The sequence below is a fragment of the Marinobacterium rhizophilum DSM 18822 genome (assembly GCF_000378045.1).
In the GTDB taxonomy this organism is placed as follows: domain Bacteria; phylum Pseudomonadota; class Gammaproteobacteria; order Pseudomonadales; family Balneatricaceae; genus Marinobacterium_A; species Marinobacterium_A rhizophilum.
Genome location: NZ_KB899093.1, coordinates 1 through 57,671, shown reverse-complemented (window position 1 = coordinate 57,671; position 57,671 = coordinate 1). Strand labels below are relative to the sequence as shown.

Genomic DNA, 57,671 nt, shown 5'->3' with positions numbered 1-57,671 from the left:
ATCCACATCACCCTCGTTGATGGGCGCGTCTTCCATGTGACCGGTTACATAACCTTTGCGCGGATGGTTGCTCTCTTCGCTGGCAACCACCGTTTTGAAGGTGAAGTTTTCAACGTCTTCGGCAAAGGCTTCCAGCGCCGCCACACAGACCAGATCGGCATCACCGGTCACGCCGTAGATCATGTGAGCCGGCTGGTCACAGCCTTTTTCTTTCAGGCTTTCGAGCATGGACAGGAACGGCGCCAGGCCCGTACCGCCCGCCAGCATCAGCACCGGACGCTCAACCGGGCGCAGGTAAAACACCCCCATCGGGCCGGTCAGCGTCACCTTGTCACCGGTCCTCGCCTTGCCTACGAGCCAGGAGCTCATCAGGCCGCCCGGCACGTTGCGGATCAGAAAGCTCAGCTCACGACTGCCCGGACGGGAACTGAACGAGTAGGCGCGGGTTTTGTCGCTGCCCGGCACCTGGATGTTCACGTACTGACCCGGCAAAAAGCCGATATCTGCATCCGCGGTGATCTTGAGTTCGATGGCGCTGGGCGAGATCAGGTTGACCTCGTCCACAGTGCCGGTCACCGCCGCGTTGGCGGATTTGCTGCAGAGCGAAGCCGCGGCGGGAATTTCCACCACACAATCACTGGAGGGCACCATCTGACAGGTCAGGACCATGCCCTGTGCGGCTTCCTCATCGGACAGCGCGTCGTCGATGTACTCTTCGCCCAAGTCGAACTGTCCCTGGCGGCAGGCTCCCTTGCAGGTACCACAGACACCGTCGGAGCAGTCCATCGGCAGATTAATCTGCGCGCGGTAGGCGGCATCGAGTACTGTTTCACCCTCGTTGCACGTGATTACTCGAGTGACGCCGTCTTCAAAGTTAAGCGCGATGTTGTAACTCATGATGATGCTCTCCCCATCAATTACAGGTGGTAAACGTCCACGACCTGATTGATGCAATCGTTGGTCAGAACAATCTTCTTGAACCGAATCAGCGGTTCACCGCCCCGTACATCCAGGGTGTAGAAAGACGTTCCGTAGTATTCCGCCGTCGTCTGGTAGCGATAGGATTTGGTCAGCCAGTTGAACCGCAGCTGTACCTCATTCTCGTCCTGGGACAGAACCTCCAGACCACTGATGAAGTGGTTGGTGCGCGGTTCTGGCAGCGAGCTGGCACCGGAACGCTCGGTTTTGATCCGGTAAATCCGGTCTTCCAGGCCATCCCTGTTCGCGTAGTAGATGAGAGAGATCTCGCTTTGCGGATCTTCGGTCAGCTCATCGTTGTCATCCCAGGCGGGCATCCAGTAGGTGACGTCCTCGTGATAGCACGCCAGCCAGCGGTCCCAGTCACGGTCATCCAGGTAACGAGCCTCGCGGGTGATGAACTGCTCGATGTCGTGGTAGCTCAGGCTCATGCGGACACCTCCTCTTCAGTCACGGGAATGAAACCGGCACGCTCAGCGTCAATGGCGCGGAGCATTTCGTACTGCCAATGCCGGTGGTGGTTCACGTACAGGCCTTCGTCTTCAGGCTTGGCACCGCTCATGGCCGGCTTCATGTCCAGCTGCTTGGCGTGCTCGTCCGCCCCGTCGATCCATTGTGTGGCGCCACGGCTCATATCGTTCCAGCGCATGCCACGGGCTTCGTAGCCACTCTGGCAAGCGCGGAATTCTTCCAGGTCGTCCGGCGTACCCATGCCGGACACGTTGAAGAAGTCCTCGTACTGGCGAATACGCTTGGTGCGCAGCTCTGCCGGCTCATTCTTCGGACCGAACGCATAGATGGTGACTTCGGTCTTGTTGACGTCGATCGGACGCGTCACGCGGATCTGGGTCGAAAACTGATCCATCAGGTATACGTTCGGGTACAGGCACAGATTCTTCGTTGTGCGGGCGATGGAGTCTGCCCGGGCCTTGCCGTAGGTTTTCTCGAGCCGCTCCAGCTGACTGAAGATCGGACGCGCCTCCGGGTTCAGCAGGCGGGTCCACAGCATCATGTGGCCGTTTTCAAAGGAGTAGAAGCCCCCTTCGGCAGACCAGCTCTTGGCGTCCACAGCCTCGGTACCGCCCTTTTCATAGTTCCGCTGCCCCATGGTGGACAGGTAGTTCCAGTGCACCGTGCTGACGTGATAGCCATCGGCACCGTTCTCCGCGGTCAACTTCCAGTTGCCCTCGTAGGTGTAGGTAGAGCTGCCACGCAGGACTTCCAGGCCGTCCTCGGACTGGTCAACGATGTTGTCGATAATCTTGGTGGTCTCACCCAGGTGCTCTTCCAGCGACACGACATCAGCATTCAGGCTACCGAACAGGAAGCCACGGTAGTTGCCAAACATCGCCATTTCTTTCAGGTCGTGAGAACCGTCGGTGTTGAACTGCTCCGGGTACGCGGCCTTCTTCTGATCCTTTGCCTTCAGCAGTTTGCCGTCGTTGCGAAAGGTCCAGCCGTGGAACGGGCAGGTAAAGGAAGCCTTGTTGCCACGCTTCTTGCGGCACAGGGTGGCACCACGATGCGAGCAGGTGTTCAGGATTGCTTTCAGCTCGCCTTCCTTGGTGCGGGTAACGACCACTGGCTGACGTCCGACGGTCACTGTGAAGTAATCGCCCGGATTCGGGATCTGGCTCTCATGGGCCAGGTAGACCCAGTTGCCTTCGAAGATGTGCTTCATCTCCAGGTCAAACAGTTCGCGGTCGGTGAAAATCCCGCGATCGCACTGGTAGCGGCCGGTTGCCGGATCCGCAACAACCGCATTGCGGACCTTGTCTGCGAGTTGTTCGAGTTTGTTGCTCATGTCTTCTGACTCCTTTTGTTTTTGTGATACCCGTTTTCAGGCGTGAGCCTCCCCGGGACCACCCCTTCACAGGGGTGGCCAATCACAGAAACTAGAACCTTGGGGGGTTGGTCGGACAGGCCGTTCAGGCAGTCTCGCCTTCAAGTGCGCGCTTGCGCTCGTGGCGTGCCTGAAGTGCTGATTTGTCGGTAGCGACCAGCTGGATATTGAATTCCACCTGGGTGAACGGCCCGTTCAGGCCAAACAGTTCCGCTTTCGCAGCATCCTCGACGCGAACGGCATCAACCACGAGTTCTTCACGGGTTGCGAAGGCGAAGTCATCATAGGTGTACTCGTCTCCGGCCAGGTTAATCTGGGTGGTCAGATGCTTGTATTCCGGCTTGGAGACAAAGAAGTGAATGTGCGCAGGACGGTTGCCATGACGGCCCAGCTCGTTCAGCAGCTGCTGGGTGCAACCTTCGGGCGGGCAGCCATAGCCAGCCGGAATGATGGAACGGGCAGTGTAGCGGCCGTTCTCATCAGTCACGATGCGGCGGCGCAGGTTGTATTCGCTCTGGGACTGGTCGAAGTAGGAGTAAGCACCCTTGGTATTCGCGTGCCAGATATCAACAACGGCGTTCGCCAGCGGCTGACCATTTTCATCGGTGACCAGGCCGGTCAGGATCATGGTCTCTGCAGTCTCGTCAGTACCATCATCCATGCGGGCAAAACCTTCACTCTTCGGTGCGCCAGCCACATACAGCGGACCTTCGATAGTGCGCGGAGTACCACCGGCCAGGCCGGCCTGCGCGTCTTCGGCATCCATGCGGATATCCAGGTACTTGTCCATGCCCAGACCCGGTGCCAGCAGAGCGGCTTCACCGTTCTGGCCCAGTGCGTTGACGTAGTAAACGGCCTGCCAGAATTCATCCGGAGTGATATCGAGGTCTTCAATAGTCTGGAAAACATCGTGCATGACGCGGTGAACGATTGTCTTTACGCGCTCATTGCCGCCCTCTTTATTAAAGCCGGCAACTTTCTCCAGCAGGTCCTTCACTTCGGCGGTTTGCATGGTTTTAACGGTCATTGTTGTTATCCTCAGTGCTCTTGTTGTTGTGAAAAACAGCCCTTCAGCAGGCAATGGTGCATTGGTTTAACGGTCATCTTCATGGATAGAAGACGGGTGCCGGCACAGCGGCGCGACGGTGATATCCATGTACGGGAACAGGGGCAAATTGCTGATCAGGTCCTGCAACTCGGCGTTGTCCTGCACATCGAAGATGCTGACATTGGCGTAGCTGCCAGCGACCCGCCACAGGTGGCGCCACTTGCCCTGCTGCTGCAGCTCCTGGGCGTAGGCCTTTTCCCGCGCCTTGATTTGCGCAGCTACGTCGGCAGGCATGTCCTGCGGAATGTTCACCTTCATCTCAACTTTGAACAGCATGTGCTTTCCTCTGTTTGCTGATCGTTGCGGCATCTCAGTCTTTTCGGCGATAGAGGGCCAGCTTGTCTTCGTCAATCTCGATACCCAGGCCCGGGCCTGTCGGCAGGTCCACGCCGTTGTCATGAAAATTCAGCGGCTTGACCACGATGTCGTCTTTCATCAGCAGCGGGCCGAACATCTCGGTGCCCCAGTGCAGGGTCTCGAGGGTCGACCAGGCATGCAGGGATGCAGCGGTACCGATGGTCCCCTCCAGCAGGGTGCCGCCGTACAGGCCGATACCGGCGGCCTGAGCAACGGCGGCCTGTTCCAGGGCTCGAACAGGGCCACCCGCTTTGGCGATTTTCAGGGCAACGGCACCGGAAAAACCGGCGGCGGCGAGGTTGTACATATCCTTCGCATCCGCCACGGCTTCATCGGCCAGAATGGGGATATGGAACCTCTCGGACAGGCGCACCAGTGCGGCGTGATCCTTCATCGGCGTAGGCTGCTCAACCAGGTCAACTCCAGCGGCCTGCAGCTCCGCCATCCCCTTGGCGGCAGTGGACTCGTCCCAGGCCTGGTTGACATCCACCCGCACGCTGGCGGCCTCGCCCAGGGCCTCTTTGATCGCCGCGACATGGCGGATATCGTCCATCAGCGCACGGGAACCGATCTTGAGCTTGAAAGCACAGTGGCGGCGGGTTTCGATCAGGTCGAGTGCTTCCTTGATATCCTTGGCGGTATCGCCGCTGGCGAGGGTCCAGAGCACCGGAAGGTGCTGCTGAACGGCGCCGCCGAGCAGATCGGATACCGGGCGGTTCAGGCGCTTGCCCTGCAGATCAAGCAAGGCCGTTTCAATGGCGGACTTGGCCAGGTTGTTGCCGCGGGTCGAGCGGTTTAACATTACCCTTAGAGTATTGATTTGATCCGCAGACTGGCCAATCAGTTGTGGTTTGAAATAGGTGTCGATGGTAAGTTTCACGCTCTCCGGGCTTTCCGGACCGTAGGCCAGACCACCAATCGTAGTGGCTTCGCCCAGCCCTTCGAGGCCGTCGGAGTCCTTCATCCGCACGATAACCATGCTCTGAACCCCCATGGTTGTCATGGAGAGCTTATGAGGGCGGATGGTCGGGATGTCGACCAGAATGGATTCAATGGATTGAATGGTCGAGGACATGGGCTCTCCGAATCGCAAGTAAGAAATGCTGTGATTCGAAAATTACATAGTTTCGCAGAGGCGATCCAATATTGATTAAGTACTGACCAATACCCTGGAGGTATGGATGGAGCTGAGACACCTACGGTACTTCGTCGCGGTGGCGGAGGAAGGCAACCTGACCCGGGCCGCAAAAAAGCTGTTTATTGCGCAGCCACCGCTGACGCGGCAGATCAAGCAGCTCGAGGAGGAAGTGGGGGTGGAGCTTTTCATCCGCAAACCCCGGGGGCTGGAGCTTACGAGCGGCGGTGAATACTTTCTGGAACAGGCCCGCCAGATTCTGGACAAGGTATCGGTCACTGTGGAGGACACTCGACGCATTGCCCAGCACCGCAAGACCGTCTTTTCCATTGGCTTCGTGCCGTCGGTCTTTTACGGACAGCTACCCATGATGGTTCGACGGCTGCGACAGAATAAAAACCTGGAGATCGTCCTGCATGAACTGAAAACCCGGGAGCAGGTTGAAGCCCTGAAAGCGGGCAAGATCAACATTGGCTTCGGCAGGGTCAGCATTGAAGACCCCGATGTCGAGCAGGAACTGCTGTTTAATGAACCGATCATTGCCGCGATCCCTGCTGGCCACGTACTGACTCGCCACCCCCCTTCAATGAAGGAGCTGTCGGAGTGGCCCATGGTCGTTTTCCCTTCGGGTCCGGGACCAAACTTTGCCGCCATTACCCAGAGCCTGTTTCATGGCCGAGGTCTGAAAGTCCGCGTCAGTCAGCAGGTCAATGACCTTCAGACAGCGCTGTCTCTCGTAGCCTCGGATATGGGCTTTACCCTGGTACCGGAACAGGTGCGCAAACTCAGTCGCGAAGGCGTGGAGTACATGCCCCTGGAGGACCACAACATCACCGTACCCGTCATCGCCTCGCGCCGACGGGGCGAGAACCCGAATGCGGTGATGCGCCTTGTTAATACCATACTGGTTGAACTGGTCGAGAACCGGCTGACAGGACGGTACCCGTAATCAACGGGGCAGTTGCCGCACTTTTTATGCTGATTCGAGGCGACTGGATGCTGTGAGCCTGTACTCGCAGGCGTCTGTGAATATCGCGCTGCCCATTGAGAATCGAATTCACCCTCACTTGCTTAGCATGCTAACCACTTGCCGTATTGCTTAGCACGCTAAGATAAAGGAGGAGAATATGGAAAGTAATCTGGGCTGGCTGGTGAACCGTACGGCCCTTCTGTGGCGCACCGTGGTTGACAGGCACATGGCCGAGCTGGGCCTGACTCAAAGCCGCTGGGTTGCAATGCTTGCGCTGGACACAATTGGGAAAGGATGCAGCCAAAGCAGCCAAAACCTGGCGGTTCCATAAACGCGGTTCTTCACGGATGAGCGCGACAACAAGGACACCGGCATAGTCGAACATCAGCGACGTTGGCATTTTTCAACGAAGACAAAGCCTTACAACGTATTACGCAACGGCGAACCCGATCAGGTACGCCCGTATAGCCCTGACTCCGCATCGTCAACGGATTAATACGTCCAGCAAAATGCATACGCAGGCAACAGCCTGCCGGGTGCGCCGAGCCTGAGACCAGGCAGGCTGTCTTGCAGTCATACCCCCGATGACTGCAGCCTAGCACGCCGATCGCATGGCTTTTTCGCAGAGACAGGCCATTGAAAACATCGGTCGAACGGACCTCCCCTGGCAGCAGAGCTACGCGGATCTCCTTTTAAACGCCCCTAAAAACAGGTCATTCGCCCAATGGCCCCAGTGTCAATTAGGTAGCGCTTAAAGAGGTGCGTGAGTCTGAGCAATCGCATGTCAGTACGTCGGAAAAATTTTAATCACACGGCATCCAACTGGTAATTTGACCAAAAGCATCTAGTGTTCAGTTAAGTCGTCACCTGGCCGCAACGTGGCAGATCCATGTCGCATACAAACACACGGGATATCGATCAGCCTGACAACAATGGCTACGGCTTCAGCAATAATAACCAACAGGGAATCCCCGAGACATGAAACGACGCGATTTGATCAGAACCGCCGCCGCCGGGCTTGTCGCTGCTCCACTGGCAATCAGCGCCACCTCAGCCAGTGCTGCAACGACCCTGCGCATGCAAACTTACTGGGGCAAGGAAGCCAACGATATTTTCGATGCGTTTACCGATGATGTGAAAATCGCATCCAATGAGGAGCTCAGGGTACGTCGCTACACCGGCAGCTCCCTGGTACCCGATGCGGAGATGTTCCAGGCGGTCAGCAAAGGCACCATCGACATGTGCCAGGGCTATGCCGGTTACTGGCCGGGGCAGCTCGATATTGCATCCATCGAAGCCGGTCTTCCCGCCGCCTGGACCAACTACGACGAAGCCATGTACATCATGGATACAAAGGGCCTGGCTGACCTGATTCGCGAGTCCTACGCCGAACACAACGTGCATTACCTGGGCCCGATTATGGGTGGCCCGTTCGACCTGCTGACCAAGGAACCGGTGAACAGCCTGGACGACCTGAAGCAGATGAAAATACGCGCCACCCCCAGTGTCGCGAAGATTCTTGAGCAGTTCGACATCCCGACCGTATTCCTGCCCGGATCCGAGCTCTATGTCGGTCTTAGCACCGGCACTATCGATGGCGTCATTTACGCCGGCACCAACGAATACCTGTCGATGAAGCTTTACGAAGCTGCCAAGCACTATACCTCGCTGAACATGGTCAACCCCGGCTATACAGACGAGATTCTGGTCAACATGGACAAATGGAAGTCCCTCACCGAGGAGCAGCGCAAGTGCATCGAGCTGGCATTTGCCAAGCACGCGAGCAAGATGCATACCTGGATGGTCAGCGGCTCCATCGATGCCTCTGCCACCGGCCACTTCGTTATGAGCTCCCTGTCACCGGAAGATTCGGCCCGCCTGCGCAAGGCGGCAGAGGTAATCTGGGAAGAGGAAGCGGCCAAGTCCGAGCGTAACAAGAAGGCCATCGATATTCTCAAGGCCGCCGCCAAGGCAACCGGGAGAGCTTGATGACAGGGATATCTCGATTGCTCGATACAATCGACGGGATATCCGAATTCATTGGCAAGGCCGTCTCCTGGATGTGCCTTGTCATGATTGGCGTCCTGCTCTATGAAATCGCGGCCCGTTATTTCTTCCTCAACCCGACCTCCTGGGCTCACGAAACCACCACCATGCTGTATGGCACTTTTTGCATACTGGCCGGCGCCTATACCCACCGGCATCAGGCCCATGTGCGTAGCGAAGTCGTCTATCACCTGTTTTCCCAACGCGGCCGTGCAATTCTGGATGTCATAACCGGGTTTGTAGTTCTCGTCGTCTTCGCGGTCTTCTTTTACGCTGCCTGCGAGTTTGCGCTTGAATCCTGGCAAAACAACGAAATGTCGTCGAAGAGCACCTGGGGGCCGCCCGTCTATCCGTTCAAAACCATGCTGCCCCTGGGGGTCGGCCTGGTCTGGTTGCAGGGCTTTGCAAACTGGATCAGAGACATCCTGATGGCCTTTAATCTCGCACCCGCTGACGACGCCAGTAACGCGACATAGAACGCGCAAAGTCATAAAACACCCTATCACCAAGACATTCAAAGGAATTCAAGGTGTCAGAACTTGATCCGTTACTCATTACGATAGGCATGTTCGGAGCCATGTTCGTGATGCTGATGTTGGGCGCCCCACTAGCCTGGTCGCTGCTCAGCGTCGGTATCGTATTTGCCTTTTCCCTCTGGGGACCTGGCTCTCTGGAACTGCTGACCATCAGCTCTTTTGCGGCTATGGACAACTTTCTGCTCGTTGCCCTGCCGATGTTTATTTTCATGGGGCTGATGCTGGAACGATCAGGCATCACTGACGACCTGTTCGAGATGATGAACAAGCTGATGGGGCAGATCCCGGGCGGACTGGGCATCGGTACTGTCATCATCTGCGCGCTGATCGCCGCCATGGCGGGCGTGTCAGGCGCCGCAACGGTCAGCCTCGGCGTCATTGCCCTGCCCGCTATGCTCAAACGTGGCTATGACAAGAAACTGGTCACGGGCACGATTATGGCCGGTGGCGCTCTCGGGTTTCTCATTCCCCCCAGCGTGCTGATGATCCTCTATGCGTTCCTGGCCAGGGAGTCCGTCGGCAAACTGTTTGCTGCCGGGCTGATGCCGGGGCTTATGCTCGCCGGCATCTACATCCTCTATGTGCTGATCCGCAGCCGTATCAACCCGTCTCTGGCCCCCCCGGTACCCAAGGAAGAACAGGTCGACTGGGTCGGTAAGCTGAAGTCACTCAAGGCACTGGTGCTGCCAGGGGCACTGATTACTACAGTACTGACCTGTATTATCTCGGGGATCACGGCGCCATCCGAAGCCTCCGCGATCGGCGCAGCCGGCGCCATTCTCTGTGCCGCCATTTACCGAACGCTGACGTTTGCGATGCTCAAGGATGTATTACTGAGCACCACCCGCCTGATGGGCATGCTGATCTGGATAACAGTGGCGGCCATCTTCTTCAGCAAGGTTTACATTGGTCTGGATGCCGGATTCCTGCTGCAGGATATTGTCGAGGATACCAGCCTCTCGCCAATGTGGGTCATTATCATGATGCTGTGCTGTTACTTCGTGCTCGGCATGTTCCTCGACGACTTTGCCATCGTGTTTATCACGGTTCCGCTGTTCGTGCCGATTGTAGAGTCACTCGGCTTCGATACGATCTGGTTTGCCGTACTCTTTATCGTGAGTATGCAGTGTGCCTATCTCACGCCACCCTTCGGCTACAACCTGTTCTATATGCGATCGGTGGCACCGCCTGAAGTCACCATCTATGACCTATACAAAGCGGCAGTGCCCTTCATTGTGCTGCAGATTATCGGTCTTGGTCTGTTACTGGCATTTCCGCAAATAGCGCTCTGGCTTCCAGAAGTGCTATACGGGCCCTGATGATCCGCATCCATCCACCACCCACGCGGGGCCTTACAGGCCCCGCGTATCATTTAGCCTGTTGCAGAGCAAAGACAACCTACTGTGCTGAGTAACGGGATTTCTTCACGGCCGCGCTTGCTGTCCTGCACATCAGATTTATGATCCTCTGATTTTTCCAAGTTTCAGCGGTTCTGACCCAAAAATCTGCCGTAGGTAATTTTATGTACAGATTTAAAACCGACTCCGTACATTTTATATTATTAATCCGGCGGATTGATTCCTTTTCGTACGGTAGGTTAATAGCTTAGCCGCAGCCTCGCTCAAACCTATGCGAGCCACCAGGGTACAGCCGAAAGTAGCCGTATGTAACGATAATTTAAATCCAAACAAATCAGAATTCCGGCGCCAAATAGAAAAATAAAAAATACTATCCACCAAAAATAAAAGTAGCCCTTGTTATCCAGAAGCCAAAATAACCGAATAACCTATTTATCCGGCGGACAACATAATGACTGCTACTGGTAAATATCACCAAATGCGACGCCCTTTATTTGGTCATATTCTTCTAACGATATCTTGACGCGCTTCACGCAAATTATTTATACCCAAAATAAGGGCCTGCCGTGGCCGAGCCACGTGGTAGTTCTCTGCACTCAACGGGATACGGCAGGGTGTGCCGGACACCGACATCCCCTCTCTATCACGAAAAAACGGGCCAGAGCGGCCCGTTTATAAAGACACCAGCGTGCTGCTATCAGAGTGCGGCCTGCACCGCCTGCGCCAGTTCGGCGGTCGTGAGGCTGCCGTGCATATCCGGCGTACCGGCACCCGAGGCTGTAACCGCCTCAAGCGCATTCATCAGCGACTCGGCTGCGGTAGCTTCACCAAGATGTTGCAGCATCAGGGCACCGGCCCAAAGCGTCGCCAGCGGGTTGGCCAGCCCCTTGCCCATAATGTCGGGCGCCGATCCATGCACCGGCTCGAACATGCCGGGACCACCGCTCACCGGATTGATATTGGCCGAGGCCGCAAAACCAAGCCCCCCCTGAATGGCCGCACCGATATCCGTGAGAATGTCGCCGAACAGGTTGGATGCAACCACGACATCAAGTGTCTCGGGATTGGTGATCATGCGCGCGGCAATGGCATCGACATGGTAGCGGGTTACTTCGACGTCCGGATAATCGGCCGCAACGCGGTCGGTCATTTCGTCCCAGAACACCATGCTGTGGCGCTGGGCGTTGGACTCCCCCTGCCCTGGGTAGTGCCGCCCCCCCTGGGCCTCGTCACGCATCAAGTTAAACCAGATGTTCTACAAGCACGGCCTCAACCCGCCGGTTGACCTGATCGAATCGGCATCCTTTCTGACCATCCTTACCTTCGTGCGCCAGCGACCAGCCATCGGCTACCTGGCACGGGACGTCGCGCAACATTTCGAGGCGCAGGGGTTACTGAAAGTACTGGCGCTGGAGATGCATATTGAATTGCCGCCGGTGGGCATCATCACGATGCGCGGCCGAATCAGAACGCCGACCTGCGCTCGGCTGATCGACTGTTTGCGACAGGCCGCCGCGCAGCGCTGAGCACAGGTTTTATGAGAGGGGGCCAGCACAGGTGCGTGGGAAGCCTGCTACTCGAGCAGGCGCCCGGGTCTGAGCCGAATCGACCCGACGAACACGGCCCCTGAGCTGAATGACACAACAGTAGAAATGCCGCTCTCCCGATCCAGCGTTGCAATCTTCCCGGAGATACGAGTATAACTTTTTGTAATTCAAAGCAATGTAAGTGTGCTCAGCCATGAAAGTAGCGAACAGACGCCGAACCATACTCGAACTGGTGCACGCCGGAGTGAGTAATGTTAATGAGCTATGCTCGCGCCTGGGCGTATCGGAGGCGACGGTCCGGCGCGATCTGACAGCACTGGCTGAAGAAGGCTCGATTATTCGCACTTACGGCGGCGCCCAGCAGCGCCAGAGCCACGTGCCAGAGATGCCGGTAGAGCACAGACGCGAGCTTTACAACCAGGAGAAAAAGCGCATCGCCAAAGTGGCGATGTCGTTCATCAATGATGGCGATGTGATCATTCTCGATGGTGGAACGACCCTCTGTGCGCTGGCCAATCTGTTGTCCGGCCGCACACAGCTGCACGTCATCACCAATAACCTGCTCGCTGTCCCCCTGTTGACCGCCAACCCCGAGATCAAACTGACACTCCTTGGTGGCGAATTGAGAAGCTCCAGCATGTCCACCTTTGGCCCGGTTGCTCAGAACGCGCTGACTCGCTTTAGCGCCGACAAGGTGTTCCTCAGCGCCGATGGCGTGGTTGCCGACAGGGGCTTGTGCGAGGCAAGCGAGGAGCAGGCGTATCTAAAGGAGTGCATGATTGCCCGGGCTGCACAGACCTTTGTTCTGGCCGACAGCTCCAAGATCGGCGAAGGTAATCAGCCCTACTGGACACCGATGCATTTCGATTGGACCCTGATCACCGATGCAGATGAGGCAGCCGACTTCCTGCAACCTTTCAGGACGAAGCCCCATATAAGGCTACAATTGGCCTGAACCTGATGGCCAGGTTTCAGGATGCGTCCGTGCCCGACTCATTCAGCTTTTTACGCACCGTCGCACGGTCGATGCCCAGAATAGTCGACACCTTGCTGATACTGCCTTCGGCATCGTACAGCGCCAGAACTATCTGTTCTTCAATCTTTCTTAACGGCCGGTACAGGTCGAGCGCTGTGCCGCCCTCTGCCTCCTCTGACTGGTCGAAGGCGTCAAAATCCAGTGCGCCGGTGAGAAAATAGCGCTCACAAATGTTCTGCAGCTCACGCACATTGCCGGGCCAGCTATGCTGCTGGAGCTGTTCTATTTCCCGTGCACCAAGCGCTGGCTCTCGACGCTCACCGGACAACCGCTCGAAGAACGCGGTGAACATCGGCACAAGGTCTTCCAAACGCTCGCGCAACGGCGGGATCTTGAGGTGCAATACGTTGAGGCGGTAATACAGATCCTGACGAAAACGCCCGCCCCTGATCTCGTCCGGCAAGCACTTGTTGGAGGCGGAGATGATGCGGATATTCACCGGTATCACCTTGCTGTCTCCGACCCGGACGATCTCCCGCTCCTGTAGCGCACGCAGTATCTTCGCCTGCGCGCTCATATCGAGCGCATCCACCTCGTCAAGAAACAGGGTTCCATCGTGTGCCTGTTCAAACAACCCCGCCTTGCCGCTGCGCCGCGCGCCGGTAAAGGCGCCTTCGGCATATCCGAACAGCTCACTCTCTACGAGCCCGGCGGGAATCGCACTGCAATTGATAGCGATAAAGGGACCTTCGCTGAAGGCACTGTGACTGTGGATGCTTTGGGCAAGTAACTCTTTGCCGGTTCCGGACTCACCATTGATCATAATGCTGCTGGCGGTAACGGCATAGCTCATTGCCTTATCGACACAAGCGGCCATTACCTTGCTGTTATGCAGAATGTCACTGAAACGGTATTTGGAATAAAACCCCCGGGAACGCAGGTTCTTGCGCACGCGGCCGCTGATGTCATTGAGCTGCTCGACTGCGTGCATCAGTATCAGCGCACCGTCCCACTGATCCATCGTATAAATCGGATAGATCGAATAGGTGTAATCATCCCCCTGTCGATGAAACACCTCACCCTTGACCTCACGTTTTTCCTGGATCAGCCGGCTGATCTTCTGGTCGATATCGGTCGGGGACTGAATATTGAGATCATAGTGATCCTTGGAGCGCACAATATTCAGGCTCTCGTCCACGAGCAGAAAACCACAGTCGATTGCGTTGGTGATCTGCACCAACTGACTTTGCTTCTGACTCATGTCAAACATGTACTGGTAGTATTCGGACGCGGACTTCAGGGCTTCATCAATCGATGACTCCCCCGTCTCCACCAGTTTGAAATCCACACCGCCCCGCATGGCAATGTTGCCCGCCGCCGCGTCACCGATGATCAGGTTCACACCCTTGAGACGGATAAGCTCCGTCAGGCTCTCCTGATCCTGATGCATATCCAGATTGATATACAGCAATGACAAACCCAGGGCGCCATAGGTTTTCTCAGCAGTAGGCACCAGGTCGGCAAAGCCGATCACGGCACAGGTACGGCCCGGCAAATTCCCGAGGTGCTCCAGAAAATCGAACGGCGTGTAACGCAGATGCACCACCTTGACATCGAGCTGATCATCGATCAGCTGAGCGGTACCGCCACGGCTGATCACAATCTGATTGCCGAAGCGGATACCGTTGCGAGCTGCGGCGAGCCCTTCGTATAGATCGCCTTCTATAACGTCAATGTTCAACGCCAGCGCAGCGGCACGACGAGAAGCCAGATTGGCCAGTTTTTTATAAGGTGCAATGAAGCATACGGGATGCATAAGCTGATTTGCCTTGACTCTTCGGGTCCCCATGGAGGGATAGATTTTTTATTCAGTATCACAAGTTATCATGTTTTCGGCGCGCACGATTGAGTCCCACCGAGACCTGAAGCCACCGTCGGTGACCAAACCCTCCAGAAATGACAGAACCGATCAAATCAGTATAAGACAGTAAACGATACGGTCTGAAGCCCCGCTTACCCTCAGCAAAGCCACCCTGACTGCCCAAAAAGTAGCCAAATCACTTGCACAAATAGATTGATTCGATCATATTATGACTGTTTCAGTCATTATCGTACGATAACATCACCGCTGGAGTAAATCATGGCTTTAAAACCTGTAATTGGCATCACCATGGGCGATGCGGCGGGAATCGGACCGGAGATCATCGTCAAAAGTCTGGCCCACCCGGAACTCTATGACACCTGCCATCCGCTGATCATCGGCGATACGAAGCGGCTGCAGAAAGCCGATGAGATCGTCGGTACAGGGTTAAAATTTAATACCATCGAGCACCCCAGAGATGCACTGTTTACCCCTGGAACCGTAGACTGTATCGACCTGGGCCTGATACCAGAGGATCTGCCGTTCGGCAAGATATCCCCTGTCGCGGGTGATGCAGCCTATCGCTATATCGAACGGACGATTGACCTGATCAAGGATGGAGAACTGCAGGCGATCTGCACGGCCCCGCTGAATAAGGAAGCCCTGCATGCCGGCGGTCATATATTCCCCGGTCACACCGAGATTCTGGCCCACCTGGTGGGGGTAGAAGAGGTATCGATGATGCTGTCCGCACCCGGATTGCGCGTCATCCACGTGACCACCCATATCGGTCTGATTGACGCAATCAACAAGATCGAGCCAGGCCTGGTACTGCGTACCATTGAACGAGCACATGACACACTTCAACGCGCCGGTATCGAGAATCCGCGTATCGGGGTCTGTGGCATCAATCCCCATGCCGGTGAAAACGGTCTGTTTGGCTACGGTGAAGAGGAAGATAAAATCATTCCGGCGATCAAGGAAACCCATAGCCGGGGATGGAACGTCGAAGGTCCCCTGCCGGCTGACACCCTGTTTTTCCGGGCCGGGCGCGGTGACTTCGACATCGTCGTCGCAATGTATCACGATCAGGGGCATGGCCCGGTCAAGGTGCTGGGACTGGAAGCCGGCGTGAATATTACCGTAGGTCTGCCGGTGATACGCACCTCGGTCGATCATGGTACCGCGTTTGATATTGCCGGCAAGAGTATCGCCGACGAACGCAGCCTGCTCGAAGCGCTCAGGCAAGCCATCGAATTGGCCAACCGCGAGAAAAGCAGCCACGCAGCCTGATAATTCAATTCAATCAGTTCTGGACGAATACGATGACCTCTCTACAAGACAACAATAACACCCTGTCCGATACCAGCATTGAATACATCGCCGAACTACCATACGCCGATATTCCTTCGCTTTATCCTCAAAACCATGCTGCCAATCTGTTGCCACTTGGCAATGGCGACCTGCTCTGCGTATGGTTTGGCGGCACCCAGGAAGGAATGTCCGATATATCGGTGATGATGTCCCGGCTCCCAGCGGGCACCATGGTGTGGGACGCACCGATCCAGCTGTCGGACGACCCCACTCGTTCGGAGCAGAATCCCATTCTGTTCAGAGCGCCGGACGCTCGTCTCTGGCTTCTCTATACCGCGCAGAAATCCGGTAATCAGGACACGTCCATCGTCCGGCGCCGCATCTCCGACAACGATGGCCAGACCTGGGGACCGGTCGAGGACCTGTTCACCCAGCCCGGAACTTTTGTCCGCGAACCTCCGGTGATCCTGGAAAACGGCGACCTGCTGCTTCCCCTCTTCTACTGTTGTACCCAGCCTGGTGAAAAGTGGGTTGGGAACAATGACATCAGCGCGGTCAAGATCAGCACTGATGGCGGTCTATCCTGGAGTGAAGTTGAAGTTCCCAACAGTGTTGGATGTGTTCATATGGGAATTCAACAGCTCAATGACGGCAGCCTGATCGCACTGTATCGCAGCCGTTGGGCCGACTGGATTTACTGCAGTCGCTCCGAAGATAACGGCCGAACCTGGAGTGAACCTGAGCCAACCGAGTTGCCGAACAACAACTCGTCGATCCAGTTCGTCAAGCTCCACAATGGCCACCTGGCCCTGGTTTACAACCATTCTCAGGCGGATGAACAGACCGAGCGCCGCGTCTCGCTGTACGACGAAATTGAGGACGAAGACGATAGCGCCACCCTTCCCGACCTCGCCAACATGCAACAACGCTCCGCCTTCTGGGGAACGCCCAGGGCACCGATGAGCATTGCCCTATCGAGCGACGGCGGCCGCAGCTGGCAGTACAAAAGGGACATCATGCGGGGCGACGGCTACTGCATGACCAATAACTCTGAACGCAAACTCAACCGAGAGTTTTCCTACCCCTCGGTAACCCAGGCGGCAGACGGCCGTATCCATGTGGCCTTTACCTACCACCGCCAGTTCATCCGGCACTTCGTACTTGATGAGGCGTGGATCAAACAGACCGGCAATTAATCTATCAACCGGGCGATGAAACAGGCCGTCCTGGCCCGTTCCATCGTTGCCCTTGATAATCGGGGCGGAATTTTGTGACCCCCCGATTTTTCAAGGGCTCGCATTGGCCATTGGCCAAGGGTGGCGTGTCCTGCACCCCTGTATTAAACCGGTGCTGACGACGTCATTTGCCACCGGCTCAATATCCATTTTTAACGTCCGGTTCCCGACCTGCATACGTCGGGAACCGGCCCCTTCTCACCTCATATTCCCCCAGCCATCGATCATTACCCTTCGGGCACATCGGTTCGTTGCGGTTCGTTGCAAAATGCCGAGAACACCAGCCCAGCGGCAGGAAAGCCGGTTAAACGCGATGCGATAAATGCCCAGCGAAAACGCTTTCCTCACACGCTGGACCATGGGTGCGGGATGACCATGGAAAGTCGCAAGCAGCCCTGACGGTTGGCCTGCTCGCTCTATATAACAACAGGCTGAGCTTTGATAATGGCGGGCACCGAAACAGCGGGGTTTACACTTTGAAAGGGATGAATCAGCATCAAGATGTTCAAGCGGATGACGCAAGAATAGCGGAACAGGGACGACAGTCTCCCGAAGACCAGAGCAGCATTTCCCGGCACCGCGCGATTAGCCCAAAAAAAAGCCGCTGGGACGGCGGCTAACAAGGATGCCAAAGGTTCTGGCTCCGGCAAGTTTTAACTGGCAATCTGATGACTCAGATCGACGCCGAATCAGTTCATGTAGGTTCCGCCATTGACGTTGATCAACTCTCCGGTTACGAATCCCGACATCTCGCTGGCCAGAAACAGTACGACATCTGCCACATTCTGCGGCGTGCCGAGCCGTTTAAGGGGCACTCCGGCTACGACCCTCTGGCGATACTCCTCGCTCCACTGCTCGCTCATATCCGTCTCCACCGGGCCTGGACAGACTGCATTCACCAGAATGTCGTGACCGGCCATCTCCAGCGCAAGATGCATCGTCAGATAGTTGACCGCCGCCTTGGATGCACCGTATGACGGGGCCGCATTCTTGTGTGCGGTTTTGGCCGTCGTCGAACTGACATTGATAATGCGGCCGGCACCCTGCTCGATCATCAACGGCAACACAGCCTGGCAGAAATAAAGGGTACCGTTGAGGTTGACGTCGACAACCCTCTGCCACTCCTCAATACGCATATCGAGGGTGGAGCTTCTCATGTTGATACCCGCATTATTGACCAGTATATCCACGCGCCCAAACCGCTCATGCACCAGCGACACTGCCCCTTGCGCAGTTGCAACGTCAGCAACATCGCCGGCAAACACCAGGGGCCTGTCGGCAAAAGTGGCTATCTCGTCTGCCAGCGCATTAAGCTTGATTTCATTGGTACCGTGTATCAGCACGCAGGCGCCATTGCGGGCGAGCGTCATCGCCACGGCTCTGCCAATACCCCGGCTGGCGCCTGTTACGATAGCCACCTTACCTTTTAACAACATGAAGCAGCTCCTGTTATTTGTTCAAATTGTCCAACGGCGCCGCACGGCAAGATCCCGGTTAATACAGGGATGCAACATGGGGTGCCAGATCCATAGTGCCGCGCCAGATCATGTCGAGCGAGACATACAAAATGATGATCAGCCCCATATAGGCGATCCATTGGTGACGCTGCAGAAGTCCGGCAATATAGTTGGCCGCAAGTCCCATCATGCCGATGGATACCGCCAGACCAAAAATCAACACGCCAGGATGCTCCCGTGCAGCGCCCGCTACGGCCAGCACGTTGTCCAGAGACATGGAGAGATCGGCGACGAGGATCTGCACCGCAGCCTGTCGCAGGGACTTGGTTGCCCCGCCCGACTGAGACGACAGATGTCCCTGCGCCTCGACGGCGACCAGCGCCGCCTTCCTCAAGGCCTGGAGTTCACCGAACATTTTCCAGCACACCCACAGCAGCAGTAACCCGCCGGCCAGCAGCAAACCGATGACGTCAAGTAGCTCAGTGGTAACAGTTGCCAGCAGTATTCTCAAAATGGTGGCCGCTGCTATGCCAATAGCAATCGCCTTATTGCGCTGGCTGGCGGGCAGACCGGCGGCGGCCAGACCAATCACCACGGCATTGTCGCCGGCCAGGGCCAGGTCGATCATGACAACCTGCAAAAGACTGCTCATCACATCCAGCGATATCGCATCAAACACGACTGAATCCCTTTCTGCATGGGGGGACTTAAAGTGCAGAAGCCCCCTTAATCAATGACCCATTGTCGCCAAACACAATCCTGATCGGCGGACCTACACCACCGCCATGCGTCGCTCACGCTCCCGTTTTTCACGCCGCTGTGCCTGTACATCCGGGTCGGCGTCGGGGCTCGCATCCAGCAGCGCCCGTGTATAGGGATGAGCAGGATGGTTGAAGATCTGCTCGACCTCCCCGACTTCCACTATCTCGCCATCCTTCATGACAATTACTCGATCGGCGAAGTCGCGTACCACCGGCAGATCATGCGCAATAAAAATAAAGGACAGCCCCAGATCCCTGCGCAGATCGCTCAGCAGTTTTATCACCTGAGCCTGGATCGAGACGTCGAGCGCAGAGGTCGCTTCGTCGCAGACGATCAGTTCCGGGCTCAAGGCCAGCGCTCGGGCGATTGCTATGCGCTGACGCTGACCACCGGAAAACTGGTGGGGATAACGCGCCGCATGCTCGGGACTTAACCCAACCTGCACCAGCAGCTCAGCGACGCGCTCCTTCCATTTAGCCCTGGGTAGGAGTTGTGGATGAATCTTCCAGGCTTCACAAACCAGTTTCTCCACCGTCATGCGGGGATTGAGCGACTGGGTCGGATCCTGGAACACCATCTGAATCTCACGACGCAGTTCAAAGAGTTCCTTCGGATTGAGTTCAAACAGGTCACGTCCCTTGTACAGGGCCTTACCTTCGCTGGGTTCCTCCAGCCGCAGCAGCGTCTTGGCCATGGTCGACTTGCCGGAGCCCGATTCACCGACGATGGCGACGGTCTCACCCGGCATCAGGTCAAAGCTGACGCCTTTAATTGCCTTGAATTTGCCGTAGTACTTGACCACGTTCTCGACACTCAGCAGCGCATCCCGCCCCTCACGCAAACCGGTCGCTCCGCCCTGACGCCCCAGATGTCCAGGCGCGGCTGCTATCAGCTTTCGGGTATAGTAATGCTGCGGATTCTTGAACACCTCGCGCGTCAGACCGCTTTCGACAATTTCCCCCTGGTTCATCACCACCACCCGATTGGCAGTTTCAGCGACAACACCGAGGTCGTGCGTAATCAGCAATATCCCCATGCCGGTTTCCGCCTGCAGCTCCTCCAGCAATTCCAGGATCTGCGCCTGAACGGTAACGTCCAGCGCTGTGGTCGGCTCGTCAGCGATCAGGATATCCGGCTCGAACCCCAGTGCCATGGCGATCATCAAACGCTGGCGCTGACCGCCAGAAAACTGGTGCGGGTAGGCATCAAACTTCTCCTGCGCGTCAGGCAGGCCAACGCGTTTCATCAACTCGAGCGCGCGCTGGTTTGCCTTGTCCTTATCGACACCATGCACACGCAGGCTTTCGGCAATCTGCCACCCGACCGGATACACAGGATTCAGGTGCGCCAGCGGATCCTGGAAGATCATCGCAATCTTGGCGCCATTGATGTCACGCCGATGTACATCACTCATGTTGAGCAGGTCTTGCCCGCGGTAATGGATCGAACCCTGGGTGATATAGCCCGGCGGTGTATCGATCAGGTTCATGATCGCCGATGCAGACACACTCTTACCGGAACCGCTTTCGCCCAGGATCGCCAGGGTTTCACCCCGATCCAGGTGGAAGCTGACATTCTTGACCGCTTGAAAACGGCCGTTAGCCGTGTGGAACTCAACGGCGAGCTCCTTCACTTCTAGAATGTGCCGGTACTGGCTATTGGTGTTAGTCATTGTTCTTCCCCCCCATTTCAAGCCGCCAGCGCTGCACCGGATCGAGCACGATACGCAACCACCCCGACAAAAGATTGAGAGACATGGTCGTCAAGATGATCGCGATCCCAGGCCAAAATGAAAGCCACCACGCCTGATGCAGGTAAGCCTTGCCTTGAGACACCATCAGTCCCCACGTGATATCAGGCGGCTGAATGCCGATACCCAGGAAACTCAGCGCGGATTCGGCCAGCATGACAAAGGCGAAGTCGAGCGTACCGATGGTAATCAGGGTCGGCACGACAATCGGCAACATATGTCCGAAGATGATGCGCATACGGGATGCGCCCATGACGATAGCCGCCTGCACGAACATCCGCTCACGAATCTCCAGCACCTCCGCACGTGTGGTGCGCAGATAAACCGGAATGCGGGTGATCGCTAGCACCAGCACCAGATTCAGTACGCTCGGCTCCATCATGTAGAGTACGATCACCGCCAGCAGCAGCGAGGGGAAACTCATGATCACATCGGCCAGGCGCATAATCGTGTCACCCAAACGGCGCGACGAGTAACCGGCGATCAGGCCCAGCGCTCCGCCGATCACCAGCGATGCAAACACAGCGCAGCTGGCAATCAGGATCGTATTTTGCGCAGCAACCGCGATGCGCGCCAGGATACTGCGTCCCAGCGAGTCGGCCCCCAGCATGAATAACCAACCCTGGCTCCAGTCAAATGGAGGGGCATTGCGGCCACGCAGGTTCAGCTTGCTTGCTGCGTCTTCCAGAAAGTAAGGGCCAATCGCAGCACAAACCACAATCAGGACCAGGAACAGCGCTGCGATGCATGCAAATTTATCGGCCCATAACAATTTCATTATTGTCAGGGCGGGATGTCGGGGTACCTCAAGCATCGGAGCCACTCCGGTGCAGTTCGTGGATGATGCGGCCATGACTCAATACCTGATTCGGGGATCGAGCACTGCGTACAGCAGGTCAATCAGAAGATTCATAATGAATATCGCCAGCGCCGTTACCATGATCGAGGCAAGCACGACCGAAAAATCGCGCTGCAGAATACTGTCGATCATGAGCTTTCCGACACCGGGAAAACCGAAAATGGTTTCGATCACGACGGCGCCGTTTAGCATACCCGCGGCCTGATCGCCGATCACAGTGATCACCGGAAGCATGCCGTTACGCAGGGCGTGAACGAAAATGATAGCCCGCTGACGAACCCCTTTGGCGCGTGCTGTCTTCACGTACGGCGAGGAAAGCGCCGAGATCATCGAGCCGCGCACGACCTGAAGAATCAAGCCAAAGGGTCGAATAAACAGGACAGTTATCGGCAGCACCCAGTGCCAGATGGTTCCGGTACCGGATGTGGGCAACCAGCCCAGGCTAACCGCGAAAATAAAGATACCGACGATTGCAACCCAGAACTCCGGCGTACTGGCGGCAATCAGGGACATGATGCCGGATAGACGATCGAATACACCGCCGACCCTGGCCGCTGCAAGAGAACCGATGATGATAGCGAACAGGGTAACCAACCCCATCGTCACCACAGCCAAGGTCAGCGTCCAGGGGAATGCCTCCAGCACCACCTCAAGCGCAGGACGCGCCTTGCGGATTGACTCACCAAAATCAAGGTGCAGAACATCGTAGACGTAGCTGCCAAACTGCACGATCAGCGGATCATTGAGTCCATGCAGCACCCGGAAATTATCACGCGCTTCCATCGGTGCATCGAGTGGAAGATACAGATTCGTCGGGTCGCCGGTTAGGCGAGTAAGGAAAAATACCAGCACAATAAGACCGCCAAGCGAGACTGCGCTGCTTATCGCTCTTCTGCCTATAAATGATTTCATCATAGCCTCGGGGACCTGAAGTTATGTTCAGGGGTAACCAGGGAGCGGACTCCCTGGTCTTTTCGACTTTGAAATCGCTTGCGCGCTTTCCAGTCTATTGGCTCACTCCATGCCCAGTACGTACGAGCAATGAACAGGCTTTCTCGCGGGCCTACTTGATCTTGATCTGAGCCAACTGCAGTTCACTATTGGTGGAAATGGTCGGTTTGAAATCAAGTCGCTCGGACACTCGGCTGAAGCCCACCATATGGAAGAGCACGGCATCTGACAGGATCCGGTCGTTGACCTCGGCTGCCACTTTCTTCCAGAGCTGCTCGCGTTCTTCACCGGTAGCGCTGGTCGCCGCTTCAATCAGGCTATCGACAGTCGGATCGCTGATCGTGCTCTGCTCTCCCTGGCTGTGGTATTTCCAGTACATGGTGAATACCGGATCTCCCTTGGCGTTGTCATGTTGCGCTTCGATCAGCTGAGGCCCCCGGTTCTCAGCATAGGGTTTCGTGTACATGTTAACCCACTCGGCCACATCGAAGTTTCTCAGAGAGGCGTTGAAGCCGGCTTCCTGGAGCATGGACAGGATGGCTTCCATCGTTTCCGTTGAGCCCGGGAACATGTTCGCGCGGCCCACCAGTTCCAGCTCAGTCTCAACCGGAACGCCATCCGCTTTTGCTTCGGCCAGCAGTGCCTTTGCCTTCATCAAATCGTATGGCTGTACCGGCACATCCGGATTCCAACCCATGGTCGTTGGCGGAACCAGTTGACTCGCCAGGATCACGTCCTTCGGAAGCACGGTGCCACGGAAGGCATCTCGGTCGATCGCCAGGTTGAGCGCCTCACGTACGCGACGATCGTTCAGCGGCGGGATCTCATTATCCAGTCGCAGATAGAGGGTTTCCGAGTTTGGATAAGAGAAGTCAGTTGCCGAGTTGTTCGCATCCTCCTGCGAGATGCTCGGTGCAATATCGGCCTCACCGGTCTGCACCATCGCCGCCCGCACCGCGATGTCGGAGCGGAAAATATAGGTGGCATTCTCGACGTCCGGCTTTTCACCCCAGTAGTCGTTGTTGCGGGTCAGAACGATGTTCTGTCCGATAGCGCGGGATTTGAAAACATAGGGCCCGGTGCCGACCGGCACGCGCATAAAGGCGTCCGGACTGAGCCCCGAGGGGACAATCGTCAACGAGGACATCAGCAGCGGCAGGATCGGCTGTCCGACTTTGGCAGTGAAGTCGATTGTGTGCGCATCGATAATCTTGGGCGTCAGTTCGATACCGCCGAAGTATTTTGCACCGATCTCGCAAGAAAGCTTGGGACTGGTAGCACGCTCAAGCGAATAGGCTACATCTTCGGCATCGAAACTGGAGCCATCGGTGAACTTGACGCCTTCACGCAGGTGAAAACGCCAGGTCAGATCATCGACCGCTTCCCAGCTCTGAGCAAGACGGGGACGAAGACCCCCGCCACTGCCGTCCAGTTCTGTCAGTGTTTCAGATATATTTTGCAGAATGACACGCCCGATGTTAGATCGGGATGACATACAAGGATCCATAACGTCCAGGTCTTCACTCAGAACGATAGTGACGTCGTTGGACGCGGCGAACGTCGGCGCAGCGGACATAGCAGAAACAGCGACACCGAACATGCATGCGAATAAATTGCGCATGGTATTACTCCTTTTATTCTTATTCAAAAATGACTCGTACTTATTATTTTCGCGCCAGAATACTCAAATCTTTCCAGGCATCCTAGTCACGATCCTAGCTTTTTTATCATGTAAAACCCGGTTCACATTTATTCATCCTCATACCTCACTAGATAGCACATCAGACCTTCAAAAAAAGGCCAACCATCGTATCGAATAAATCAGCTTTTAAGTAAATCCCTGACAGTCTCACTCAGATCACGCAGTTGACCTTTGGGACTTCTGCTCAGTCCATTTTCAGTATTAATTGCATACATCGCTTCCTTCACCATATCGGGCGGAAAGCCTAGCGAATACAGCGACTGGCGCATGGCGGTAACCTTGTCCTGAGCGGCAGAAGCCTGTTCCACATTACCTTGGCTGAAGTTACGCCAGATATCATTGACCTCCTGGCCCAGCACGTTGGCCAGACCCGACACACAGCCACTGGCACCATTCTGAAATCCGTGCAGGATCAGGGAGTCAGGCCCGGTCATGACCTCGATGTTGCACTCTTGCCGCAGTTCAAGGTAACCATCCAGGCTCTCCTGGGTGCCTGTACTGTCTTTTATGCCAACAATATTGGGGTGCTCGGACAGTTTGCGCACCGTCGCTTTCTCCAGGGTATTACCCGTGCGCGCAGGAATGGTGTAGAGGAACAACGGCACCTCAAGCGCATCGGCTAAGGTCGCGTAATGACGCTCTATCTCGCTTTGCGTGCACGGAATGAAATAAGGCGTAATGGCGGATACGGCATCGACGCCAAGCCGCTGTATTTCCTTACCCAACAGGATCGATTCGCGAGTGGAGGCACACCCGATATGGGCAATAACCTTTGCCCTGCCGGAGACCGCCTCGACGCATTGCCTTGTGATATCAATTTTTTCACTAAAGGTTGTCGCGTAGAACTCGCCATTGGTACCGTTACAAAAAATGTTATTACCAAACCCTATCTGCCGCTCGACCAGTTTTGAAAGCTGAGAAAAGTTAACAGCTTCATCGTCAGCAAAAGGTGTAATGATCGCTGTATAAACACCTGTAAACACACCCATAAAAATCGCCCTTTATTATTTGTTATTTAGCTAATCCGCAACTAACTCAAGCAAACTGCGAGTATATATTTTTCGCATCTTCCGGCGTAATGGGAACCGGGCTGTTTTCAATTAGACGCCGAATCGTCATTGCATCTGTAATCAAGCCATCCACATCAACGCTGGGCAGATTGCATCCGGCAAAGGAGGTTGGCAGTTCAAATTCGCCAGACAAGTCCTCAATATAATTCATCAGCAGTTTGCTCATATCCAGGTCAGCGCGTTTCTCTGCGGGGAACAGCGAGCTGGCGATCTGCGCAAGTTTTCCGCTGTAGCTGGGCAGGTGTTCTTGAAAACAGGGCACCAGTAACATCGCGTTGGCAACTCCATGGGGCACGTGGTAACGCCCTCCCAGAGGATAAGACAGCAGATGCACAATATGGGTGCCGGCATAGGCAATGGCAGATCCGCCACAATAGGAGGCAAACAACATCTTCTGCCACGCAGCCACATCATGGGGATCGTTGTGCACCGCACGAATGTTCTTCAGCAGCGCAATCGCCCCGTTGAAGGCGTAGAAATCACTGATAGGATTAGCCTTGCTCGATGTGAAGCATTCCAGACAGTGCGCCAGCGCATCGAAGCCGGTGGAGGCGATCAAAGATTTAGGCAGTGATTCAAGGAAAAAGGGATCGAGAATTACCAGATCAGGCTTAAGCATGTGGCTGATGATCGCTGCCTTATTATTCTTCTCCGGTACCGCAAATATCGCGTTCGGCGTCGCTTCAGAACCGGTACCGGCCGTCGTAGGTATAAGGATCAACCCTTTGCGTGCCGACAGCGGAGTCCCGCTCAGCATCGCCTCCAGCGACAGATCGCCCTGCACCAGCGCGGCCAACACCTTGGCGGTATCCAGCACGCTGCCACCGCCGATACCGATCACCTGATCGACCGGTTCGTCACCTATAGCCGAGGCGATCGCCGCCATATCGAATACCCTGGGCTCCGCCGGCACGTCGTCTACGATACGAACCACTGAAGCACACTCTTCGACGAGCGCTACCAGCTGCTTTACGGCATCCAGTTCCTTCAGCGCCTGCGAGGTGACAACAACAACTCTGTCACCCTTGGCAATGTAATGCGCTATATTCTTGAAACTTTGATAGCCGCTTAAAACATTCGCGATCAGATCAGGCTGTAGCATGGTTTACCATCCTCACAAACAGTTCGGGCTCGCCAAAGGAGCCGGGTTTAGACGCAATATAGGCGCGATCAAAAACACCCCCCTCGACTCTTCCAAGGGGCATCGTCTTTTCACTGGCATGTTCCATCGAGACCGCCTGAGCCCCACTGCGATGCAGCAGTACAGCGGTCGTTTCGCCACCACAACATACGATTTGAAGCACTGGCAGAGCCAACGCAATGCGTTGCGCCATATCAGCCAGACAATTGGCGGCATTGCGCGAATCCGATTTGGTGATAACGCCGGATTCCGGCAACTGCGTCCTGATGATGAAGTACCGCTGAGATTCAGCACACTCCAGTGCAACGGCAACCAGTCGATCCAGGTAATCCAACGGATCTTTTTGCCAACTGATGACATCCACTGATACATCGACAGCACCGAGGGTCTCCACCATGTAATCAGCTTGCTGACGGGAGCGAGGGTGAAGGCTTCCCACCACAAACAGCCACTTCCCGGCTGTAGACCCCACGAGAGAAATGACATCAGACGATCCAACCAGCACCGTATCGGGCAACAAGGTGGGAATAGAATTCAGGTCGTCCTGGGACACGGCATCGACCACAACAACATCGTGGGTTTTGAGCTGTTCAGCGATGCAAGCGTGGAGATTGTGCTCATCATTCCCATTGGGAACAGAGGCCACGGTCATCGCTGAATCGCTGACGATTTTCTCGGCAATCGATGAAGTGAGTATCGGATTCAGGGGATCATGCGCGAGTTCAGATTCAGTCAGCCTGACGCCCTTGATGAGCACCTCGCCGTTCATCACAGTGCGACCTTCACTAAGCACCGGCACCGAGACGATAAACCTGGCATTCGGTAGGTAGGACTTGATCTGCGCCAGTTCAAAGCCGATAGGGCCGCGCAACAACGAATCTATCTTCTTCGCCACGCAGTACCGACTCATATCGAGTGTATGAAATATGCGGTGATAACATTCACGCAGCTCATCTTCACTCATCAATCGACTGTCGGTATTAAGCACAACAACCTGATGCTGTGAGAACAGGCTTTCCACACCCTCTACGGACAGCGCCACGCCGGTTGTGATGTGCTTTTGCTTTAATTTTCCGGCAACTTCTTGGCCGCCGGTAAAATCATCAGCCAGAACAAGGTATTTTTTCATCTTATTGTCATCTCCTGTCCTGACTGTAAAAGCAAACGCTATGCCAATATAAAAAATCATTACTTAACAATGACTTACATATACAAACCATTAAATACAGACAGGATGGTGGTTAATTATTTCTCATGTGCGGTGAAATTTTACGCAGACGAGGAAGTCTTCCCCTTAAGTCTTCTATTGGCGACCACTCATCGACTACATGGGAAATGGCATGGACTCCCTAGGCCTTTGACATCACGGATGACTCCTGCAGGATCGGACGTTTGCGGTCGCTTAATGGGCTAAATCTGGGGATACAGAGCGAGAAAAAGAGTTCATGGGCAAGACTACACGGAACGCTCTTGGCAGCATTTGAGCATGTCGCGGCCTGCTAGGGAGCCGATAAGGAGACTGGATAAGGGGATTCATTAATGCACACCTATCACTCAGCGGAAGTCGCCACTACGACGATCCTCCACTGGGCCTGGCAATTACAAAAGAAGGACGCAATGGTAAAGACTCTCAGCAACGCAACGGCGCAGCGTGACTGGTGACGCGGACAGGCCCCTAGCGCGGCTTCATTCGGGCTTCCAGCGCCCGGAAAAACTTGGGGTGGTGGATCACCCAGCCACCCACAAAGCCAAAACTACTGCCCAGCACGATGTCGATCAGCCGTGACAGGATCAGCGTGTCAGGCGCTCCGACCGCGACTGTGGAATCGGCAAAAATGACCGTTAGCGGCGTAATGAATATCACGGCCAGACCGTAATTTCGCGTGATAAGGCTTTCGATAATAAAGCTGAGCCCCGTAATGATCAGCACCAGCATCCAGACGCCGGGCGACAAGGACAGAATGATCCATGCCAGGCCCATACCGATAACAGTGCCGACCACCCTGTGCACATTGCGCTGCCACACCAGTCGAAAACTCGCCCCCTGCATGATGGCAGCGCAACTTACCGGCGCCCAGTAGGGGTTATCCAGCCCGATCAGCAGGGCGAACAGATAGCTGCCGCCGATAAAGATGCCGATGACGCTCGACTCAAGAATAATGGCGTTGATATTGCGATCGGGCGGCCCTGGCGGCGTATCAAGTGCCCGGTTGAGAACATACGTCCGGCCAATGCTGTACGCCAGTGCCAGCACACAGGCTCCCATGGTGCCGAACAGTAATATCCCCACTCGCTCCGGTGCCAGCGATAAATCAAACGGCAGGGTTCTGCCAAGGCAGGCCACGAGAATAAAGAAAAAGCTGCCCGGTGGCGGCAACGCAAAATGGCGACTGACGAGGGTCGCAAAAAAGGCGGTCAGCCCCAGGGTCCCGGCCGACAGGTAGACATCAAAGCTGGTAAGCACGCCAAGGGTAAAACTGACAGCAAAGCCGAAGGCACAGAGTGCCATTGTGACCATGCGATGGGGAATCGGCGTCTGTGGCATATACAGCATGACCAATCCGCCCATGCTGCCAAGAATTCCCAGTGCAAACTCGTCCACCCAGGCGCCCAGGAACACAGGAAGTCCCGTGGACAGGGCAATCATTGTCAGAAAGCCCCAGGGCCGTTTTTGGTCACTCAGCGTCAACAGACTCCTGAGGTTATCCGACAAACGAACCACATCATCCGCGCCTGAATTATGCTGTCCCACGCTATTCCCTCATGCTGGCAACACCTGTGTCTCCATACTTCCTAATCGATTCGTCATGAGGCTGTCGGGTGCAGATCCTGATACCGGCAGCATGACATTTAAGTTCGGGCATCAAAAAGCGTGTTGCCAATCACTTCTAAATACCAAATACGACGCCTGAAAGCAGGTACATGGCTACGAAAGTGACCCCCACAGCGATAATGTTCAGCCAAAAACCTGCCTTGACCATATCCTGAAGCTGCATCCTTTCGTAGGAAAAGACGATGGCGTTCGGCGGCGTGGCGACGGGCATCATGAACGCCATTGAAGCGCTGACCGCGACCGGCACCGCGAGCAGGCGGGGATCCAGCCCGAGACCCACGGCCACGGCGCCGAGAATCGGCAAAAAAGTCGCCGCCGACGCCGTATTCGACGTAATTTCCGTGAGGTAAACAATAGACCCGCTAACCACCAGCACCAGCAACCAGCTGCTGACATCAAAGTTTGAGACCGAAGACCCAATCCAGCCTGCCAGCCCCGTACTGCTGAACGCGCCCGCCAGTGCCAGGCCACCGCCAAACAACAGCAGTACGCCCCAGGGCAGATCCCGGGCTGCGCTCCAATCGAGCACGAACTCGCCTTTTTCCCGCGACAGCGGCCAGGCGAACAGTACCAGCGCGGCGAGCAATGCCACGGTGGTATCACTGATGGGAAGGCCGGTCAGCGTAACCAGCGGCGTACGAAAGATCCAGCCCAATGCCGCGGCCAGAAAGACCGCACCGACAATTTTCTCAGCCTTGCTCATGGCACCCAGCTCGGCGAGCTCAGTGGTGACCACCTGGCTCACATCGCCAATACGAATCTGACTGGAGGGAAAAATGATCCGCGTGAGCATCAACCAGCTCAGTGGCAGCATCACCAGCACAATCGGAACCCCAAACAGCATCCAGGTAAAGAAATCGATCTTTATACCGTACGTTGTGGACAGAAAGCTGGCGAGCAGGGCGTTGGGAGGCGTGCCAATCAGTGTGCCGACCCCCCCGATGGACGCGCTATAGGCAATACCCAGCATCAGCGCCACGCCGAAATTGCGCACCGCCTTGTCATCCGCCGTCTTGCGCGCGACAAAATCGATGACCGACAGGCCAACCGCATACATCATGATGGTCGCCGAGGTATTTGAAATCCACATGGACAAGAACGCCGTTGCCAGCATAAAGCCGCCGATGACGCTGCCAGGCGTGGTACCGACAACCGCCACAATGCGCAGGGCGATACGCCGGTGTAGCCCCCACTTTTGCATCGCGGCGGCCAGCAGAAAGCCGCCCAGAAACAGGAAGATCAGCGGGTGAGCAAAATTGGCGGCAACCGGCGTCATGTCGGCAATGCCAAACAGCGGCATCAGTGGTATTGGCAACAGCGCCGTCGCCGGAATCGGTACCGCCTCTCCCAGCCACCAGATAACCATCCAGGCAGCCAGGGAAACCAAACGCCAGGCCTCGGTGTTCATGCCCTCGGGGGCAGGAAGCAGATACAGCAACAGGGCGGCTAACGGACCGGCCAGCAGTGCGGCAAAGCGATAACGATGCCCACCTGCGGCGGGCTGAGCCGGTTGAGGCAGACTCACGGCCTCATCCACCGGCATCACGTTTTCGTTGGTATCGGCCGATTTCATTCGAGCAAGGCTCCTTTTTATAGGGTATTGGCAACAGGCGGATAACCCACACGTGACAGGCTAACGTAACGATTCGCGAAGGCAAGGACAGTATCAGCCCCGTTGGATTCGATACCGCGTTACGCCAGGAAGGTTGCCCGATATCGAAACCTGCGCACCAGTAACGTAGCCTAATTCTGCCGCACAGCCAGGTGATAGGGATAATACCCGCCAGCGAGGTACATGACGGGGACGAGGAGGAAAATTCAAACAGTACTCTGCATCACCCACACAAAACTGACACGGCAGCGATAGCGGCCTTGGCAATACGCGGGACGGGCCCTGAAGAGACAACTAATGACGTGGCACTAATGAAGATAGAGGACGCGGGGCACAGAACAGCGGCTGCTCTGTGCCCCGGACAGGTGGCGGGAATTCAAAAGGTCTTGTAAGGCAAGAACTTGCCGGACATCACCACCTGCACACGGTCGCCATTGGGATCTGGCTGGCGCTGCAGGTCCATCGAGAAGTCGATTGCGCTCATGATGCCATCGCCAAACTCTTCATGGATCAGTTCCTTGATAGTGCTGCCGTACACATTGACCAGTTCATACCAGCGATAGATCAGCGGATCTGTCGGTACCGCCGTCGGTAAAGAGCCCTTGCTCGGCGTTACCTGCAGCCAGGCCACCGCCTCATCTGGCAGGCCAAACAGTTCACCGACAATCTCGGCCTGCGCCTTGTTAAAGGTCATCTGTCCCAGGCAGGCGGCCGTCGTCCATTCCTTCGACAAGCCGATGGCCGCGGCAACGTCGCTCCATTTAACACTCTTGGCGACCTTGGCACTCAGAATCATCTGGGTTACTTCGTCACGATTACTGATCATTGATGGCATCCTCTGTGATTGAGATGGGTCTGATTTTCAGCGTTTAAAAAGTATTCAGTCGCCTCCTGACCGGCGCGGTGCGTCCAAACGCCTACCGGTTCAGCAGCACAACGATAATGCCGGCCAGAACGACCGAAATGCCCTGCCAGAATCGAACCGGGTTGCGTTCGAGCAGCGGCGGCCGGGTCCTGTTTAAAAACTGCCTGTTCGGCTGGCGCAGATCGGCCATGAACTCGGACAGTTCCTGGTAACGCTTGTAGGGGTTGGGATGCACGGCTTTCCTGAGGGTTTCATCAATCCAGGCGGGAATTTCCCGCTCATCATGCAGAATCGAGCCGTACTGCAGGCGTCGCTGTGCCGCCGCGGTGCGGGATTTGGACACCTGGTTTGCGTACGGGAAAGCGCCCGACAGCATGTGATAGGTCAACACGCCCAGGGAATACAGATCGGAGCACGTCGTGCCGACCTCCCCCATAAAATACTCGGGCGCCGTATAGAGTGCGGTGCCAAGGATATCGTCCTGCTCCAGGGCAAGGTCGGCCTCCACAATACCGGCCACCCGGGCGGCACCAAAATCTATAATTTTTACCGTGCCGCTGCTGTCGATCATGATGTTATCGGGCTTGATATCCTGATGCAGGATCTCCATGCGATGCAGCGCCTGCAGGCCCTTGGCAATCTGCTCGACAATGCCCCGCACCGTTTCAAGCTCGGGTCTGGGGTTATCCACAAGCCATTGTTTCAGGGTCTGCCCTTCGATGAACTCCATCACCGTGTAGAGATATTGGCGTGGGCGGCTCTGCGGGCCCGCCTTGAGCACATGAGTGTTGTTTATGCGCCGGGCCGTCCATTCCTCCATCAGAAACCGCTCCAGATAGGCCGGATCACCGCGCAAATCTATGGAAGGGATTTTCAGCACCACCCGTGTATCCGTTGCCTCATCCAGCGCCAGATAGACATGGCTGCGACTGGTCGCGTGCAGCTCACGCAGGATTTTGTAGCCATCGAAGCGCGCGCCTTGCGCCAGAATGGGCGGCAGTTCCAACTGCTCAGCCTCAAGGTGAAGCGGATTCGAACCCGGTTGGGGCAGCGCGTCAATGCGCACTATCTGAATGCTGAGATTGTCTTCACTTCCCCGTTCCAGCGCATGCTCGACAATATCCCTGGCGGCGGCGTCCAGGTCGCTGCTTGTTTCAATACTGTTGAGGATAAAACCCGTATCGGCGTGCTCATAAACGCCATCGGTCGCCAGTATGTAGATGTCACCAAGGCTGAGCGGCCGCGACTGATAATCGAGTTCGATCCGGGACTCCACGCCCAGCGCGCGGCTGAGGTGGCTTTGCTGTTGCGATACCCAGAGCCGATGATCATTGGTCAACTGCTCCAGACCCCTGCCATGCACCCGGTATATGCGGGTGTCGCCGGCATTAAAGATATGCGCCCGGGTCGATTTGATCACCAGGGCGCTAAGCGTACAGACGTAGCCCTTGTCCTTGTCGTACCGGTAGGGGCTGTTCATAGTCTGGCTGTACAGCCACGCATTACAGGCCGTCACGACCCGCTGCACGGCGTTCTGCACCGACCAGGCATCCGAGGTGCAGAAATAGTCGTCAAGAAAATTGGTCACCGCCGTTTCACTGGCAATATGACTCAGTTCACTGCTGCTGATACCGTCTGCCATGGCAAAAGCGACACCCTTGAGACTCAGTAACGGCTCACAGGGCAGATAACAGGCATGAAAATCCTGATTGGCCGCCTTGCGACCCTTATCGGAATGCTGTCCCACGGATACTTTTAAACGGCTGCTCATGGGCATTATCCAACACCCCGGCCACGGGCGTGGCCGGGGCTCAGCGGGCATTAGACAGAGATGGGCTGTACCGCACGCTTTTTGGCGGTGCGCACGTGGGTGGTGTAGAGCGTCAGACCGGTGAAGGCCAGGCCGCCGACCAGGTTACCCAGCGCGGTGGGGATTTCATTCCAGATGAAGTAGTCCATGATGGAGAAATCACCGCCCATGATCATGCTGAACGGAAACAGGAACATGTTAACGACGGAGTGCTCGAAGCCCATGAAGAAGAACAGCATGATCGGCATCCACATCGCCAGTACCTTGCCACTGACATGGGTGGAGATCATCGCGCCGACAACACCCAGGGAAACCATCCAGTTGCACAGCATGCCGCGAATGAAGATGGTGAACCAGCCTTCTATACCGTACTGGGCATAACCCAGGGTACGGGACTCACCAATACCGGATACCTTGGCGGCCACTGCGCCCCCGTCAGTGTTATAACCGTAGGTAAAGACGAAGGACATCATGAAGGCAACGGTCAGCGCGCCGGCAAAATTCCCCAGAAACACCAAACCCCAGTTTCTGAGAATGCTCTTAACGGTAACCCCCGGGCGACGATCCAGCCAGGCCAGCGGCGTCAGCATGAAAACCCCGGTTAGCAGGTCGAAGCCCATCAGGTAGAGCATGCAGAAGCCCACCGGAAACAGGATGGCGCCAATCAGGAAGACACCGGTCTGAACAGCGACGGTAACGGCGAAAACCGCCGCCAATGCCAAAATGGCACCCGCCATATAGGCCCGGATCAACGTATCTCGAGTCGACATGTGAACCTTGGATTCACCCGCATCAACCATTTTTGTTACAAACTCGGACGGAATTAGATAAGCCATATCTATTGCCTCATTCAGCGATAATTTTGTAACTTCAATCCGGTACCGGCCCATTTATGCGCTCACGGCTGTCTGGTATCCCTATTTTCCCCAGACACAAAAAAGCGCCCACAGCCGAGCTGCTGAAGCAGGTCAGTAAGGACGCCGTTGTCCGTAAACTCAGTTTGTAAGGGCCCGGGCCGGCCCAATGACAGTTCCCTAAAAACAGAAAAGCTAAAGCAATAGTCGTGCCCGGCACAGCTTAACGCCGGCACAAGCGGCGAAAGCAGGCGCCCCGCGGCAGCACGGTGCCCTTAAAAGCCGTATGTATTCACTCGCCATGGCTCGACCGGTGCGGTTATAAAGGGCGATCAATGCGCGGGCCGCACCGAAACAGAGCCAGGCGCCGGCACCGGTATACGCAAAACGACGACATCATCGAATTGCACTGCCCTGTGTACACGGCATTAGAAACCGCTAATTCCGTTCAGGAAGAGCCTTTTTAATTGCTGAACGCCCGGGTAATCAGGTTAAAGCGCTAGACTGCCAACCCAAATGGCCAAAAATTGCGTAGGCAACTTGCACGCTGTAAAGCTGCAGTTCCCGTCAGAGGGTCAAGACATGCTCAGTGATTTAAGAATGTCAGAACTTATCAGCGCCCTCAGTCATGCCCTGGATATGACCGAGGGCCAGCCCAAGGGGCACTGTGTGCGCTGCTGCTGGATCGGCATGCATATTGGCCATGAGCTTGGCATGCCGGCTCATGAGCAGTGGGAGCTTTATTACACCCTGTTACTGAAAGACCTGGGCTGCAGCAGCAATGCCGCCCGTATCTGCCAGCTCTATGCCACAGACGACCTCAAATTCAAGCACGACTTCAAGGAAATAGACGGCAGCCTGTCCCAGGTACTGCGTTTCGTCATGCGTCATACCAGGCTTACCGGCGGCCTCGCAGAGCGTTTTCGGGCTCTGCTGACCATTTTGCGCGATGGTTCCGAAATTGCCGATGAACTGATTCAGACCCGCTGCGAACGCGGTGCAGACATCGCAAAAAAGCTGCGCTTCTCTGACGGCGTGGCCGATGGCATAAGAGCGCTGGATGAACATTGGAACGGTAACGGCAAGCCCCAAGGCCTGGCCGGCGACAGTATCCCGCTCTATGCGCGCATCGCCCTGCTGGCCCAGGTGGTGGATGTGTTTCAGGCAAGCGCATCCCCGTCACAGGCACTGAAAGAAGTCCGCCATCGCAGTGGCAGCTGGTTTGACCCGCAAATGGTACAGGCATTTGAACGGGTTTCTGCCCGGGACAACTTCTGGTCACTGCTGCGCGACCCCGATCTGGTGCAAGAAGTACTCAAGCTCGAACCGGCGCAGCATGAAGTCGCACTGGACGAAGACTATCTGGACGAAATTGCGGCCGCCTTTGGCCAGGTGGTCGACTCAAAAAGTCCCTATACCGCGGGCCATAGTGAACGGGTTGCACTCTATACGGACATGATCAGCGAGCAACTGAATGTATCTGAAAATGACCGCCGCTGGCTCAAGCGGGGTGCCCTGCTGCACGATATCGGCAAGCTTGGCGTCAGCAACAGCATCCTGGACAAACCCGGCAAGCTGGATGAGGCTGAATGGGCGTGCGTACGGCAGCATGCGGCCTTCACCGAAGATATTCTGATCCGGATCAATGCCTTTTCGCGGCTGGCCAGAATTGCCGGCGCCCATCACGAGCGCCTGGATGGCAAAGGCTACCCTCGCGGGCTGGCCGCGGCACAAATCAGTCTGGAAACCCGCATTATCACCACCGCCGATATTTTTGACGCCATCACCGCCGATCGCCCCTACCGCGGTCCCATCCCCATCCCTGCGGCACTGGCAATCATGGAGGCAGAGATCGGCAGCGCCATCGATGCCGACTGCTTTTACGCCCTGAAAGCCGCATTGCAGCTGTTACAGCACGAAACAAGCATCGCCGAAGCGCTCTAGCAGGCGACGGAAAAGCGTTGGCGAAAGAAACCAAGGAACGCTGTACCATTGAGCCTTCCTTGGAAAAAATGGCCCAATGCGAACCCCACCTCTTCCCCTTCGAAGCCTCCAGCATGTCCGCGCACCTGCGCCCGTTCCTTCTCGCTAAAGAGCATCCGGGGTGATGCACAAACAGGCACAGAGCCTATTCGTCCGCCGGGTTAACCCTGGCCAATACCAGTCACACCTTCATCGTCTCGCAAATGCAGCTCACATAGGCTGCTTACAGGGATTGTGGTACGTTAACTAAACTTTTTCACGTTGCCGTCAACGGGACGGGGCCATGCTTGACTGGATACTGACGACCAATGGTTTCATTCTGGAAGCGCTGCTATTGGTTGCAGTACTGATCTATGTCGGCACTCGGATCTGATCCACAACGCTGAAAGCCAATTTACCGACAACAACGAATAGTCACCATGATTACCACTAAATCACGCTTGAAGTCGGGTCGCGCAGCCTTGATGTTGCTGACTCTGACCCCGTTTTGCGCCATTGCCGATGAGCAGGATACGGTGATGTTCAGCGAATCCGATTTCTATGCGGTGATTCCTGAGGTGGTTTCGGCGACCCGCATTACCCAGAAGCTGACGGAGGCACCGGCCTCTATCAGCCTGATTGACCGCGACATGATCCGCGCCTCCGGCGCCATTACCATTCCGGACCTGTTGCGACTGGTGCCCGGTTTTCAGGTATTTCATGTCAATGCGAACAAGTTTGGCGCAACCTACCATGGCGTGAGCGATGACTTCCCCCGCCGCCTTGAGGTCATGGTGGATGGCCGCTCCATCTATTTGCCGCTGTTGTCCACGGTCGACTGGAACTCCCTGGGGCTCAGTCTCGATGATATTGAGCGTATCGAAGTGGTACGGGGTTCCAACGTGCCCGCGTATGGCTCCAATGCCTTCCTGGGCGCCATCAATATTGTCACCCGCTCGCCCTACAGCGAAAGCGGCGCCTCGCTCAAGGTACTGGGGGGCTCCCAGGACACCCGTCGCGTGGAAGGTCGTTTCAGCGTGCCCGCGGGTAATGCCCAGCTCAGGGTAACCGCAGGCCATGACCAGAACGACGGCAGCAACCGGTTTCAGGACGGCGCACGCAGCGAGTACCTCAACCTGAGCAGCACTCTGGCCCCCACGCTGGCCGACACCCTGCTGATGCAGGCCGGATTCAGCAAGGGCTACGCCGACCGCGGTGATATGGATGACACCGACAAGCCCGTTGTCGCGCGAGACCACCAGTCGAATTACCAGTACCTGCGCTGGAGCCATATCAGCGACAGCTCCCGCGAAACCCAGCTGGCGGCCTACCACAACTACCTTAACCTCTCGACACCGGTCGCCACCGTAGCCGAGCTGGTGCAGTATGAAGGCCTGCCCGCCGACTTTGCCGAAGCCTTACTGTTACAGAACCCGCAGTTTCGACTGGACAACGAGGACGGCAAAACGGAACTGTACGATATCGAGCTGCAGCAAACCCAGTACTGGATTCCGAACCGGGCCACCTTTCTCTGGGGGCTGGGCTACCGTTACGAGAGCGCACAAAGCGACGTTTTGCTACAGGAGCAGGGGCGCATCAATGAGGACCGCTGGCGCCTGTTCGGCAATCTGGAGCTGCAGCCCGCCGACGCCCTCACCTTCAACCTCGGTGCCATGGCCGAGCGCAGCACCACCAGCGCCGACAGCACGAAAATCTCCCCCCGGGTTGCCCTGAACTACAGGCCCGATGAGCAGTCCGTTATCCGCACGGCCTACAGCCGGGCGTACCGCATGCCCTCGCTGCTGGACAAGAACAATCAATCGTTCATCTACGACACAAGCGGCGATGTCTGGGATGTCGTCGTCATACCGAATTCAGACATAGGCCCGGAGCGCATCCTCACCTCGGAAGTCGGCTATTATCGAGCCTTCCAGGATATTGCCGGGCATGTCGACGTACGGATCTTTGTCGAAGATGTGGAAAGAGCCATCAACAGCTACCGCGACTTCACCGATGATCTGGACAACCGCCTGCGCTATAGTGCCAACTCCACGTCCTGGCGCAACCACGGCGCCGAGTTGCAACTGCGCCTGCAGCCAATCGAGCAGTTTTGGCTACTACTGAATTACAGCTACATCAACACCACTGACTTTCTGCAGGATGAAGGCCCCGCCAAAAAAGGTCTGGTGCGGGCGCATGCCCCACAGACACCGCTGCATACGGCCTCCATGCTGATGAACTACAATTTCGCGCCAGGCTGGGATCTCAGCCTGGCGCAGTACTACGTGGATGAAGTGAAGTGGGATGAAGGCGGTTACCGGAGCAGATACAACCGTACAGACCTGCGCCTGGCCAGGGAATGGGATCTGCCGGCCAGTCAGCGCCTGTCGGGGGCACTGATTGTTCAGAACCTGCTGGGCAACGAATTTTCTGAATTTTACCAGTATAGTGAGTTCGATCAGCGGACTTATCTGCAAGTGCAACTCGAATTCTGATCACCGAGCGACGCGAACGGAAACGCTGAATGCAGGCATCGGATAAATCATACAGGCGGTACCCATACCTCTGGCGATCGGGGCAGCTGTTGCTGGCGCTGTTAATGTTGCTCAGCGGCACCGTCGCTGCCGCCTCGCCGCTGGTGTTGATGAGTGAAAACAGCGCACTCTATCAGCTCGTTGCCGACGAGATCAGGCGAAGTTACAAGCAGCCCATACAGCTGTACAGTGCAGACAGCGCACCATCCCAGGCGCGGCTCGACGAGGGACTCAATATTGCCATCGGCGCCAGAGCATGCGAACAGCTGCTGCAACACAGCGGCAATGCCGACCTGATCTGCACCTTTATTCCGAGTACCACCTTTCAATCCCTGTCCTCACTCTACAGCAACGGGCAACGCCGCCTGAGCGCGGTGTATCTGGACCAGCCGCTGCAACGCCAGTTGCGTCTCGCACGCCTCCTGGCGCCCGATGCAAAAAGTATCGGTACCATGTTTGGCCCCTTTTCTTCACAGTCCAAGAGTCTGTTTGACCTGACGGCTCTGACGGAACACCTGACACCGGTGTCCATCACACTGGACGATTCAGACAACCCGATCGAGCGACTGAAACCACTTATCCAGCAAAGCGACGTCTTCCTTGCCTTGCCAGATCGCGCGTTGTTCAACCGCGCGACCGCCAAATGGCTGCTGTACATCACCCTGCAGCAAAAGGTGCCGGTCATCGGTTTTTCCAAAACCTATGTCGAAGCCGGTGCCCTGGCCGCCGTCTATTCCACGCCGGCCCAGATCGGCCGGCAGACCGGAGAGCTGCTGCGCGAACTGGACCTGTCACAGCCATTGCCGCAACCGGCCTACCCGAAATATTTTAATGTCAGCAGCAATCCGATCGTGGCCCGCACCCTGGAGCTGCCTGAACCCGACAACAGCGCCCTGCATCAACGGCTGGAGGAAGGTGCAGAATGAAGCGCCAGTTTAAAACCCTCGGTATCCGCCAGCGCGTTCTGATGATCTCGTTGCTGCCGATGGTACTCTTCGCCCTCGTGCTGGGGGGCTATTTCATCAGTACCCGAATTGATGACACCCAGCATTCACTGCTCGAGCGCGGCCAGTCCATCAGCCGACTGCTGGCATCCGCGTCGGAGTTCGGCCTCATGCTCGGCAACCACGAGCTACTGCGCAATCTTGGCAAGGGCATGAGCCAGGAGCCTGATGTTGCCGACGTCGCTTTCCTGAACAGCCAGTTTGAACTGATTACCCGCTCCCGGGCTTTCGAGCTCAAGCTAAAGCCGCAGGGGCCCTTCGTCTACCAGGACAACAATCACTGGTATTTTGCCCAACCGGTAAGGGTCACCGGCATCTCCTTTCAGGACTTTCCCGAATACCCGGATGCCCAGGATCGCCTGGATACCATTGGCTGGGTCATCGTCATTCTGTCAGATGAACAGACACGCACCCGTCAGCGCAGCATCCTGATTACCGGATTGTTGCTCATGATAGGCACCTTCGGCATTACCGCCGTCATTGCCCATCGGTTTGGCCAACGCATCACGCAACCCATACAGGGACTCAGTCATGTTATCGAACGCCTGCAGGACGGCCAGCTCAATACCCGCGCCGAAGTATCCCTGACCGGCGAACTGCGCACACTTGCCCGTGGCGTCAACCGCATGGCGGCGCGTATCCAGGAATCCAACGCCATGATGGAAACCAAGGTCGAGACCACCACCAAGCGTCTGCGCGCCACCTTGAACCATCTGGAGACAAAAAACCACGAGCTGGAGCTGGCCCGCGTCAAGGCCGACACCGCCAACCGTGCCAAGGATGAATTTCTGGCACGCATGAGCCATGAACTGCGCACCCCCATGACCTCGGTACTGGGGTTCGCGCGCCTGCTAAACGACACCGATGCCAACGAAGAACAGCGCGAATACACGCGCATCATCAACCAGACATCCACGGTCCTGCTCAGCATCATCGACGATATACTCGACCTCTCCAAGCTCGAGTCCGATGCCATAAAACTCGAAAAGATACCGCTGAACCTTGAGGAACTGCTACTCGACGTTTTGGAAATGCAGGCGCCGCTGGCACACAACAAGGGCCTGGAACTCATTCTGCACTACGCTCCCGGGACACCCGATACCGTGCTGGGTGACCCAACCCGATTGCGCCAGATCCTCACCAACCTGGTTGCCAACGCCATCAAGTTCACCGAAAAAGGCGAGGTCCAGGTATTTGTGGAGGCCGAGATTCTTGGCCCGCACCAGAGCCTGCTGAAATTCAGGGTTCAGGATTCAGGCATTGGCATTGCAGAAGACCAGAAAGACAAGCTATTCAAGGCCTTTACGCAGGCCGACACCTCAATCACCCGTCGTTTCGGCGGTTCGGGCCTGGGCCTGGTCATTACCCAGAAGCTGACCAGCCTGATGGACGGCAAAATCACCCTCAGCAGCGAGCTCAACCGGGGTACCGAAATCAGCCTGGACATCCCCTTTACCACCGGCACATCCGTTACCCAGCCCCGACCGGCAGCACAGTCCGACAGCACGCGTATCCTGTTGTACGAGCCACACCCGGACATGCGCAAGTCGCTCCAGACGCTGCTGTCGCGCCTGCACATTCAGGCCGACATCGCATTGAGCTTTGACGAATTTTGCCAGCGGGCCAGGCAGTACGACAGCCTGATCTGGGGGGAAAGCCCGGCCAGCAACGCCGAGCAGTTCAAGACACGGCTGCAACGCCTGCGGCAGAACTGCAGCGCGCGCCTGATTATCCTGTGTTCCAGCGGCATCAGCGCGCTGCAACCGGATGACAACACGCTGATCGTGCACAAGCCGGTACGCCCCCACAATTTGCTTCGGGCGCTGAATATGAAAGCCCGCGAGGCACAGGATAAAACCACCAGCGAGGTACTGGTCGACAACGATTTTGATGTGCTCATTGCCGAAGACAACGAATTGAACCGCCTGCTGATCATGAAGGTGCTCGGCCGCGCCGGCATCCGCTCAAGGCAATCCAGCAGCGGGCTGGAAGTACTGGCAGAAGTCAAACAAAAGGTTCCGGATCTGATCCTGATGGATGTTCACATGCCCCAGATGGACGGCATCGAAGCGACCCGACGCCTGCGCATGGCCTACCCGAACCTGCCCATTATCGCGCTGACAGCGAATGTGGTGCCGCGAGAGCACAAGGCACTGCAGGATGCCGGTATCACCAAGATTATGTTCAAGCCCATCAATGAAGCCAAGCTGCTCGAGGCAGTGAAGCGCCACTGCAGCCGCCTTTACGAAACGCCTGCACCGCACGCCCCTGCAGACCACGACTCCGCCGCCCCCCTGCTAAGTCATGCCGAAATACAGCAGGAAATACAGCGCCAGCTGGATGCTTGCCAGCAGGCCTTTTTAGCCAGGGACACAACCCGAATGCGTCATCATGCCCACCAGTTGCTGGGCATCAGCGGGCTCTGCAACTGGCCAGAACTCGAGGCCCTGACCGCCGAGTTCCACCAGTGTGTAAACAGGGGCAAATCACTACGTGAGCTATGGCAATCTCTCTGGCGCCTGCAACGGCTCAGTAAACAGCCCATTCCGCCACCTGATACACATTCGGTATAACGCACGGCAGAATCAGCTGCTCCGGCATCAGAATTCGCGGTACACCGGATCCTTGGCAATCAGCTGCTGCAGGTCTGCAACAATAACACGCAACCGGCTTCGGCCGGCGCGGTCGAACAGGTGCCCATCGACGCCCTCTCCGGCCGCGGGCGTGTTTTCGTCGCCCTCGTGCAGCACAAGGCAACGCAACCGTACTTCTTCGAGCTCCGGATCATGCCGCAAGGGCATGCCAACGAACAGATCCCAGCGCTGGCGCGTTGTAGTGCCATCAAGCACACCCTGCAGCAGGGCCAGCACCTCGGCCCTGGACGGGCGATAGGTCGGCGCACGTCCAAAATACAGCGCCGCGGCCATCAGACAAAGAAGCACCAGCGTCACGCCAAATGCCGCCAGGAAAACCACCTGTCAGTGCATCCGGTCGAGTGGATATTCGTGTAGCTTGGCGGCCGCCAGCAACAGCGCAGCCCGATTCTCCTGCTCCAGCCGGTCCATTTCGTGCCTGTAACGCCGCTGCTGCGAGCGCTCCAGCGACTTCCACTCTTTCAGATAGGGAATGTGCCGCGTAGCCTCGTAGTGCACCGATATGATTGTGAAGTCGGGATTATGATGCAGCTCCGGCATCAGGTTATCCAGCAGTACCTTCAAACGGATGCAGCCTTCGGTCAGGGTCATTTTTTCATCTTCAGACATGGCTCGGGAGATCACCCGAATACTGTCGATCAGATACTGGCGCTGCTCCCGCGCCTTTTTTTCCGCCTGACGCTGCAGTTCTGCTCGCTTGCGCTTTTGCTGGCGGAGTGCGCGCACATGAACGACGATATACCAGGACAATGCCACTATGATTACCAGGCCCAGCACCGTCGCCCAAAACATCAAACTGTCACTCATCAGCCACTACCACCTTGCCATTGACGCTATTAATCCACGCAGCCCATTATCCATATTCGGCATTCGAAACCCAGCCCGCAGCAATAGCACCCATGCGGCTCTGTGTTAAAAAGCGCCCGCAAAAAAGCCCGTTACTGAGAGATAACAGGCTTTAACATGAGAGGTAGCAGTATGGCTTGCCATCTTTATCCAGCGATGCCGACAAAGTCGCAATGGGGCACCGTAGCTTCAGACGGCTTCTTGTACATTGACTGCATACGGGCATTACGCTGCTCGCGAACCTGAGCCAAAAGCTGTACGCCAAGTTGACTCGGAGTCTGCTGGGATAATTCCAACCGTACGCTCAGATTTGCACTCATGTTCAGGCCTCCTGCGGTTTTGGCTATTCTAACTGGCAGACCCCCTAACGAAGGCAGTGGAGCCAGTATAGGCAATACCCTATAGCATGTAATGGAATAGAATATTCCTTGTTTAGCCCTTAAAAGAATATAAATACAGCCTCAACGCCACGCCCGGGTGCGCGCAAGACCGGCTGGCTCCAACTATTCAGGAATGCTGGCGCTACGCCCCGCAGACTCCGCCCCCTATAGTTAACCGGTCTGCGACACTTGGCCGTTTCCTGTCCCGCCGACAGCTTAATTATTGTGATCCATAAAGAGCTTCGCCATGAATGCCATGAATCCCGCGCCTCAGGCGCCCTACGCCACCATACTGCAGTACTGGCGCCAACCTCACCCTGCGTTCACCTCGGGTCAGGATGCCCGCAGCAGCGAAAACGCGTTGTTGGTACTGATGTATGGCAGTCTCGAAAAGGCTGCACGTTTTGGCTGGCTCAATGCTGGCCGTACCCTGATTGACAAGACTTACCTGCGCATTCTCTGGGCAACACAGGGGCTGGAATCCGCCGGCACCAGCTTCGATGAACTGGCCGCACGGCTGGACAGCTTTATACGCACAGAATTGAAACCCCGCTGGGACGACCTGGACAAGCTGGAACATGAAGAACGCCATCAACTCACCCTGCACCTGGTGGAACAAATGCAAACACAGGTGTTCCAGAGTTCGGAGCGCCTGCATTGCACCACTTGGCTCCTGTTCTTCCTGTGCCCACAGCTACCTGTTTTTCCATATGCTATTACCCGTAGGGCCAGCTCCGACTACAGGGCCTGGCACCCTGAGTGCCGCCAACGTCTGATAAACCTGATACCCCGGTTCTGTAACAAAACGCCCGCATCATGCCACGGCAGCGCGCAGGAACAGCAGGCTGTCACCCGCCTGCTGGCACAGGGCGACTGGTGGCCAAGGCGCATGCTGGCACAACAGATGAGAAACGCTGTAGCTTAGGCCATGCACGTGTAAAGCAAGCGCTCCGATCATCTCCGGCGAAAGCTAGCCCTTTTTCAGCACCTGCGGGTGCTGTTTTTTTGCATTAAAGTCATTCGGCCACCACCACGCCAGACCGGAACGGCCCAAGCCAAGGCACTACGCGCCATGTCTGGCGCGCCTTAATAAAAGCCCGGGGTCTGCATCAGAACCCGGGCTCTGTTCGAGCAGCGGAAGTGAGTGGAATTAACGCTCAGTGAGGCAACGGATGTTCTGCAGGTTTTCCATTGTGCTCAGGCAGGCCTGGGCAACTTCGGTACCCTTGCTGCTGAAATGACGATAGAAAAAATCCTGATGCGTGCCGTGCTCATGGAAGTGGTGCGGTGTCAGTACGGCAGAGAGCACCGGAACTTCGGTATCCAGCTGTACTTGCATAAGACCTTCGATAACGGCCTGGGCAACAAATTCATGCCGATAAATACCGCCATCGACAACGAAGCCTGCGGCAACAATGGCACCGTAGCGGCCACTTCTGGCAAGCAGCTTGGCCTGCAGTGGAATCTCATAGGCTCCGGCCACGGTGAAGGTATCCACTTGCGAAGCGGCAAGGCCCTGGGTTTCACATTCTGCGATAAAGGCCTCTCGGGCCTGACCGACGATGTCGCTGTGCCACTGGGCCTGAATAAAGGCAACGCGCTGGGCGCGGGTCTCATTGCTGAGTTTTGGGGGGTACGTCTGATTCATGGTTGTCCTCGTTGATAGTCACCAGAATCAGGGCATGCGGAACCTGGGTGTATCCAAAAACGTACCCTCGACATCACTTTGCAGCGTGCCACAGTACTTTTCGAACACATCCGTGCCACTGACGATCATCGTCAGTCGCTGGAACCGTTCTCTTTCATCCGGACTATTACCGTCGGCTTCGGAGTTGCACCGAATCTGCTGACCCCGGCCTGCCAATCATCCCATCGGATGCCGACATTGCCGGGCGCTCGCGGGCTTGGCAACGCATCGCCTTTACCGCCGGTGGGGACTTGCACCCCGCCCTGAGAACACATAATTGCTGCGAACCGTTCGCAACAAGCCCGCTATCTTAAGCGCACCGCGAACGGATGCCAAGCCCCGCCGGCAACCCTCACTGACCAGCGGCAGGCAAGCGCCCGAACGAGTGTTCAGGCGGTTTCGGACCAGCGGTATTGTTTACGTTGCCACATAAGGAACAAAATCCTTTCCTAGGGCCTCGGCAACTTCCTTGCAGGTCACCTGTCCTGCATGAATATTGAGGCCATGGGCCAGATGCACATCCCGCCGCATCGCTTCCTCCCATCCCAGTTCTGCCAACTCCAGAATATGCGGCAAGGTGGCGTTATTCAGTGCCAGGGTGGAGGTTCGCGCCACGGCTCCCGGCATGTTGGCAACGCAGTAATGCACAACGTCATCAACGATATAGGTAGGGTTCTGATGCGTTGTGGCATGGGAGGTTTCGAAGCAGCCACCCTGATCAATCGCCACATCCACAATCGCGGAGCCCGGCTTCATGCGCCTAACCATTGCAGCGGTGACAAGTTTTGGGGCCGCTGCGCCCGGAATCAGCACCCCCCCAATCACCAGGTCCGCCGAGAGCACATGCTCCTCCACTGCCGCCTTGCTCGAGTGGACAGTACGTACCTGGGTGCCAAATTCGGATATCAGTCGGCGCAGTACATCGACGGATCGATCCAGTACAACAACCTGGGCCCCCAGGCCAATGGCCATGCGCGCCGCATTCGTGCCCACCACGCCCCCCCCGATAATGACCACCTTGGCCGACTCGACCCCCGGTACCCCCCCAAGCAACATGCCACATCCACCGTGGGACTTTTCAAGACAGGCCGCACCTGCCTGAATCGACATGCGACCTGCCACTTCCGACATCGGCGCCAACAATGGCAGGCCGCCGCGCTCGGAGGTCACCGTCTCGTAGGCGATGCAGGTGGCACCGCTGGCCAGCAAATCATCGGTCTGCGCCAGGTCCGGCGCCAGATGAAGATACGTAAACAGCACCTGTCCCGCCCGCAGTTGCTTGCGCTCCACTGCCTGCGGTTCCTTGACCTTGACCACCATCTCGGCCTTGGCAAAGACATCCGCCGCAGTCGCCGCAATCGTGGCGCCGGCGGCGACATAATCATCATCGGCAAAGCCAATGCCGGCACCCGCCTGGGTTTCAACCAGTACCTGATGACCATGTGAGGTCAGTTCGTGCACGCTTGCCGGAACCATGCCCACGCGGTACTCGTTGTTCTTAATCTCTTTTGGGACTCCGATTAGCATTGTCAGCACTCCCGTGGTTCTTTTTTGGTTCGGCTGCGAGATCAAACCCGGTGGGCTCTCTGCTATGTGGCACCTGTCATCAAAGGCTGAGTATCTCAACTCAGCCTGCTTGTAGATTAGGAGGAAATTGCGCTCACAGGTAGAACTCACCGGCGCACTGGCGTTGCCCAAGACGCGCGAGCGACCGATCCGTCAAGGAATGGAAACTTGCGCCCGCGCTTGAGCCAGACGCGCCTTGGGCGCCGAGAGATCAGTCATGGGACGCTTGCGGCGCGAAGCATGATAGTACTCATTGAATACCTCGAAATAGGCATCCAGCACCTCAGCGCTTTGTGTGTCGCCTATCTGCTCCAGCAATGCCGCCGCCACTTCGCAGGTACACAGATGATGGTCCTCAGCCTGAGTTCGCAGATCGTAGCGCGTTTGCCGTAGCGTCCTGGGTTCAATCACAGGTACCTGATCCAGATAACGACTGTGACGGAACATTCGCCGTGCCTGGCGCCAGGTACCATCGAGGATGATAAACACCGGCTCACGGCCCTCTTTGGGCTCAAACTCAACCATGCGCTGGTCATAATCCGGTGCCGCCGGGAAGACCAGATAGGGATCAAGTTCCGGGCTGGCAAGCTGTTCCAGCAAGTCGGGCTCAGGCTCGGTCCGGCTCCACTGAAAGGTACGGGAATGGGCAATGGTATCCAGAATCAGCCGGCCAGTATTGGTTGGTTTGTAAACTTCATTGCGGTGTGTCAGCAACCAGAAGCGTGCCTGTGCCTGAAGTTTAACGCGGTATTCACAGATGCAGCGCACCTGTGGCATCAGGCAGTGTTCGCAGCGGGTGACTCTCGAACCGCGGGCAACAAAGGGCTTACGCAGCGGCGCAGACAGAAAGGACATAAAAGCAACCGACTCGTGTACTGGCAGGGATCAGGGTGCGAATCATACCGCGAGCAGGGAAGACATGCACAGCCGGCACGGTCACCCCCGCCATGTCCGGTGACAGACATCTCTGTATCGACGGGAATAGCAGGCAGTGATAAGTTTGTATGGAGGAAGACTACTGCAGAGTCTGGCTGGTTTGAGCCCGGGTATCAAACAGCTGCGCGGGCGCGCCCCAGTCCAAAGACTGGCAACCACGATGAATCAGATGCAGAACCTGATGCAGCTCGGCGTAAGTGAGCACACTCGAGGCAATGGCATGCTCGTTATCCCCGGCAAAAAAGTTCAACTTGTAACGCCCGTCGCGAAAGCTGGCGTCAAGCCTGTGCAGCACTACCGCCTGTGCCTTCGTCTGCAGGGGCGCCTCATGCACCTGCAATGCCTCACGGGCCTGTTCATGCTCAAACTGGGCGATGGCTTCGCGATGTTCCAGCGGACTTCGACTGACCTGTTTAGAGGTCTGGCTAATCAGCTGCTCCGCCGCTCCCAGAATGCGCAGGCACAGGCGTCGTGTCAGCCAGAAATCTATCCTCTGCTGACCATTGCTCATATTGCCGATCAGCCGAATGCGATCCTCGCTCTGATCGTACTGAAAGGTAAAAGATCCAATATTTGTCATAATCCCACCCTACCCCCATCTTTACGAAGGGGTCAACATCAGTCACCTGAGGACTTCAGTCTCTTCCGTTTAAGGCCAAAAGCGACCGTCGCCAACTACCGACAAGCGAGGCTGCCATGCATCGCCACATGTTACAAAGAACACAATAAATTCAATATGTTATATATTGATGTTTGACAGGATTCCAGCACCTACTCTAGTATCGATGCGATCCAAACAAACGTATGAATCACGCAGGAGGCAACAGGATGTCAGATCGGTACGCTTATACCTGCGCATCCAGCCCGTCGCCACTGCCCTTCAAGCGCCATCCAAAGCACAGCTCAGCCATTATTATTCGATGGGCTGGCATCTTTATGCTGTTGCTCGCAAGCGTGCTCGCCGACGCCCTGACACTGGCCCCCAGAGCCGCAACCCTTGAGCCGCTGACACTGGGCGTACTGCCAAGGCGCAACGCCACTCTTACGACGGAACTGTTTGCCCCTCTGGTGAATTACCTGAGCACATCACTTGGACGCGACGTACAGCTGGTAGCATCGAAAGATTTTGAATCCTTTCATCAGGATGTCGAGGATGGCCGTTTCGATATAGTGCACTACAACCAGTATCACTATGTGCACTCATCCGCTCAGTACCGCGTCATTGCACATAACGAGGAGTTCGGCCGCAGCACCGTGGCCGGCGCGCTCTACGTGAAGAAGGACAGCGGTATCACGCGGGTCGAACAGTTACGCGGCAAGATGATTATTTTTGGCGGTGGTAAAGATGCCATGATGAGTTATATCCTGCCGCAGTACCTGTTGCTGCAAGCCGGGCTGCAGCCCGGCGACTATCAGGCCGTTTTTGCCAAAAGCCCACCCAACTCACTGATCGCACTGTACTATGACCAGGCCCAGGCCAGTGGCGCCGGCGATATCCTGATCGACCTGAAGATCGTCAAAGACAGCGTGGACACCAGCCAGCTGACGCACCTCGCCATCACCGAGCAGTTGCTGCATCTGCCATGGGCCGTTCTGCGCACCATGCCCGAAGACGAGGCGACACGGATTCAGACCTTGCTCACCGATCTTGGGGCCAGCCCGGAAGGCCAGGCCATTCTCAAGCAGGCCCAAATGACCGGCATCGGAATTGCCAATGACGAGAGTTATGCCCCCCACAGGCGTATCATCGAACAGGTCATGCCGCCCAGACAGGTTCGTCACTGACGACGGAGCCACCACGTGCGTTTAACCTCCAAGTTTATTCTCATTGTCAGCGGCATCCTATCGGTGACACTCGCACTCAATACCTACTATTTTATCCACAGTCAGAATCAGCTGCTGGAGCAACAACTTAATGAGCGCGGACGGGTACTTGGGCATCTCATCGCCCTGATCAGCCCAGAAGCCATGCTGAGCTTCGATTTCCTGACCCTTAACGAATATGCCCGTGAAGTCTCTCGCCAGCGTGATGTCGTCTACGGCGTCATCGTTAATGACAAGGGCATCCCGCTGACATCCTATTTCAATCGCCAGGACCCCCACGTACTGGATGCACTGCAGTCTCTCGAACTGGATCAAGACACGGCTCCGCTGACACCGCCGAAAACCGCGCGGCTGGTCACACGTCTGTCTTCCAGCGTGTACGACCTGCTGCCCATGGAATTCCCGATCAGCCACGGAGACCGCCCGCTGGGGCAGCTCAAGGTGGGTATCAGTCGTGAACAACTGCATTCCCGGATCCAAAGCCAGCTGTTTATTCAGGGTTCGATATACAGCCTGATCATCCTGTTCCTGTGCAGTGCCATCTTCTGGGTTTTCCGCTACAAGGTCATGGGCCCGGTCAATAGCCTGATGGCAGCCTCCCGCAATGTAAGCCTCGGCGAGCTGGAGGAGGTGGTCGTAACATCGCGGGACGAACTTGGCAGTCTGGCAGAGACGTTCAACACCATGATTCATGCCATCCGTGAGGAGCAGGAGAAGCTGCATTACCAGGCCAACTATGATGCGCTGACGTCACTGCCCAACCGCATGATGGCCATCGAACGGCTCGACCACGAATTACGCACAGCCAGACGCCATAACGAGCTGATCGCGGTTATCTTCATCGACCTCGACAACTTCAAGATGGTCAACGACACCATGGGCCATGCTGCGGGCGATCAGTTACTGATGACTATCGGCTCCCGGCTCTCGTCGCAACTTCGGGATGTTGATACCCTGGCCCGCCTGGGCGGCGACGAATTTCTGGTGCTGCTACCGCGCGTAAAGAATCTTGATGAGGTCAAGCTGATCGCGACCCGACTGCTGGAAGTCACCTCCGAACGCCTGCTGCTGCAAAGCCGCGAAGTCATCGTGCACTGCAGTATCGGTATCGCGCTCTATCCGGATGATGGCTCCTGCGCCGAAGAACTCATGGCCAACGCCGACAATGCCATGTATCAGGCCAAGGCGCCCGGCCAACTGCCGATCTGCTTTTTCACCCAGGAAATGAACCTGCGCGTGCGCGAACGTCTGCAGCTCGAGCAGGACCTGCACCTGGCGCTTGAACGGGGTGAACTGGAGGTCTATTTTCAACCGATTTTTCGGGCCGACCAGTGTCGGCCCATTGGGGCTGAAGTCCTGCTGCGCTGGCGGCATCCGCAAAACGGCATTATCAGCCCGGCAACCTTTATCCCCCTGGCCGAGTCCACGGGGCTCATCGTTCCCATTGGCGACTGGGTACTGGCGCAAGCCACGTCCCTGCTAAGGCACTGGCTGGATCTGGACCTATCCCCCGGCACTCTGGCGATCAACATATCCCGCCTGCAACTGCAGGAGCGGCTGATTTCGGTCATTCGCGACCTGATAACTCAACACCGCATTCCGGCGCACATGCTCGAACTGGAAATGACGGAAAACATTCTGCTCGATGATCACGTCCAGGTCAGCGAAACGCTGAATCAGCTACAGACCATGGGGCTCAAGCTCAGTCTGGACGACTTTGGCACCGGCTACTCATCCCTGAGCTACCTGCGACGCTTTTCGTTTGATGCTCTCAAGATAGACCGAAGCTTTATTCAGGGTTTGCCGCAGGATGAGGACGGTTGTGCTCTTATCGGCGCCATCGTGGTGATGGCCCACCGACTGGGGCTGCGCGTGGTCGCTGAAGGCGTGGAAACCATCGAGCAGCGTAACTTCCTTCACCAGCAGGGTTGTGATTTCCTGCAGGGCTATCTGCTTGCCCGCCCCATGACGGCCAGTGCCTATCAGGCAACACTGCCCCACAGTGTCACCAGGCGATTAAGCAATGACCAGGAGATATAAGTCAGCATGCAACAATCCGCCCTTTCGCCTGCAGTATTGCGCGCCAGAGCGGCTCGCAAAGAGACGCTGAGTGCTGCGGTTCGACCGCTGTTATGTACCGCAATTCTGTTACTGTTTGTGCTCTGGGCACACCTGGGCTCGGGGTTGACGACCTTTGTCCACCAGACACACACGGAAGCCGGCTGGGAATCCTTTCGCCAGACCTACCAGGTCGACCGCTTTGGCGAGGATGGTTATTTTGTTCGAGCAGTGCAAAATGGCTACAACCTGACTCAGCATACGCCTGAATATGCTTGGCGATTTACTCGAAAATCAGCCACCGATAGCAACAACAGCTGCAGCAGCTGCCACAGCAATGAAGATCTGGCCTACGCCCTGGTCAACGGCGACCGTTTCGTACCGGAGCTAAACCGACGTATCTCATTCGAGGAAAGCGTGATGCGCTGTTATGTGAAACACCTGGATGGTTTTATTCCGACGATTTACGATCCGGCGGTACGAGACGTGCGGATCTTTGCCCGCATGGTGGCTCATCACCTCCAGCTTGGCGAAGGCACTTTGCGAGACGCGCCCTGATGCACCTGTCTGCCGGAGCAATAAACGGACTCAAGATAACGCTGCTGCTCGCTCTGCTGGCCGGCCTGTACGGTATCGCCCAGGGGTATCACAACGAACGGGCTGAAATACGCCGAAGCACAGTAGCACTGACGCCGGGGTGTCAGGCCAAGCTGAAAGGCTACGGGCTCCGTGCCGGCGATTACTACATCTCGCCCTACATTCAGCAAAAAACCGGCCAGTCGGTGGTGAAGCAGGGTTACAGCCCCGAGGACGTACGTGCAATCGAGCGGGGCTGCAATATCATTGACGACCTGCAAGGCCAGCATGCAGAGGATAACCGGCTGGAGCGCTGGAACTCGACCCGTTTTGTGCGCGGAAACCAGACCAGCTGCGATCACTGTCATCAGGGCATTGGCGACAAGCAAGGCAGCGATGGCACACCCCAGACAGGTTCTCTGAGCCTGGGGGCTTCCTGGGTCATGGCGGATATGTATGACCGTTTTACCGGCATCCTGCTGCCCTTTGAATTGCGCCAGATGCAGTGCTTTATCAATTCCTCCAATGGCTACAAGCCCAATATCGCCGATGACCTGATCAGTGATGTCACCGCCTATAGCCGTTTTCTGTCGGCTGCACTGGATCTGCGCATCGGTAACCGCTACCCCGAACAGGGCATCGACGAAGTCACCGCGTCCATGACCGACAAGCGCGGCGACGACTATGTACGTGGTCAGTCACTGTTCCGGGAAAAGTGCGCCACCTGTCACGGACAGCAGGGCCTGGGTACCGTAGTGAACGACCAGGTTCTGTTTCCCGCCGTGGCGGGACCCAACGCATTTAACCTGCAGTCACGTAACAACTTTTCCTTCGTATCCACCATCCTGCCGGGCTTTATCTGCCGCAATATGCCCCTCGGCCAGGAGGGTACGCTCGCCCCCCAGGAGTGCCGTGATATCGCCTTTTATATCAGCAACCTGCCAAGGCCTGCCGGAGACAAGCAGGGCCCCCTCGCCGCAGCCTGGCAGCAGGTGATGATGTTTGTCATGCCCCCCCTGGTGGCCGCCGTTGAAAACTTTCACGCCAACAAGCCCTAATCCTAGGATCAAACATGCACGCCTCCCTGATGACCCGTGGAAAAGACTACGCAATAGGCAATAGCCTGCTGGTGGGGCTTACCCTGGCGATAGTGGTACTGCCACAGGCCATCGCCTTTTCCACCACCCTGGCTGGACTCCCCCCCTACTTCGGCATCTATGCAGCGATCTGGGGCGTACTGTTCACAGCCCTGCTTAATCCGTCAAAGGTGTTCCATGGCGGCCCGAACAGCGCTATGTCGGCGGTGATTGGCGTCACCCTCCTGCCCGTGGCGCCGCAATTTGGCAACGACTATATTGGCTATGCCCTCAGCCTTATACTGATGGCTGGCGTGTTCCAGCTGCTTTTCCTGCTGATACCGGCCCTCGGGCGCATGCTGGACTTTCTCAGCGAGCCCGTGATCAATGGAATGATCTGCGGTATCGGTCTGTTCCTGATCTTCAAATCGTTTGCAGGCTTTGCCGGACTGCCGATCAATACCGAGGTGGAATGGCCGCTGTGGATTGCCTGGCAGACTTTCCTCGCTGTGCTCGAAATCGGCAATATGCATGCCATCCACATCGGTCTGGTAACCCTGGTTGTCACCATAGTGGCACGACAATTCAAGCCCATTCGCAATGCCGCCATTCTGTTGGGGATAATCGCCGGCACCCTGTTGTCAGAGTATCTCAATAGCCGCTACGGACTGGAAAACACCCTGATCGAGCAGACCGCCGACATGTCCGCCATCGGCTTCGTCTTTCCATCCATCCCACTCTTTACCCAGGAGGCCATGCCCGACCTGATCAGCATTATTCCCGGCGCCATCACCCTGGCATTGCTGGGGCTGTTCCAGACGGTCGCCGCCATGCGCCGCATGAATCGCAAACAGGGTCATTACATCAGCGCGCGCCATGGCATCTTCGCCGACAGTATCAGCAACTGTCTGCTGCCCTTTATTTCTTCGCTGCCGACCTGTGCCTCGTTCAATCGCATGTGGCTGATGCATTCCATGGGGGCGGTCAGCCGACTGGCCGCCGTGTTTTCAGGCCTGATATTACTGCTACTGATACTGTTTTTATCCGACCTGATCGCGATTATTCCGATCCCCGCCATGGCGGCCACCATAATGATCGTTGGCGCCAACATGATTAAGTGGTCAGACATCAAGCCACACTTCCACAACTTGCCCGAAGCTATCGTGTTTTCAGCGTCCTTCATATCGGTGCATGTATTCGGGCTGTTTGGCGCAGTAATCTGCGGCTCGCTGCTGGCGCTTGCATACGCAAAATGGGAAAAGGCCCATCCCAACGTATCCCTCAAGGGTAATATTCTGCGTATCCAGGGAAATATCTATTATGGTTCGCTGCCCGTGATCGAATCCTTGTTTCACAGGGCGTTGAACCAGACGGATGAACTGGTGGTGGATTTCTCTGCCGTACACCACATAGACCCGGAGGGCGTACGCTGGCTGGCGGAAGTCAGGAAAAATGAAAAGGTTCGCTTCATGGACAGGCGCAGCGGTATCGACCGCCGCACTGGCAAGCGAGTCAAGCACAGCAAGGCTGACAGACGGCAGCGTCGAGTCCTCTGACAGACCATGCGCTGCAACGCATAGGTATCAGAGCGTAACTAATAAATAGGCTGTTCAGCCGCCGGTCATGTTCATGAACCGGACTATCTGTACCTCGCCCTCATTGCTGAAATGATGACGCTCGGGCTTGTGCTGAATCGCCTCGACGATGCCCGCCTTGAGGCGCTCGACATCACCGGGGTAGCGGCGCAACAGCGCCTTGAGATCGAGTGAGTCTTCGTTGCCCAGACACAATAGCAAACGACCTTCCACCGTCACACGTACCCGGTTACAGTCACCGCAAAAGTTATGGCTATGGGGCGAGATAAAACCGATACGGCTTTGGCTGTCCGCCATGCGCCAGTATTTTGAGGGCCCGCCGCTGGACTCGGTTGTTGGCAACAGCGGATAGTCCTGCTCAATCAGCGCCCGTACATCATCACTGGAACAGAATGTCTCGGCGCGATCATGTTCGGATATCTGCCCCAGGGGCATTTCCTCGATAAAGCTGATATCCAGCGAGCGGTCCCGGGCATAGCTCACCAGGTCGCGCACTTCATCGTCGTTACGCCCCTTGAGTACCACGGCATTGAGCTTGATACGCTCAAAGCCCGCTTCCCGTGCCGCCTCTATTCCATCCAGCACCTGCTCGAGACGTCCGGTACGGGTAAGCCGCAGGAAACGATCCGGCTGCAGACTGTCCAGGCTGATGTTCAGGCGGTTGACACCGGCATCCGCCAATTGTCGGGCATAGCGGCGCAACTGCGAGCCATTGGTGGTGACGCAGAACTCACGCAGGCCTTGCAGCGTGCCGATACCATCAAACAGACGAATAACGTCACGCCGAACCAGCGGCTCACCCCCCGTAAGGCGAATCTTGTGAACACCCAGCTCGGTAAAGGCCTGGGCAATGCTCTGAATTTCCTCCAGCGTCAGCACCTGCTGACGCGGCAGGAAGGTCATGTCTTCGCCCATGCAATAGACGCAACGAAAGTCACAGCGGTCCGTTACCGACATCCGTACATAGGTGATCTGGCGCCCGAAGGGATCGATCAGTTGGTCAGTCGCCACTTAAAACCTCACTCACTCTTATTCTGCTTCAGCCTGGCCAAAAAGTAGGCACGATGGGCTTAACATATCATGTTGTATACATTCTGTCCGGCCTAAAAGCGACATTTGACAGAGCCAGAAGGCGACGTCGCCTTGTACTCGCAACGTACAGGGGAACTGATCACACAAGCTCGCCCGGTCAGGCTTCGCTGAATAGCCCGTGCGGGTCGGCCATCGACCGCGCCCGCGAGAAGACATGCCTCGCTCCCAGTCAGTACCAGCCAACTAAACAAGTCTTCGTACAAGGATCCGTTTAGGAGTTTTTCCTATGGCGAGCGAGTGAAGATCGACCATACTTGGTCCTGTGCAAGGGTTCAGAGGGATCTGATGGCGATGGATGACCGCCAGTACCGGCAAGGAGCGCCAGCAACATCCTGCACAGATGCCCCCAAATCCAAGGATGGTGCGGGGGCTCTTACCTGCCTTACAGACGGCGTCTTCCAGCCACATCGAGCCTCCAACCGATACGGGCCAAAGCGGGATTAAATGCCCCCTTGCGACGCTTACGCCAATACACCATTTAGCTCTGCACTTATTCGATGCTTTTTCATGGCCCCATGCGGAAAACCCCGGCCTCAATGAGACCGGGGTTTACGTAATTAAATGCGTGTCTATGATCGACCCGGTATGCCCCTCGAGCACTCACAATGCACGACCCCGGGCGATACCGCGTTGACGTTGCAAGGATGCACTAATTCCGCAGGAGCAGGGATGCTCAGGAGCGGTCGCGCACGACCGCCGCGTCGGATAAAGCGCGGATAGGATCAGGCGGCTCTTTGCCTTCACTTTCTGCAACGATTTTTTCCATTGCACAGACAAAAACGCCCCGACCGAAGGTCGAGGCGTTTTCGTTGAATAAATGCTTGGCGATGACCTACTCTCACATGGGGAAACCCCACACTACCATCGGCGATACCGCGTTTCACTACTGAGTTCGGGATGGGATCAGGTGGTTCCACAGCTCTATTGTCGCCAAGCAAAACTTGTACAATA

At 56.4% G+C, this 57,671-nt stretch carries 49 protein-coding genes, 1 rRNA gene and 1 riboswitch (1 of these 51 running past the window's edge); of the genes, 19 read left to right on the top strand and 31 right to left on the bottom strand.

Annotated elements, in window-relative coordinates:
- The 6 genes from benC to F451_RS0106480 all read right to left on the bottom strand — a co-directional run.
- Positions 1-897 carry the 5' portion of a benzoate 1,2-dioxygenase electron transfer component BenC gene (gene benC, locus F451_RS0106505; protein ID WP_020680550.1) on the bottom strand. The gene continues 135 nt to the left of window position 1, outside the view, so 897 of the gene's 1,032 nt are visible here — the first part of the coding sequence; its start codon is at positions 895-897; its stop codon lies beyond the left edge, outside the window.
- Between the two features lie 20 nt (positions 898-917).
- Entirely contained in the window at positions 918-1,409 is a 492-nt protein-coding gene (benB, locus tag F451_RS0106500; RefSeq protein ID WP_020680549.1) for a benzoate 1,2-dioxygenase small subunit, read from the bottom strand.
- Positions 1,406-2,782 carry a Rieske 2Fe-2S domain-containing protein gene (locus F451_RS0106495; protein WP_020680548.1) on the bottom strand — a complete coding sequence of 459 codons (1,377 nt, stop codon included), beginning with the start codon at positions 2,780-2,782 and terminating at the stop codon, positions 1,406-1,408. The genes benB and F451_RS0106495 overlap by 4 nt, the downstream gene beginning before the upstream one ends.
- A 124-nt stretch (positions 2,783-2,906) precedes the next feature.
- Positions 2,907-3,848 (bottom strand): catechol 1,2-dioxygenase, encoded by a 942-nt coding sequence (catA, locus tag F451_RS0106490; protein WP_020680547.1) that lies wholly within the window; start codon positions 3,846-3,848, stop codon positions 2,907-2,909.
- 66 nt (positions 3,849-3,914) lie between these two features.
- Positions 3,915-4,205 carry a muconolactone Delta-isomerase gene (catC, locus tag F451_RS0106485; protein WP_020680546.1) on the bottom strand — a complete coding sequence of 97 codons (291 nt, stop codon included), beginning with the start codon at positions 4,203-4,205 and terminating at the stop codon, positions 3,915-3,917.
- Between the two features lie 34 nt (positions 4,206-4,239).
- On the bottom strand, positions 4,240-5,361 hold the full coding sequence (locus F451_RS0106480; protein WP_020680545.1) for a muconate/chloromuconate family cycloisomerase: 1,122 nt from the start codon (positions 5,359-5,361) through the stop codon (positions 4,240-4,242).
- A gap of 106 nt (positions 5,362-5,467) precedes the next feature.
- Here F451_RS0106480 and F451_RS0106475 point away from each other — a divergent pair, with 106 nt between their 5' ends.
- From F451_RS0106475 to F451_RS0106455, 5 genes are all read left to right on the top strand, one after another.
- Entirely contained in the window at positions 5,468-6,370 is a 903-nt protein-coding gene (locus F451_RS0106475) for a LysR family transcriptional regulator (RefSeq protein WP_020680544.1), read from the top strand.
- Positions 6,371-6,548: 178 nt separating this feature from the next.
- A complete protein-coding gene (locus F451_RS27605; protein ID WP_020680543.1) occupies positions 6,549-6,722 on the top strand; it encodes a helix-turn-helix domain-containing protein in 174 nt (57 codons plus the stop codon).
- 647 nt (positions 6,723-7,369) lie between these two features.
- A complete protein-coding gene (dctP, locus tag F451_RS0106465; RefSeq protein WP_020680542.1) occupies positions 7,370-8,380 on the top strand; it encodes a TRAP transporter substrate-binding protein DctP in 1,011 nt (336 codons plus the stop codon).
- Positions 8,380-8,913 (top strand): TRAP transporter small permease subunit, encoded by a 534-nt coding sequence (locus tag F451_RS0106460; protein ID WP_040879488.1) that lies wholly within the window; start codon positions 8,380-8,382, stop codon positions 8,911-8,913. The genes dctP and F451_RS0106460 overlap by 1 nt, the downstream gene beginning before the upstream one ends.
- A 53-nt stretch (positions 8,914-8,966) precedes the next feature.
- Positions 8,967-10,292, top strand: a complete 1,326-nt coding sequence (locus tag F451_RS0106455; RefSeq protein ID WP_026291555.1) for a TRAP transporter large permease — start codon at positions 8,967-8,969, stop codon at positions 10,290-10,292.
- Positions 10,293-11,028: 736 nt separating this feature from the next.
- Here F451_RS0106455 and F451_RS24950 read toward each other — a convergent pair.
- Positions 11,029-11,568, bottom strand: a complete 540-nt coding sequence (locus tag F451_RS24950) for an isocitrate/isopropylmalate family dehydrogenase (protein WP_020680539.1) — start codon at positions 11,566-11,568, stop codon at positions 11,029-11,031.
- A 13-nt stretch (positions 11,569-11,581) separates the two neighbouring features.
- On the opposite strand from F451_RS24950, the gene F451_RS0106445 reads away from it, so the two are divergent.
- Positions 11,582-11,857, top strand: coding sequence for a LysR substrate-binding domain-containing protein (locus F451_RS0106445; RefSeq protein WP_020680538.1), 276 nt, complete (start codon positions 11,582-11,584; stop codon positions 11,855-11,857).
- Positions 11,858-12,071: 214 nt separating this feature from the next.
- The gene (locus tag F451_RS0106440) at positions 12,072-12,833 is read left to right on the top strand and encodes a DeoR/GlpR family DNA-binding transcription regulator (RefSeq protein WP_020680537.1); all 762 of its coding nucleotides are present in this window, start codon (positions 12,072-12,074) and stop codon (positions 12,831-12,833) included.
- 16 nt (positions 12,834-12,849) lie between these two features.
- On the opposite strand, the gene F451_RS0106435 is transcribed toward F451_RS0106440, so the two are convergent.
- The gene (locus F451_RS0106435; protein ID WP_020680536.1) at positions 12,850-14,670 is read right to left on the bottom strand and encodes a sigma 54-interacting transcriptional regulator; all 1,821 of its coding nucleotides are present in this window, start codon (positions 14,668-14,670) and stop codon (positions 12,850-12,852) included.
- A 324-nt stretch (positions 14,671-14,994) separates the two neighbouring features.
- Here F451_RS0106435 and pdxA point away from each other — a divergent pair, with 324 nt between their 5' ends.
- Complete coding sequence (gene pdxA / locus F451_RS0106430) at positions 14,995-16,008, top strand: 4-hydroxythreonine-4-phosphate dehydrogenase PdxA (RefSeq protein WP_020680535.1); 1,014 nt, start codon at positions 14,995-14,997, stop codon at positions 16,006-16,008.
- Positions 16,009-16,040: 32 nt separating this feature from the next.
- On the top strand, positions 16,041-17,225 hold the full coding sequence (locus F451_RS0106425) for a sialidase family protein (RefSeq protein ID WP_020680534.1): 1,185 nt from the start codon (positions 16,041-16,043) through the stop codon (positions 17,223-17,225).
- Between the two features lie 728 nt (positions 17,226-17,953).
- On the opposite strand, the gene F451_RS0106420 is transcribed toward F451_RS0106425, so the two are convergent.
- From F451_RS0106420 to F451_RS0106350, 14 genes are all read right to left on the bottom strand, one after another.
- On the bottom strand, positions 17,954-18,700 hold the full coding sequence (locus F451_RS0106420) for an SDR family NAD(P)-dependent oxidoreductase (protein ID WP_020680533.1): 747 nt from the start codon (positions 18,698-18,700) through the stop codon (positions 17,954-17,956).
- 58 nt (positions 18,701-18,758) lie between these two features.
- Entirely contained in the window at positions 18,759-19,400 is a 642-nt protein-coding gene (locus tag F451_RS0106415) for a YjbE family putative metal transport protein (RefSeq protein WP_020680532.1), read from the bottom strand.
- 93 nt (positions 19,401-19,493) lie between these two features.
- Positions 19,494-21,155 (bottom strand): ABC transporter ATP-binding protein, encoded by a 1,662-nt coding sequence (locus F451_RS0106410; RefSeq protein ID WP_020680531.1) that lies wholly within the window; start codon positions 21,153-21,155, stop codon positions 19,494-19,496.
- Positions 21,148-22,086, bottom strand: coding sequence for an ABC transporter permease (locus tag F451_RS0106405; protein ID WP_026291554.1), 939 nt, complete (start codon positions 22,084-22,086; stop codon positions 21,148-21,150). Before F451_RS0106405 ends, F451_RS0106410 begins: the two co-directional genes overlap by 8 nt.
- Before the next feature lie 3 nt (positions 22,087-22,089).
- A complete protein-coding gene (locus tag F451_RS0106400) occupies positions 22,090-23,007 on the bottom strand; it encodes an ABC transporter permease (RefSeq protein WP_240476449.1) in 918 nt (305 codons plus the stop codon).
- 148 nt (positions 23,008-23,155) lie between these two features.
- Positions 23,156-24,664, bottom strand: a complete 1,509-nt coding sequence (locus tag F451_RS0106395; protein WP_020680528.1) for an ABC transporter substrate-binding protein — start codon at positions 24,662-24,664, stop codon at positions 23,156-23,158.
- Between the two features lie 200 nt (positions 24,665-24,864).
- Entirely contained in the window at positions 24,865-25,734 is an 870-nt protein-coding gene (locus F451_RS0106390) for a dihydrodipicolinate synthase family protein (RefSeq protein WP_020680527.1), read from the bottom strand.
- A gap of 46 nt (positions 25,735-25,780) precedes the next feature.
- Positions 25,781-26,917, bottom strand: coding sequence for an iron-containing alcohol dehydrogenase (locus F451_RS0106385; RefSeq protein ID WP_020680526.1), 1,137 nt, complete (start codon positions 26,915-26,917; stop codon positions 25,781-25,783).
- Complete coding sequence (locus F451_RS0106380) at positions 26,904-28,085, bottom strand: four-carbon acid sugar kinase family protein (RefSeq protein ID WP_020680525.1); 1,182 nt, start codon at positions 28,083-28,085, stop codon at positions 26,904-26,906. The genes F451_RS0106385 and F451_RS0106380 overlap by 14 nt, the downstream gene beginning before the upstream one ends.
- A 546-nt stretch (positions 28,086-28,631) precedes the next feature.
- Positions 28,632-29,645 carry an FUSC family protein gene (locus F451_RS0106370; protein WP_020680523.1) on the bottom strand — a complete coding sequence of 338 codons (1,014 nt, stop codon included), beginning with the start codon at positions 29,643-29,645 and terminating at the stop codon, positions 28,632-28,634.
- A 199-nt stretch (positions 29,646-29,844) separates the two neighbouring features.
- Entirely contained in the window at positions 29,845-31,362 is a 1,518-nt protein-coding gene (locus tag F451_RS0106365; protein ID WP_020680522.1) for an SLC13 family permease, read from the bottom strand.
- Between the two features lie 415 nt (positions 31,363-31,777).
- Positions 31,778-32,227, bottom strand: coding sequence for a cyanase (gene cynS / locus F451_RS0106360; RefSeq protein WP_020680521.1), 450 nt, complete (start codon positions 32,225-32,227; stop codon positions 31,778-31,780).
- A gap of 91 nt (positions 32,228-32,318) precedes the next feature.
- The gene (locus F451_RS0106355) at positions 32,319-34,037 is read right to left on the bottom strand and encodes a bifunctional protein-serine/threonine kinase/phosphatase (protein ID WP_026291551.1); all 1,719 of its coding nucleotides are present in this window, start codon (positions 34,035-34,037) and stop codon (positions 32,319-32,321) included.
- Positions 34,038-34,087: 50 nt separating this feature from the next.
- The gene (locus F451_RS0106350; RefSeq protein ID WP_020680519.1) at positions 34,088-34,912 is read right to left on the bottom strand and encodes a formate/nitrite transporter family protein; all 825 of its coding nucleotides are present in this window, start codon (positions 34,910-34,912) and stop codon (positions 34,088-34,090) included.
- A gap of 618 nt (positions 34,913-35,530) precedes the next feature.
- On the opposite strand from F451_RS0106350, the gene F451_RS0106345 reads away from it, so the two are divergent.
- From F451_RS0106345 to F451_RS0106325, 4 genes are all read left to right on the top strand, one after another.
- Positions 35,531-36,874, top strand: coding sequence for an HD-GYP domain-containing protein (locus F451_RS0106345; protein WP_020680518.1), 1,344 nt, complete (start codon positions 35,531-35,533; stop codon positions 36,872-36,874).
- Positions 36,875-37,332: 458 nt separating this feature from the next.
- On the top strand, positions 37,333-39,387 hold the full coding sequence (locus tag F451_RS0106335) for a TonB-dependent receptor plug domain-containing protein (RefSeq protein WP_083928362.1): 2,055 nt from the start codon (positions 37,333-37,335) through the stop codon (positions 39,385-39,387).
- An 89-nt stretch (positions 39,388-39,476) separates the two neighbouring features.
- A complete protein-coding gene (locus F451_RS0106330) occupies positions 39,477-40,352 on the top strand; it encodes an ABC transporter substrate-binding protein (RefSeq protein ID WP_205623977.1) in 876 nt (291 codons plus the stop codon).
- Positions 40,349-43,003, top strand: a complete 2,655-nt coding sequence (locus tag F451_RS0106325) for an ATP-binding protein (RefSeq protein ID WP_020680514.1) — start codon at positions 40,349-40,351, stop codon at positions 43,001-43,003. The genes F451_RS0106330 and F451_RS0106325 overlap by 4 nt, the downstream gene beginning before the upstream one ends.
- Positions 43,004-43,030: 27 nt before the next feature.
- On the opposite strand, the gene F451_RS26605 is transcribed toward F451_RS0106325, so the two are convergent.
- The 3 genes from F451_RS26605 to F451_RS27600 all read right to left on the bottom strand — a co-directional run bounded on the left by F451_RS26605 (position 43,031) and on the right by F451_RS27600 (position 44,250).
- Positions 43,031-43,405: a hypothetical protein gene (locus F451_RS26605; RefSeq protein WP_020680513.1), complete on the bottom strand. Its 375-nt coding sequence runs from the start codon at positions 43,403-43,405 to the stop codon at positions 43,031-43,033.
- Between the two features lie 3 nt (positions 43,406-43,408).
- The gene (locus F451_RS0106315; protein ID WP_020680512.1) at positions 43,409-43,891 is read right to left on the bottom strand and encodes a DUF2489 domain-containing protein; all 483 of its coding nucleotides are present in this window, start codon (positions 43,889-43,891) and stop codon (positions 43,409-43,411) included.
- A 185-nt stretch (positions 43,892-44,076) separates the two neighbouring features.
- Positions 44,077-44,250 (bottom strand): hypothetical protein, encoded by a 174-nt coding sequence (locus F451_RS27600; RefSeq protein ID WP_020680511.1) that lies wholly within the window; start codon positions 44,248-44,250, stop codon positions 44,077-44,079.
- A 307-nt stretch (positions 44,251-44,557) separates the two neighbouring features.
- Between F451_RS27600 and F451_RS0106305 the strand changes: the two genes are divergently transcribed.
- Positions 44,558-45,235, top strand: coding sequence for a hypothetical protein (locus F451_RS0106305; protein ID WP_020680510.1), 678 nt, complete (start codon positions 44,558-44,560; stop codon positions 45,233-45,235).
- A 225-nt stretch (positions 45,236-45,460) separates the two neighbouring features.
- On the opposite strand, the gene F451_RS0106300 is transcribed toward F451_RS0106305, so the two are convergent.
- The 4 genes from F451_RS0106300 to F451_RS0106280 all read right to left on the bottom strand — a co-directional run bounded on the left by F451_RS0106300 (position 45,461) and on the right by F451_RS0106280 (position 49,079).
- On the bottom strand, positions 45,461-45,958 hold the full coding sequence (locus tag F451_RS0106300) for a 6,7-dimethyl-8-ribityllumazine synthase (RefSeq protein ID WP_020680509.1): 498 nt from the start codon (positions 45,956-45,958) through the stop codon (positions 45,461-45,463).
- A gap of 142 nt (positions 45,959-46,100) precedes the next feature.
- A riboswitch (FMN riboswitch) is annotated at positions 46,101-46,272 on the bottom strand.
- Positions 46,273-46,414: 142 nt separating this feature from the next.
- Complete coding sequence (gene ald, locus F451_RS0106290; RefSeq protein ID WP_026291550.1) at positions 46,415-47,524, bottom strand: alanine dehydrogenase; 1,110 nt, start codon at positions 47,522-47,524, stop codon at positions 46,415-46,417.
- Positions 47,525-47,716: 192 nt separating this feature from the next.
- The gene (locus tag F451_RS0106285) at positions 47,717-48,418 is read right to left on the bottom strand and encodes a tRNA-uridine aminocarboxypropyltransferase (protein ID WP_020680506.1); all 702 of its coding nucleotides are present in this window, start codon (positions 48,416-48,418) and stop codon (positions 47,717-47,719) included.
- Positions 48,419-48,578: 160 nt separating this feature from the next.
- A complete protein-coding gene (locus tag F451_RS0106280) occupies positions 48,579-49,079 on the bottom strand; it encodes a hypothetical protein (RefSeq protein WP_020680505.1) in 501 nt (166 codons plus the stop codon).
- Between the two features lie 248 nt (positions 49,080-49,327).
- Between F451_RS0106280 and F451_RS0106275 the strand changes: the two genes are divergently transcribed.
- Genes F451_RS0106275 through F451_RS0106255 form a run of 5 tightly spaced genes read left to right on the top strand, consistent with a single transcriptional unit; the run spans position 49,328 to position 55,589 of the window.
- Positions 49,328-50,284 carry a phosphate/phosphite/phosphonate ABC transporter substrate-binding protein gene (locus F451_RS0106275; RefSeq protein ID WP_020680504.1) on the top strand — a complete coding sequence of 319 codons (957 nt, stop codon included), beginning with the start codon at positions 49,328-49,330 and terminating at the stop codon, positions 50,282-50,284.
- Between the two features lie 15 nt (positions 50,285-50,299).
- Positions 50,300-52,363, top strand: a complete 2,064-nt coding sequence (locus tag F451_RS0106270; protein ID WP_020680503.1) for a putative bifunctional diguanylate cyclase/phosphodiesterase — start codon at positions 50,300-50,302, stop codon at positions 52,361-52,363.
- A gap of 6 nt (positions 52,364-52,369) precedes the next feature.
- The gene (locus F451_RS0106265; protein ID WP_020680502.1) at positions 52,370-52,939 is read left to right on the top strand and encodes a hypothetical protein; all 570 of its coding nucleotides are present in this window, start codon (positions 52,370-52,372) and stop codon (positions 52,937-52,939) included.
- Positions 52,939-54,015, top strand: coding sequence for a c-type cytochrome (locus F451_RS0106260; protein WP_020680501.1), 1,077 nt, complete (start codon positions 52,939-52,941; stop codon positions 54,013-54,015). Before F451_RS0106265 ends, F451_RS0106260 begins: the two co-directional genes overlap by 1 nt.
- A 14-nt stretch (positions 54,016-54,029) precedes the next feature.
- Entirely contained in the window at positions 54,030-55,589 is a 1,560-nt protein-coding gene (locus tag F451_RS0106255) for a SulP family inorganic anion transporter (RefSeq protein ID WP_020680500.1), read from the top strand.
- Between the two features lie 54 nt (positions 55,590-55,643).
- Here the strand turns inward: F451_RS0106255 and moaA are convergent, their stop codons facing one another.
- Positions 55,644-56,639, bottom strand: a complete 996-nt coding sequence (gene moaA, locus F451_RS0106250; RefSeq protein WP_020680499.1) for a GTP 3',8-cyclase MoaA — start codon at positions 56,637-56,639, stop codon at positions 55,644-55,646.
- A 900-nt stretch (positions 56,640-57,539) separates the two neighbouring features.
- A 5S ribosomal RNA gene (rrf, locus tag F451_RS0106240) occupies positions 57,540-57,655 on the bottom strand.
- Between the last annotated feature and the right edge of the window lie 16 nt (positions 57,656-57,671).

Coding starts and splice junctions, on each gene's coding strand:
- F451_RS0106385 (WP_020680526.1), bottom strand. CDS start 26,917: ATGCTACAGCCTGATCTGATCGCGAATGTTTTAAGCGGCTATCAAAGT.
- F451_RS0106400 (WP_240476449.1), bottom strand. CDS start 23,007: ATGATGAAATCATTTATAGGCAGAAGAGCGATAAGCAGCGCAGTCTCG.
- catC (WP_020680546.1), bottom strand. CDS start 4,205: ATGCTGTTCAAAGTTGAGATGAAGGTGAACATTCCGCAGGACATGCCT.
- ald (WP_026291550.1), bottom strand. CDS start 47,524: ATGCTAATCGGAGTCCCAAAAGAGATTAAGAACAACGAGTACCGCGTG.
- benB (WP_020680549.1), bottom strand. CDS start 1,409: ATGAGCCTGAGCTACCACGACATCGAGCAGTTCATCACCCGCGAGGCT.
- F451_RS0106475 (WP_020680544.1), top strand. CDS start 5,468: ATGGAGCTGAGACACCTACGGTACTTCGTCGCGGTGGCGGAGGAAGGC.
- F451_RS0106260 (WP_020680501.1), top strand. CDS start 52,939: ATGCACCTGTCTGCCGGAGCAATAAACGGACTCAAGATAACGCTGCTG.
- F451_RS0106460 (WP_040879488.1), top strand. CDS start 8,380: ATGACAGGGATATCTCGATTGCTCGATACAATCGACGGGATATCCGAA.
- F451_RS0106495 (WP_020680548.1), bottom strand. CDS start 2,782: ATGAGCAACAAACTCGAACAACTCGCAGACAAGGTCCGCAATGCGGTT.
- F451_RS0106425 (WP_020680534.1), top strand. CDS start 16,041: ATGACCTCTCTACAAGACAACAATAACACCCTGTCCGATACCAGCATT.
- F451_RS0106365 (WP_020680522.1), bottom strand. CDS start 31,362: ATGAAATCGGCCGATACCAACGAAAACGTGATGCCGGTGGATGAGGCC.
- F451_RS0106265 (WP_020680502.1), top strand. CDS start 52,370: ATGCAACAATCCGCCCTTTCGCCTGCAGTATTGCGCGCCAGAGCGGCT.
- F451_RS0106440 (WP_020680537.1), top strand. CDS start 12,072: ATGAAAGTAGCGAACAGACGCCGAACCATACTCGAACTGGTGCACGCC.
- F451_RS0106410 (WP_020680531.1), bottom strand. CDS start 21,155: ATGACTAACACCAATAGCCAGTACCGGCACATTCTAGAAGTGAAGGAG.
- F451_RS0106350 (WP_020680519.1), bottom strand. CDS start 34,912: ATGGCTTATCTAATTCCGTCCGAGTTTGTAACAAAAATGGTTGATGCG.
- F451_RS0106405 (WP_026291554.1), bottom strand. CDS start 22,086: ATGGCCGCATCATCCACGAACTGCACCGGAGTGGCTCCGATGCTTGAG.
- F451_RS0106280 (WP_020680505.1), bottom strand. CDS start 49,079: ATGACAAATATTGGATCTTTTACCTTTCAGTACGATCAGAGCGAGGAT.
- F451_RS24950 (WP_020680539.1), bottom strand. CDS start 11,568: ATGCGTGACGAGGCCCAGGGGGGGCGGCACTACCCAGGGCAGGGGGAG.
- F451_RS0106355 (WP_026291551.1), bottom strand. CDS start 34,037: ATGAGCAGCCGTTTAAAAGTATCCGTGGGACAGCATTCCGATAAGGGT.
- F451_RS0106275 (WP_020680504.1), top strand. CDS start 49,328: ATGTCAGATCGGTACGCTTATACCTGCGCATCCAGCCCGTCGCCACTG.
- pdxA (WP_020680535.1), top strand. CDS start 14,995: ATGGCTTTAAAACCTGTAATTGGCATCACCATGGGCGATGCGGCGGGA.
- F451_RS0106300 (WP_020680509.1), bottom strand. CDS start 45,958: ATGAATCAGACGTACCCCCCAAAACTCAGCAATGAGACCCGCGCCCAG.
- F451_RS0106435 (WP_020680536.1), bottom strand. CDS start 14,670: ATGCATCCCGTATGCTTCATTGCACCTTATAAAAAACTGGCCAATCTG.
- F451_RS0106380 (WP_020680525.1), bottom strand. CDS start 28,085: ATGAAAAAATACCTTGTTCTGGCTGATGATTTTACCGGCGGCCAAGAA.
- F451_RS0106390 (WP_020680527.1), bottom strand. CDS start 25,734: ATGGGTGTGTTTACAGGTGTTTATACAGCGATCATTACACCTTTTGCT.
- F451_RS0106255 (WP_020680500.1), top strand. CDS start 54,030: ATGCACGCCTCCCTGATGACCCGTGGAAAAGACTACGCAATAGGCAAT.
- F451_RS0106480 (WP_020680545.1), bottom strand. CDS start 5,361: ATGTCCTCGACCATTCAATCCATTGAATCCATTCTGGTCGACATCCCG.
- dctP (WP_020680542.1), top strand. CDS start 7,370: ATGAAACGACGCGATTTGATCAGAACCGCCGCCGCCGGGCTTGTCGCT.
- F451_RS0106315 (WP_020680512.1), bottom strand. CDS start 43,891: ATGAGTGACAGTTTGATGTTTTGGGCGACGGTGCTGGGCCTGGTAATC.
- F451_RS27600 (WP_020680511.1), bottom strand. CDS start 44,250: ATGAGTGCAAATCTGAGCGTACGGTTGGAATTATCCCAGCAGACTCCG.
- F451_RS0106395 (WP_020680528.1), bottom strand. CDS start 24,664: ATGCGCAATTTATTCGCATGCATGTTCGGTGTCGCTGTTTCTGCTATG.
- F451_RS0106335 (WP_083928362.1), top strand. CDS start 37,333: ATGATTACCACTAAATCACGCTTGAAGTCGGGTCGCGCAGCCTTGATG.
- F451_RS0106285 (WP_020680506.1), bottom strand. CDS start 48,418: ATGTCCTTTCTGTCTGCGCCGCTGCGTAAGCCCTTTGTTGCCCGCGGT.
- F451_RS0106325 (WP_020680514.1), top strand. CDS start 40,349: ATGAAGCGCCAGTTTAAAACCCTCGGTATCCGCCAGCGCGTTCTGATG.
- catA (WP_020680547.1), bottom strand. CDS start 3,848: ATGACCGTTAAAACCATGCAAACCGCCGAAGTGAAGGACCTGCTGGAG.
- F451_RS27605 (WP_020680543.1), top strand. CDS start 6,549: ATGGAAAGTAATCTGGGCTGGCTGGTGAACCGTACGGCCCTTCTGTGG.
- F451_RS0106305 (WP_020680510.1), top strand. CDS start 44,558: ATGAATGCCATGAATCCCGCGCCTCAGGCGCCCTACGCCACCATACTG.
- F451_RS0106420 (WP_020680533.1), bottom strand. CDS start 18,700: ATGTTGTTAAAAGGTAAGGTGGCTATCGTAACAGGCGCCAGCCGGGGT.
- F451_RS0106445 (WP_020680538.1), top strand. CDS start 11,582: ATGTTCTACAAGCACGGCCTCAACCCGCCGGTTGACCTGATCGAATCG.
- F451_RS0106345 (WP_020680518.1), top strand. CDS start 35,531: ATGTCAGAACTTATCAGCGCCCTCAGTCATGCCCTGGATATGACCGAG.
- cynS (WP_020680521.1), bottom strand. CDS start 32,227: ATGATCAGTAATCGTGACGAAGTAACCCAGATGATTCTGAGTGCCAAG.